Raw genomic sequence first — 56029 nt, 5'->3', positions numbered from 1 at the left:
GTCGTGGCCGATGAGGGTGACCCCGGCGTCGGTCAGGACCTTGCGCAATGCGCCGGTGCCGTCGGGGTGGGTGTCGCTGTCGGTCACCTCGACCGCGAGGGTCGCGGTGGTCTGCGTGAAGTCGCTGGTGGAACTGGAGCGCAGGAGCGTGCCGCCGTCGATGACGACGACGTGGTCGCAGGTGCGTTCCAGCTCGCCCAGGAGGTGCGAGGTCACCAGAACGGAGATGCCGAAGTCGGTGTGGATCCGGCGGATGAGGCCGAGCATCTCGTCACGGCCGACCGGGTCCAGGCCGTTGGTCGGCTCGTCCAGGAGGACCAGCCGGGGGTCGTGGACGAGGGCCTGGGCCAGCTTCACCCGCTGCTTCATACCGGTCGAGTAGCCGCCGATGGGGCGGTAGCGCTCCTCGTAGAGGCCGACGTGTCGCAGGGTGTCGGCCGTGCGTTCGCGGGCCGCCGTCGGCGGCAGCCCCGACATGCGGGCCATGTGCACGACGAACTCGGTCGCCGAGACGTCGGGCGGCAGGCAGTCGTGCTCGGGCATGTACCCCACCCGTTCCCGGATGGCGGCGCCGCTGGTCGCGACGTCGAGCCCGAGTACTGCGGCCCGGCCTTCGGTGGCGGGGGAAAGACCCAGCAGGATCTTGATCAGTGTGGACTTGCCGGCTCCGTTGGAACCTACCAGACCGGTCACACCCGGTCCGATGTCCAACGTGAGCCGGTCAAGCGCGGTCACCCGGGGGAACCGCATACTCAGGGCTTCGGTAGCGATAACGGCTGTCACGGAAACGACGTTAGTGGTGCGGGCCACAGGGGTCGTCAGCCCTGATGGCTGGATCCGCGTAAGACTCCAGGCGTACGCGCCCGTAGGGGACCCCGCGAAGGACAAGGTCCCGAACTCCGGGACGGGCGGCGCGACCGGGGTCACCGGGGAGGGCCTCGGTCCCGGTCTCCGCGGGCGGGGGCGGAGTTTTCCACAGGCGGGCACCCCTGCTTGTCCACAGGACGTGCGGCCCCCTTGACGCAGCCGCTGGACATTGTCACATTCATCAGTGTCACGTTACGGACACGTACCGCACACGGCAGGGAACGGACGGTGGCATGACCGGCATGGCCTCGGCAGTGCAGCACGAAATCGCCCCGGAGCTGCGGGGGTTCAGAGAAGTCCAGCGTCTGGCCTATGCCTGCGCGGAGGCGGTCGCCGGTCAGCTGCGGTCGGGGGTGACCGAGCGCGAGGCGGCCCGGATGCAGCGCGAGTGGCTGCGCGAGCGCGGCGTGCGCGACTGGTTCCACCTCCCGTTCGCCTGGTTCGGGGACCGCACGGCGTTCGCCGGGTTCAAGGTGCCACTGCAGTTCTTCCCGACCGACCGGAGGCTGGAGCCGGGGATGCCGTTCATCCTCGACCTGGCCCCGGTGCACAAGGGCTTCACCGCCGATGTCGGGTATTCGGGGTGCCTGGGCCTCAATCCGCTGCACGACAAACTGCTGGGCGACCTGGAGGCCCACCGCGAGCTGATCCTGCGGGAGGTCCGCGAGCGCCGTTCCCTGCGCGAGATATACGAGCACGTCGAACGCCTCATGACCGCGCAGGGCTACGCGAACAGGCACCGGGTCTACCCCTTCGGCGTGATCGCCCACAAGATCGACCGCGTCGCCGAACGCCGTTGGTCGCCGCAGGTCTTCGGCTTCGGTACCCAGGCCCTCAGAGGGCTGGTGAGTGACGCCCTGCGCGGTCACCGGGACGGCTGGTCGCCGCTGTGGAGCCCCTACCGCTTCTCCGACCACCCGCCGCGGCCGGGCCTGTGGGCGGTCGAACCCCACCTCGGATTCCGGGGTACGGGCGCGAAGTTCGAGGAGATCCTGGTCGTCACCGACTCCGAGGACCCCGAGCAGAGCGCTTTCTGGCTGGACGACGATCTGCCGCACGTGCGGCGCTGGGCCGAGGAGAAGGTGGCGGCGTGAATCTGTCCCAGGCGCGTGAGCGACGCGTGACCACGGGAGGCGTCGAGCTGTGCGTCGCCGAGCTGGGCGACGCGGGCCGGCCGACCGTGGTGCTGGTCCACGGCTATCCGGACACCAAGGAGGTCTGGTCGGACGTCGCCGTCCGGCTGGCCCAGCACTGGCACGTGGTGTTGTACGACGTACGGGGGCACGGCAGGTCGACCGCCCCGAGACCCCTGCGCGGCGGCTTCACCCTGGAGAAGCTGACCGACGACTTCCTTGCCGTGATCGACACGGTCAGTCCGGACCGGCCGGTGCACGTGGTCGGTCACGACTGGGGGTCCGTCCAGGCCTGGGAGTTCGTCACGGTCGGCAGGACCGAGGGCAGGATCGCCTCCTTCACCTCGATGTCCGGCCCGTCCCTGGACCACTTCGGGCACTGGATCAAGCACCGGATGACCCGCCCCACCCCGCGCCGGGTCGGCCAACTGCTCGGTCAAGGGGCCAAGTCCTGGTACGTGTACATGCTCCATACGCCGGTCCTGCCGGAGCTCGCCTGGCGCGGCCCGCTCGGGAAGCGGTGGCCCCGGATCCTGGAGCGGATGGAGAAGGTGCCCGCGGGCGACTACCCCACCGCCTCCCTGCCGGACGACGCGGCGCGCGGCGCCTGGCTCTACCGTGACAACGTCCGCGCCCGGCTGGGCAGGCCCCGCGCGGACGCCTATGCCCACGCACCCGTCCAGCTGATCACGCCGACCGGGGACTCCTTCCTCTCCGAGCGGCTCTACGACGGGCTGGAGGACTGGGTCCCCACGCTGGTGCGCCGCACGCTTCCGGCCAAGCACTGGGTGCCCCGCACCCGGCCGGACCAGCTGGCCTCCTGGGTCGACGAGTTCGTCTCCGCGAACGAGTCCGCAGGACGGGAGGGCGCGCCCGTCCGGCAGGCGACCGCGCAGGACCCCTACGCGCAGCGGTTCGGCGGTCAGCTGGTCCTGGTGACGGGCGCGGCCTCCGGGATCGGTCGGGCCACGGCGTTCGCGTTCGCCGAGGCGGGCGCCCGGGTCGTGGCCGTGGACCGGGACGCGGAGGGGGCCGCCCGGACCGCGGAGATGGCGCGACTGATCGGGGCGCCCGCGGCCTGGGGTGAGGCGGTCGACGTCAGCGACGAGTCCGCGATGGAGAAGCTCGCCGCCCGGGTCGCCGACGAGTACGGCATCGTCGACGTCCTGGTCAACAACGCCGGGATCGGGCTGTCCGGTTCCTTCCTGGAGACCACGAGCGAGGAGTGGAAGAAGGTCCTCGACGTCAATCTCTGGGGGGTCATCCACGGCTGTCGGATCTTCGGCCGCCAGATGGCGGACCGGGGCCAGGGCGGCCACATCGTCAACACGGCTTCGGCGGCTGCCTTCCAGCCCTCCCGGGCGCTGCCCGCGTACAGCACGTCGAAGGCTGCCGTGCTGATGCTCAGCGAATGTCTACGGGCCGAGCTGGCGGAGAAGTCGATCGGGGTGAGCGCGATATGCCCCGGCATCGTCAACACCAACATCACCGCCACGACGCGTTTCGCGGGGGCCGACGCGGCGGCGGAGGAGCGGCTTCAGAAGCGGACGAGCCGTCTCTACGGATGGCGCAACTACCCGCCGGAGAAGGTCGCCGACGCGATCCTGCGGGCGGTCGTACGCAACCAGGCGGTGGTGCCGGTGACCCCGGAGGCACGCGGTGCGCGGCTGCTGTCCCGGCTGAGCCCCGGGGCCCTGCGCTCCGTCGCCCGGCTGAAGCCTCCGCTGTGACCGGGGCCGAGGCTCAGGCAGCCGAGTACCGGATCGAGGACCTGGCCCACGCCAGCGGGGCCACGGTGCGCACGATCCGCGCCTATCAGGACCGGGGGCTGCTCCCGACGCCCGAGCGACGCGGCCGGGCCAACGTGTACCGGGAGACCCACCTGGCCCGGCTGCGGCAGATCGCGGACCTGCTCGACCGGGGTTACACCCTGGCCAGTATCAAGGAGTTGCTGGAGGCGTGGGACGCGGGACGGGGGCTCGGCGGGGTGCTCGGGCTGGTCGCCGAGGTGCACGGCCCGTGGACGGACGAGGAGGCCGACCGGATCAGCCGCCGGGAGCTGGACGCGAGGTTCGGCGGTCGGCAGGACGAGATGGCCATCGCCGAGGCGGTGGAGCTCGGCGTGCTGGAGCGAGTGCCCGGCAGGGACGACGAATTCCTCGTACCCAGTCCGCAAGAGCTCGCGGTGGCGGTCGAGTTGTACGGGGCCGGAGTGCCGCTGCCCGCGATCTCGGGTCATCTACGGGAACTTCGCGGCCAGGTGGAGCACATAGCCTCCCGTTTCCTGGAGTTCACCACCGAGCACGTCTTCGCGCGCTATCTGGGCCACCGCCCGCCCACCGACTCCGACGCGGCCGAGGCAGCCTCGCTGGTACGCCGGCTGCGTCCGCTCGCCCAGCAGACGGTCGACGCGGAACTGGCGCGTGCCATGAGGACGTTCGCCACCCGTCATCTGCATCACCACCTCGGCGCGCAGGAAACGACGATCGCCCAGGACGCGACCCGTCCCGTACTCCTTCCCACTCGGACAACACAGGCCGTGCAGGAACTGGTTGGTGCGGAGCGAGTGGCGGACTTCGTGACAGCGGCCACGGAACGGGAGCTCCAGGCACGCACCTTGGATGACCTCACAGCAACTCACGCCAAAGAGGGCAAAACTAATGAAATCCCCTATAGCCCCCAAGAGTTGTCCACAGAATCGCCAAATAAACTGTGGATAACCTGAGTTGGCTGTGGATCAAACCTGCGGGAGGAGAAATTCCGAAGAACCGCGGAGAAATGACGAGCCGAAGAAATGACGGACCGCAGCGGTGACGAGCCGAAACGCGGATGCGCGGACAAGCCCGCCACAGGCACTCTGACGCCATGGACGAACGTCGCACCGTCAAGGTGTCCAAGTACCTCTCGAAGCATCTGCGGCATCAGCCGGAACGCATCGGCCTCACCCTCGACGAGAACGGCTGGGTGGCGGTCGAGGAGCTGCTGCACGCCGCGGCCCGGCACGGATTCGCCTTCTCCCGCGCCGAGCTCGATCACGTCGTCGCCGCCAACGACAAGCGGCGCTTCACCGTCGAGAGCGGTGTCGAGAGCGACCGCATCCGCGCCGCTCAGGGCCACACCGTCGCCGTCGACCTGGACCTGCCGCCGGCCGAACCGCCCGCCTACCTCTACCACGGCACGGTCGCCCGGGTGATGGACGCGATCCGGACCGAGGGCCTGCGCCCCATGGCCCGCCACCACGTCCACCTGTCCACCGACCGGGAGACGGCCACCCGGGTCGGCGCCCGTCGGGGCCGCCCCCTGGTCCTCACCGTGGACGCGGGCGCGATGCACCGCGCCGGCCATGTCTTCCGGGTAAGCGCCAATGGGGTCTGGCTCGCCGACGCCGTACCTCCGCGATTCCTGCGCGGCTGAGAGAGGCAGCCCCCACGCCGCCGCTACGCCAGCTGCGCGGGCGCCTCTGTCGCGATGCGCTCGAAGACCTCCGCGTCGACGTCGAAGACCGAGTCAGGGATCGGGGCGTGGATGACGATCTCGGTGAAGCCCAGCTCCACGTGGCGCCCCGCGAAGTCGACGAACGCGTCCACGGACGTCAGCGGGTCGTTGCGGTCCGGCGTGAAGGCGGTGAGCAGGATCCGGTCCAGCTCGGAGGCGTCCCGGCCGATCTCCGCGCAGGCCGCCGAGAGCCTCTCGTTCTGCTCCCGCAGCGCGGCCCGGGACTCCTCCGGGGTGCCGTTCTCGTACAGCTTGGGGTCGCCGGTGGTGACCCAGGCCTGCCCATGCCGGGCGGCGAGCTTCAGCCCCCGCGGCCCGGTCGCGGCGACGGCGAAGGGCAGCCGGGGGCGCTGGACACAGCCGGGGATGTTGCGGGCCTCCTCCGCGGCGTAGTGCTTCCCGCGCTCGGTCACCGCGTCCTCGGTGAGCAGCCGGTCCAGGAGCGGGACGAACTCGGCGAAGCGGTCGGCGCGTTCGCGCGGGGTCCAGGCATCCTGGCCCAGGGCGGTCGCGTCGAAGCCACTGCCGCCGGCGCCGATACCGAGAGTGACCCGCCCGCCCGAGATGTCGTCCAGGGAGATCAGCTCCTTGGCCAGCGTGACCGGGTGGCGGAAGTTCGGCGAGGTCACGAGGGTGCCCAGCCGTATCCGCTCGGTCGCCCCGGCCGCCGCGGTGAGGGTGGGGACCGCGCCGTACCAGGGGCCGTCGCGGAAAGTGCGCCACGACAGATGGTCATAGGTGTAGGCGGTGTGGAAGCCGAGCCGCTCGGCGCGCAGCCACTGGTCACGACCGCCGTCGAGCCAGCGGCGGATGGGAAGTATCACGGTGCTCAGACGCATGCGTTCGAGCGTACGGGCTTCTCACTGCCGCGCAGGCGTCGGTGGGGAAGACGAAGCCATGACAGCATCGCGAGGAAACCACTACCGTGCGCCCATGGGCACTCTGAGTAGGGTCGAACTCGATGCCATGATCGAAGAGGCGACTGTCGACGCCTACGGCGAGCATGAGCAGCGGACCGGTCTGTTCACCATGCTTGAGGAGCATCTGGAACTGCCCTTCGTCACCACGATTCTTGGTGTCGAGGTGACGGTGCGTGGCGTAGACCTCACGTCTGACGGGAGGATCGTCGCCCTGTGCTCTCGTGGCCGCGTCCGGCAGTCGATCGGCATCCTGGACCTGCCGTTGCCCAACCCGGCACCCGAGGGGGCGGAGTGGATCGAGGCGCACCGCCACTGGGCCGGTTGAGACCAGACACCTCTCACTTCACGCGGAACTGGCTCGCACGAAAGGGCTGAACGTGGCTGAGGCCGTACAGGGCGCGCGTCAGGATGCCGCTGAGCCATCACTGACCGACCTCATCGAACGCAGTGCCGAGTTGAAAGGAGAACTGGTCGCCTTCGCCCGGAGTGCTCGCTTCGACCGGTGGCTGACGCCCCTCCTGCTGAAGGCCGCAGGTCCCGCACGGCAGCTGGACGAGGGCCGGGCGATCCGGATCACCGACCACTTCATCCTGAGTTACCGACTCCCGGACGGTTCGACCGTGGTGGACCGGTTCGTCGCCGGACGGAAGAGCCTGACCGCGGCCGACCGGGAGTTGCTGCTCGGCTGGCGTGACCCGGTCGAGGGCATCTTCGAGATCCAGCGCAAGGACGGGGATGCCGTCGTCCTGCTGAACCTCGTCGACGACCTGGAGTACCGCACGTACTCGAATGCCGGGCGGACGGCGTTCCGCGGAGTGTCCAAGGGAGGATTCCTCCACACCTGCCTGGTGCCCGTCCACTCGGCCGACGGGGCGTGGCTGGTGTCCGGGGCCATGTCGTACTACCCCAGGTCCAGTGCCACCGACATCGCACAGGCGGCGCTCGAAATGGCCACCGGCCAACCCGAGCTGGTCTTCCGCAACCCCCAGAAAATCAGGCAGGGTTGGCAGCGGATGCGGGAGGACCGGGCCGCGTTCTTCGAGTTCTGCGGCGGCGACGAGTTGGTCCTTCCGCCTGTCGAAGCCCAGGATCTCCTCAACGCCTACTACCGCCACCGCCAGGAGGCGGCCGTCGCCGCCGCGCAACCCGGCCGGTCCCGACGCAAGCGGCTCTCCGGCCCGGACCTGCCGCTCTTCGAGCTGCCACGGGACCTGGCGGACGCGGACACCATCGGCCTCATCTATGACGAGGTCGACGGGCTGAACTTCTACGCGGACTACGGGATGCTCCGAGAACTCTTCGCCAACCCTATTCTCCCGGGTCGCAGGCAGCATCAGGACCTGCTGCGCACCTACCTCCGCGAAGAGTCGATCACACCACTGCCAATCCGCCGTCTGGCCACCGCTCACCCGGAGACAGCCGATGCGGTGTTCCGGAAGCTGCTGCGGCAGCCCGGCTTCACCTGGGGCGAGCACGGTGAAGCACTGCTGCGCCGACGCAAGCCCTGGTACTACGAGAAAGAGCCCCGTCCGGGCGTCTCCGTCATCGGCGACCGCCTCAGCAGGCTCGCCGCCGGCCTCTGGTAGGCACCGCGGAGCGGCAAGCTTAATAGGTCATGTACTACACTTCCTTTATGGATACGCCCCGCCCCGGCAAGACCCGAGTCACCAGCGTCTCCCTGCGCGCCGAGACCTTGGAGGCGATCCGCGCACGCGCCGGCAGGCAAGGCGTCTCCTCCTATATCGAGGAAGCCGTGCAGCGACAGCTCCAGCGCGAGGCCATTGACGAGTACATCGCCATGGCTGAAGCGGAGCACGGTCCCGTCGACCCTGCGGAGGTGTCGGACAAGGCCGAACGGATCCTCGCCCACCACGCAGCCCACCGTAGTGAGTCCGCTTCAGCGGACGCCGCATGAGCGGGACCCTCGTTCTCGACAGCGAGGCCCTCTCCAAGCTCTCCCGTAGACACCGCGACATGACGGTATGGCTGGACGTCGCCCGCAGACTGGACCTGCTCGTCGTGACGAGCGCCGCCACGCTGGTGGAGGCACGCGAACCGAAGGTGCCTCAGGCGGCGTTCGACCATGCCGTTTCCCTGGCCAAGGTGCGCCCCGTCACGGAGGAGATCGCACGTGCGGCAAGCAGACTGCTCTCCGCGGAAGGCCTGCATGGTCACAAGTACGCCATCGATGCGATGCTCGCGGCCACGGCGCACGCGGAGCACGGCGACGTCACCGTCATCACGAGCGACGCGGAGGACCTCCGCGTGCTGTGCCTCCCTCGCATCGCAGTCGAGTCGATCTGAGCACCCACGGCGGTCCTTCCTGAGCCCTTGCCATGTTTCCGCAGGTCAGCCCGCGATAGGCGAAATAGGCTTGCCTGAGGTCACGAGGGTGCCCAGCCGCAGGCGTTCGGTGGCCGACGCCGCGGCGGTGAGCGTGGGCAGCGCCCCGAACCACGGGCCGTCCCGGAAGGTCCGCCAGGACAGGTGGTCGTAGGTGTAGGCCGTGTGGAAGCCCAGCTCCTCCGCGCGCTGCCAGCGGTCACGACCGCCCTCGTGCCAGCGGTAGACGGGAAGGACCACGGTGCTCAGGCGGGGACTCATGCCCCTGAGCCTACGACTGTGCGCGGGTCCGGTGACCACGCGATGGCACTGGCATATGCCATAGGAACTTTCCGCTGTTCAACGCGCCATTCACTCACATGTGCGCCCCTCCGCACGCACGTGCACCTCTGTGGGCGAGAATGGCCGGGTGACCTCAGTGACCGATACGCCTCTTCCCGCCGTGACCCGGCTGATCGCCACCGACCTCGACGGCACCTTGCTCCGCGACGACAAGACGCTGTCCGCGCGCACGGTCGCGGCCCTGGCGGCAGCCGAGGAGGCCGGGATCGAGGTCCTCTTCGTCACCGGCAGGCCGGCTCGCTGGATGGACGTCGTGCGGGACCACGTCCAGAGCCACGGTACGGCGATCTGCGCCAACGGCGCCGTGGTCACCGACCTGCGGACGGACGGCGAGCTGCTCTCCGTACGGCCGCTGGAGCGCGCGGCCGCCCTGCAGGTCGTACACGCCCTGCGCGAGGCCGCACCCGGCACCTCCTTCGCCGTCGAGATGACCACCGGCATCAACTACGAACCGGCCTACCCGCCCTTCCATCTGGACCCGGGCGCCACGGTGGCGGTCGCCGAGAAGCTGCTGCACGAGGACGCCCCGGGCACCGGCGCGCCGGTGCTCAAGCTGCTGGCCCACCACACCGAGCTGGCGCCCGACGCCTTTCTCGCGCTGGCCCGTGCGGCGGCCGGCGACCGGGCCGCCTTCACCCGCTCCAGCCCCTCCGCGCTCCTGGAGGTCAGCGGACTCGGCGTTTCCAAGGCCACGACGCTCGCCGCCTGTTGTGCCGAGCGCGGCATCTCGCCCGCCGAGGTGGTCGCCTTCGGCGACATGCCCAACGACATCGAGATGCTCAGCTGGGCCGGCGCCTCCTTCGCGATGGGCAACGCCCACCCGGACGCGCTGGCCGCCGCCTCGGGCCGGACCGCGACCAACGAGGAGGACGGGGTGGCGGTCGTCATCGAGCGGATCCTCACCGCCCGCGCAGAGACCCGCTGAAACCTTTCGGCACACCAGAACGCCGCCCGCCGCCCGCCGCGGTCGGCGGGGCTCGTTCCGCCCGTCCGGCAGGGTCGCCTTACGCACCGCCCTCACAGCGGCGCCTCCCACACCACCGTCGTACCGCCGCCGTCCTCCCCGATCCCCGGTTCGATCCGGCTCGATCCGCCCAGGGACTCGGCCCGGCGGGCCAGGTTGCGCAGTCCGCTGCGGCGGCCGCCCTCCGGGATGCCCACCCCGTCATCGGCGACCGAGAGACGCACCGCTCCGCGCCCGTCCGGCAGGGTCACCGTCGCGTCGACGACCACATCGATCAGCGACGCCCGCGCGTGCCGGAACGCGTTGGAGAGGGCCTCGCGCAGGGCGGCGACCAGGTTCTTGCCGGTCAACTCGCCGACGAGCGAGTCCACCGGGCCCAGGAAGCGGTGCGAGGGCTTGAAGCCGAGCGGGACGGCCGCCATGTTGATCTCCCGCAGCACGCGGGTACGCAGCCCCGAGGGGGCTTCGGCAGGTTCCTGCTGGAGCGCGAAGATGGCCGTGCGGATCTCCTGGATCGTCACGTCCAGCTCGTCGACGGCCCGGCCGACACCGGTCCGCACCTCGGGCACCACCGACCTCCGCTGAGCGCTCTCCAGCATCATCCCGGTGGCGAACAGCCGCTGGATGACCAGGTCGTGGAGGTCGCGGGCGATCCGGTCGCGGTCCTCGTACACCGCGAGGCGCTCCCGGTCCCGCTGCGCCTCGGCCATCATCAGCGCGAGCGCCGCCTGGGAGGCGAACTGGGTGGCGAGCGTCCGCTCGGTCTCGGTGAACGGGCGCGCGCCCCGCGACCGGGGGGTGGCCAGCGCACCGAGCACCCGTCCGCCGCTGTGGAGCGGCAGCATCATGCTGGGGCCGAACCGGTCGGCCAGTCTGGTGACCATCCGGCTGTCGGTGGCCGAGTCGTCGATGAACACCGCCTCGCCCGCCAGGAGTTTCACCACCAGCGCGCTCCGGGGCGGGATGATCACACCGAGCGAGGACGCGGGGTCGTCGGACGATACAGCGACGATCTCCAGGCCCCCCTCCTCGGCGGGCAGCAGCACGATCCCGGCGGCGGAGTCGGCGAGCCGTCGGGCCTGTTCGGCGACCACGGACAGCGCCTCGTCGGCGTCCCCGCCCGACAGGAGCGCCGTGGTGACCGCGACGGAACCGTCGATCCAGTGCTCCCTCTGCCGCGCCGCCTCGTACAGTCGTGCGTTGCCGATGGCGATCCCGGCCTCCGTGGCGAGCACCCGGACCATGTGGAGGTCGTAGTCGCTGAATTCGGCGCCGTCCTGCTTCTCGGCCAGGTAGAGATTGCCGAAGACCTCCCCCTGGACCCGGATGGGCACCCCCAGGAAGGTCCGCATCCGGGGGTGCCCCGGCGGGAAGCCGGCCGCCCGCGGATCGGTGGACAGGTCGGCCAGGCGGACCGGGGCGGGGTCGTGGATCAGCGCGCCGAGCAGACCGCGGTGGCCGTCGGGGCGCCGCCCGATCGCCTCGGCCACCTCCTGCGCAACGCCGTACGTGACGAAGTCCGACAAGCCCTCCCCCAACTCGTCGACGACGCCGATGGCGGCGTACCGGGCGTGGGCGAGCTCGGCCGCCGTCTCGCAGATCCGGTCCAGGGTCGAGTGCAGTTCCAGCCCCGCGCCGACGGAACGCATCGCCTCCAGGAGCTGCGGCACCCGCGCGGTCAGTTCGGTGGACAGACCCTGGAGGCTGCGGGTGGCACGGGTGGCGGCGTCGAGGGAGTCCTTCGGGTCGGGCTCTGCCATGGCCCGAGCCTAGTTAGTACCGATAGGGGGCGAAAGTCGAGAATGCGCTCGACGGACGAAAGGGCCCCGGCCGGCCGGGGCCCGGTCCGTGCCGTCGCCGCTCTCAGACTCCGGCCCCGACCGCCCCGGCCTTCTCCCGTTCGCGCTCCAGCATGCGGCTCAGCGGCCCTTCCTCGGCGGCGAGTTCGACGTACGGTCCGCGCTGCACGACCCGGCCCGCGTCCAGCACCAGCACCTCGTCAACCGTGTCGAGGCCGGTCAGCCGGTGGGTGATCAGTACCGTCGCACAGCCCCGGGTCGCGTCCAGCAGGTCGGCGGTGAGGGCGTCGGCGGTCGGCAGGTCGAGGTGTTCGGCCGGCTCGTCCAGGACGAGCACGGGGAAGCCCGCGAGCAGCGCGCGGGCCAGCGCGAGGCGCTGGCGCTGGCCGCCGGAGAGCCGCGCTCCGTGCTCGCCCACCGGGGTGTCGAGCTTCTCCGGCAGGGCCAGTGCCCAGTCCAGGAGCCGGGCCCGGGAGAGCGCGTCGCGCAGTTCACCGTCGGTCGCCCCGGGCCGGGCCAGGCGCAGGTTCTCGCGGATCGTGCTGTCGAAGACGTGCGCGTCCTGGGCGCACAGCCCGACCGAGCGCCGGACCGCATCCGATTCCAGCGCGGACGCCTCGACGCCGCCCAGCCGGTACGTCCCCGACGAGGCGTCCAGGAAGCGCAGCAGTACCTGGGCGAGCGTCGTCTTGCCCGAGCCGGAGGGGCCCACGACCGCGATGCGCCGTCCGGGCGTCAGCGTCAGGTCGAGCGAGGCCAGCGCATCGTCCCGGGCCCCCGGATAGCGGGCGCTCAGCCCCCGCACCTCCAGCGGGAACAGCGACGCGGGCTCCTCGGCGGGCACCTCGGGCTCCTTTACGGGCACGGGGGCGTCCAGCACCTCGAACACCCGCTGCGCGCTCCGGGCGACGCGCTGCCGGTACTGCACGGCGAGCGGCAGCCCGGTGACGGCCTCGAAGGCGGCGAGCGGGGTCAGGACCACCACGGCGAGCGCGACGCCGGACAGCCTGCCGTCCTGCACGGCGGGGACGGCGACAGCAGCGGCGGCCACCACGGTGAGCCCGCAGACCAGGGCGGACAGTCCACCGCCCAGTGCCGTCGCGGCGGCGGCGCGCGAGGCGATCCGGGTCAGCAGCGTGTCGGCCGCGCGCAGCCGCGTCTGCCGGGCGGGCAGCGCGCCCGCGACGGTCAGTTCGGCCGTGCCGCCGAGCAGATCGGCGACCCGGGTGGCCAGGGCGGCGCGGGCGGGTGCGAGCTGACGCTCCGTACGGCGGGCGCAGGCGCCGCTGACCAGCGGGACGCCGACCCCGGCGACCAGCAGTCCGACAGCCAGGATCACGCCGGCCTCCGGGAGCAGCCAGCCGGTGAACCCGGCGGCCGCGGCCCCCACGACGACGGCGGTTCCGGCGGGCAGCAGCCAGCGCAGCCAGTAGTCCTGGAGCGCGTCCACATCGGCGACGAGCCGGGACAGCAGATCGCCGCGGCGCGTGGTGCGCAGGCCCCCGGGGGCGATGCGCTCAAGGCCCCGGTAGACGGCGACGCGCAGTCCGGCGAGGAGCTTCAGGACGGCGTCGTGCGAGACGAGCCGCTCGGCGTAACGGAAGACCGCCCGGCCGATACCGAAGGCGCGGGTCGCGGTGACCGCCATCATCAAGTACATGACCGGCGGCTCCTCGGAGGCGCGGGAGATCAGCCAGCCGGAGACCGCCATGAGCCCCACGGCCGACCCGACCGCCAGGCTGCCGAGCAGCAGGGCCAGGGCCAGCCGTCCCCGCTGCGCCCCGGCCGACTCACGGACCCGGGCGAGCACCCGTCCGGAGCGGGCACCGGTCTTCCCCGGCCCGCCGTCGGCCGCGCTCAGCTCCTCCGCCCGGCGGGCGTCCAGGAGTTCGCCCCCGGCGAGCGGCTGCGGAACGGCCGGCCCGGGGGAGCGGCCCGCCGACCCGGTCCGGGGGACGGAGCCGGTGCCCGCCTCCAGCGTGACCACACGGTCGGCGACCGCCAGCAGGGCCGGACGGTGGACGACCAGCAGCACGGTCCGTCCGGCGGCCAGCCTGCGTACGGCGTCGACGATGCCCGCCTCGCTCTCGCCGTCCAGGCTCGCGGTCGGCTCGTCCAGCAGCAGGAGCGGCCGGTCGGCCAGGAACGCCCGGGCGAGGGCGAGGCGCTGGCGCTGGCCCGCGGAGAGTCCGGCGCCGTCCTCGCCCAGTGCCGTCCGCGTCCCGTCGGGCAGCGCCGCGACGAAGTCGTACGCGCCCGCGTCCCGCAGCGCCGCGAGGACCGCCTCGTCGTCGGCGTCGGGCCGGGCCAGGCGCACGTTCTCGGCGATCGTGCCCGCGAAGAGGTGGGGGCGCTGGGGGACCCAGGCGATACGGCTGCGCCAGCGTTCGAGGTCCAGGTCCATAAGGTCCCGGCCCCCGACCCGGACGTGCCCCTCGTCGGGTGCGACGAAGCCGAGAAGCACGTTCAGCAGGGTGGACTTGCCGACTCCGCTCGGTCCGATCAGGGCGACGGTCTCCCCCGGCTCCACGGTGAGCGACGCGGCGTCCAACGAGGGCTCGGTGCGGCCCTCGTGGCGTACGGTCACGTCCGCCAGTTCCAGGCGCAGCGCCTCGGGGACGTCCTCGGCGCCCGGGGCCCGGGGTTCGGTCTCCAGGACCGTGAAGATCTCCTCGGCGGCCGACAGGCCCTCGGCCGCCGCGTGGTACTGCGCTCCGACCTGGCGGATCGGCAGATAGGCCTCCGGGGCCAGGATCAGAACCACCAGGCCGGTGTAGAGGTCGAGTTCGCCGTGGACGAGCCGCATGCCGATCGTGACGGCGACGAGGGCCACCGACAGGGTCGCCAGCAGCTCCAGGGCGAACGAGGACAGAAAGGCGATCCGCAGGGTGCGCAGGGTGGCCCGGCGGTAGTCGGAGGTGATCGTGCGGATCGATTCGGCCTGGGCCTTGGCCCGCCCGAAGACCTTCAGGGTCGGCAGCCCGGCGACGACGTCCAGGAAGTGTCCGGAGAGCCGGGACAGCAGCTGCCACTGGCGGTCCATCTGCGACTGGGTGGCCCAGCCGATCAGGATCATGAAGAGCGGGATGAGCGGCAGCGTGACGACGATGATCGCCGCCGACACCCAGTCCTCGGTGACGATCCGGGCCAGCACCGCCACGGGCACCACGACCGCGAGTCCGAGCTGGGGAAGATAGCGGGCGAAGTAGTCGTCGAGGGCGTCGATGCCCCGGGTCGCCAGAGCGACGAGCGAACCGGTGCGCTGTCCGCTCAGCCAGTCGGGGCCCAGCCGCGCGGCCCGCTCCAGGAGCCGGCCGCGCAGTTCGGACTTGACGGCCGCGCTGGCACGGTGGGCCGCCAGCTCGGTGAGCCAGGCGACGAGGGCCCGCCCGAGGGCGACCGCGGCCAGCAGAAGAAGAGGGGTGCGCAGCGCGGTGACCGTGAGTCCGCCCTCGAAACCGCCCACCACGATCTCGGCGATGAGCATCGCCTGGGCGATCACCAGCAGGGCACCGACCAGGCCGAGAGCCACCACGGCCGCCAGGAAGAGGCGAGTGGCCCGTGCGTAGTGGAGCAGACGCGGATCGATCGGTTTCACGTGAAACATCCCCCCGGCGGGGTCGGTGAACTCTGCGGGATCGGCGGCCGCTCCGGCCCCGCGGGAAACGCGGGGCGGAGCGGTCCACCGGACTCAGTGCGCGTCGGCGATGTGCTGGGTACCGATGCGCTTACGGAAGACCCAGTAGGTCCAGCTCTGATAGAGCAGCACGACGGGCGTGGCGATGCCCGCGCACCAGGTCATGATCTTGAGCGTGTACGGGCTGGACGAGGCGTTGGTGACCGTGAGGTTCCAGGCGTCGTTCAGCGAGGACGGCATGACGTTCGGGAAGAGCGTCAGGAAGAGCATCGCGACCGCCGCCGCGATCGTCACACCCGAGAACGCGAACGACCAGCCCTCACGGCCCCTGGCGATGGCACCGATCGCGGCCAGGAGCGCCACCACCGCCACGATCATGGCCCCCAGGCTCCAGCCGTCCCCGTGGTCCGCCTGGGTCCAGACCAGGAAGCCCAGTGCGAGCACCGCGGCGACCGGCCCCAGCTTCAGCGCCAGGGCGCGGGCACGGAACCGGATGTCTCCCGCGGTCTTGAGGCCGGCGAACACCGCCCCGTGAAAGGTGAAGAGGGTGAGCGTGACGAGGCCGCCGAGAATCGCGTACGGGTTGAGGAGATCGAGGAAGTTGCCGACGTACTCCATGTCCGCGTCGATCTTCACGCCCCGCACGATGTTCCCGAACGCCACGCCCCACAGCACCGCGGGGATCAGCGAGGTCCAGAAGATCGCGGTCTCCCAGTTCGTCTGCCACCGCTCCTCCGGCCGCTTGGCGCGGTACTCGAAGGCGACGCCGCGGACGATCAGGCAGAACAGGATGATCAGCAGCGGCAGGTAGAAGCCGGAGAAGAGGGTGGCGTACCACTCGGGGAAGGCGGCGAAGGTCGCACCGCCCGCGCTGAGCAGCCAGACCTCGTTGCCGTCCCAGACGGGCCCGATCGTGTTGATCAGGACCCGGCGCTCCTTGCGGTTGCGGGCCAGCAGTTTGGTGAGGACCCCGATGCCGAAGTCGAATCCCTCCAGGAAGAAGTAGCCGGTCCAGAGGACGGCGATGAGCACGAACCAGACGTCGTGGAGTTCCATCTCTCAGCTCCTGTGCTCAGTACGAGAAGGCCATCGGCCGGTCGGCGTCTTCTTCGTCGTGCCCGCCGATCTTTGTGGGCGGGTTGAGGTCGTCCTCGGTGAGTTCCGGCGGCCCGGCCTTGATGTACTTCACGAGCAGCTTCACCTCGATCACGGCGAGCACCGCGTACAGCAGGGTGAAGACGATCATCGAGGTGAGGACCTCGCCCTGCGAGACACCGGGGGAGACCCCGGCACGTGTCTGGAGCACCCCGTAGACGACCCACGGCTGGCGGCCCATCTCGGTGAAGATCCAGCCCCAGGAGTTGGCGATCAGAGGGAAGAGCAGCGTCCAGAGCGCAACGACCCAGTAGAGCTTGGTGAGCCTCGGACTCAGCGCCTTGTTCTTGAAGAGGACCAGATGCGGCACTTCGTCCTCACCGGTCCGCAGCGCCGGTGGCAGCAGGAACTTCCTCCGGGTCAGCCAGAGCCCCAGCAGGCCGAGGCCGAAGGAGGCCATACCGAAGCCGATCATCCACCGGAAGCTCCAGAACGCGACCGGGATGTTGGGACGGTAGTCGCCGGGCCCGTACTTCTCCTGCGACTCCTTGTTGATGTCGTTGATGCCGGGGACATACGAGTTCAGGTCGTTGTTGGCGAGGAAGGACAGTATCCCGGGGAGCGAGATCTCCACGGAGTTGTGACCCTTGCTGACGTCCCCGTACGCGAAGATCGAGAACGGCGCCCGCTCCTGGCCGTCCCACAGGGCCTCGGCGGCGGCCATCTTCATCGGCTGCTGCCGGAACATGACCTTGGCGAGGCTGTCGCCGCTGACGGCGGTGAGCAGTCCGGCGGCCACGACGGTGACCAGCCCCACCCGCAGCGAGGTCCGCATCACCGGGATGTGCTTCTTGCGCGCCAGGTGGAACGCGGCGATGCCGACCATGAAGGCCCCGCCGACCAGGAACGCCGCCGTGATGGTGTGGAAGAACTGGGTGACGGCGGTGTCCTGGGTGAGCACCCGCCAGAAGTCGGTGAGCTCGGCGCGGCCGCGCTCCTCGTTGATCCGGTAGCCGACCGGGTGCTGCATCCAGGAGTTGGCCGCCAGGATGAAGTAGGCGGAGAGCACCGTGCCGATCGAGACCATCCAGATGCAGGCGAGGTGGATCTTCTTCGGCAGCTTGTCCCAGCCGAAGATCCACAGACCGATGAAGGTGGACTCGAAGAAGAAGGCGATCAGCGCCTCGAAGGCGAGGGGAGCGCCGAAGATGTCGCCGACGAAGCGCGAGTAGTCGGACCAGTTCATGCCGAACTGGAACTCCTGGACGATGCCCGTGACGACGCCCATGGCGATGTTGATCAGGAACAGCTTGCCCCAGAACTTGGTCGCCCTGAGGTACTTCTCGTTCTCCGTCCGCACCCAGGCGGTCTGCAGGCCGGCGGTGAGCGCGGCGAGCGAGATCGTCAGAGGGACGAAGAGGAAGTGGTAGACGGTGGTGATGCCGAACTGCCATCGCGCCAGGGTCTCCGGCGCCAGAGCGAGGTCCACGTCGTCAGTCTCCTTACATCGCCGTGGTCATACCGGCACTATGCCTCTTTCGCCCCACTGATTACGGGAGGAAGCAGGGCACGCTTGTGAACGCGTTCACATTCACAAGCAATTATGGCGCACACACTTTCGGGCCCTTCGCCGGGGGTACCCCCTTTTCGGCCCCCACCCCACGCAAAGGGCCCCGGACCTCACGATCGAGGTCCGGGGCCACCCGGCCGTACAGGTGCGTGCGGGTTCTACAGCTCTGCGCGGAACGCCTCCGCCGCCTTCAGGAAGAGGTCGTTGCCCTCGCTCTCGCCGATCGACACCCGGACGCCCTCGCCCTTGAAGGGCCGCACGACCACTCCGGCCCGCTCGCAGGCCCCGGCGAAGTCGAGGGTCCGCTCGCCGAGCCGCAGCCAGACGAAGTTCGCGTGCGACTCCGGCACCGTCCAGCCCTGGCGCACCAGCTCCGCGCTCACCCGGGCGCGCTCGGCGACCAGCGAGCCCACCCGGCCCAGCAGCTCGTCCTCCGCACGGAGCGAGGCCACCGCCGCGTCCTGGGCGAGCTGGCTCACCCCGAAGGGGACGGCGGTCTTGCGCAGCGCCGCGGCCACCGGCTCGTGGGCCACCGCGAAGCCGACCCGCAGCCCGGCCAGACCGTACGCCTTGGAGAAGGTCCGCAGCACTGCCACGTTGGGCCGGTCCCGGTAGAACTCGATGCCGTCCGGCACATCGGCGTCGCGGATGAACTCCTTGTACGCCTCATCGAGCACCACCAGCACATCGCTCGGCACCCGGTCGAGGAATCGTTCCAGCTCGGCCCGGCGCACCACCGTGCCGGTGGGGTTGTTGGGATTGCAGACGAAGATCAGCCGGGTCCGGTCGGTGATCGCCTCCGCCATCGCGTCGAGGTCGTGCACCTCGCCGTCGGTCAGCGGGACCCTCACCGAGGTAGCGCCGCTGACCTGCGTGATGATCGGGTACGCCTCGAAGGACCGCCACGCGTAGATGACCTCGTCGCCGGGCCCGGAGGTGGCCTGGAGCAGCTGCTGGGCCACCCCCACGGACCCGGTGCCCGTGGCGAGATGCGTAAGAGGCACACCGAAACGGTCGGCCAGCTCGTTCATCAGGCCGGTGCACGCCATGTCCGGGTAGCGGTTGAAGTTGCCCGCGGCGGCGAGCGCCGACTCCAGTACGCCCGGCAGCGGCGGATAGGGATTCTCGTTGGAGGACAGCTTGTACGCGACCGGTCCACCGGCCGCCGCCGGCTTCCCCGGCACATAGGCGGGAACGCCGTCCAGCTCGGCGCGCAATTTGGGGCTCGTCTCGCTCACCGCAGGTCCTCCTCGACCGTCCGTTCACAGCAATACTGCACACCTTATGAGGATGGGGCCCCGCCGCGAATGGCCCGAGCGGGAAATCGACCACAGTGCCCGGAATGGGGCCTCGCACGGGCTCGATCCGAGGCCTCTCCCAGGGGGGAGCGTTTTCTTCTGTGGCGCGCGCCGGTGGCTCGCGCCGTGGCGCGCGTCCCCCGAAGTGGTGAGTTGAGACCTCTTCGAGACATCGCATATTCAGCAGGCTACCGCCCTCCAACACCTGAAACACATATACAATAGTGGCCAACTACCTTGCATTATAAGGATTCTGATGGGTAGTAACCTTGCAGAAACGTGCCTGTCAACGTGCGCATATGCGACCGGACCGACCACCCCTCGGAGCCCTACTATCGGCTCGCCATGACAGCAGCAGGGAAGCACCAGGTGAGCCGGACGGAGACCCCCCGGCGCAGCGGCCGGCCAGGACGGGCGGGGATCCGTGATGTGGCCGCCGCGGCCGGAGTCTCGATCACGACCGTCTCCGACGCGCTCAACGGCAAGGGCAGGCTCCCGGACGCCACCCGCAGCCATGTCCGCGAGGTCGCCGAGCGCCTGGGCTACCGCCCGTCCGCCGCGGCCCGAACCCTCCGTACGGGCAAGTCGGGGCTGATCGGCCTGACCGTGACCACGTACGGGAATGAACCTTTCACCTTCACCGAATTCGCGTACTTCGCGGAGATGGCGAGAGCCGCGACCTCCGCGGCGCTCGCCCGCGGCTACGCCCTCGTCATCCTCCCCGCCACCTCCCGGCACGACGTCTGGTCGAACGTCGCACTCGACGGGACCGTCGTCATCGACCCCTCCGACCAGGACCCGGTCGTCACCGAACTCGTCCGCCAGGGACTGCCCGTCGTCTCGGACGGCCGCCCGGCCGGCACGCTCCCCGTCACCGCCTGGGTCGACAACGACCACCGCGCCGCCGTGCTCGACCTCCTCGACCATCTCGCCGCCGCCGGAGCCCGCCGTATCGGCCTACTGACCGGCAACACCACCGACACGTACACCCGACTGTCCACCACCGCCTACCTCAACTGGTGCGAGCGGGTCGGTCAGGATCCCGTCTACGAGTCCTACCCGGCCCACGACCCCTGCGCGGGGGCGGTCGCCGCCGACCGGCTGCTCGCCCGCCCGGACCGCCCCGACGCGGTCTACGGGCTCTTCGACCCCAATGGGACCGACCTCCTCGCGGCAGCGCGCCGCTACGGGCTGCGGGTCCCCGAGGACCTGCTGCTGGTCTGCTGCAGCGAGTCCACCGTGTACGCGGCCACCGAACCGCCCATCACGACGCTCTCGCTGAAGCCCCGCCGCATCGGCACGGCCGTCGTCCAGCTCCTCATCGACGCTATCGAAGGGGTCGGACACGACGGACCGGTGGAGCAGGTCATACCGACGGAGCTCATCGTCCGGACCTCCTCGCAACGACGCCCACCGCGCACAACGGTCAGCCCGCCGCGCTCCCCCAGCGGGGACTGATCGGCTCTTTTCGGACCAATCGGCCGGTGAACCGTGCGTGCGCCCGGATTCACCACCCCTGGTGCGTCACACAGATCGATCCGCATTCCTATGATGGGCGCACGACACCGCGGACCACCTCTACCAGGCAGGGCCCGTCAGGTGTACGGCGGCGCGACGGTGGTGGAGGGGTCGATGACTCAGGGGGCCGGTCAGGAACCCGTGGTGCGGACGGCGACGTTGCGTGACTTCCGGGTTCCGCCGTATGCGCAGACACCCGTGCCACCACCAGCACAGGCGGCACCTCCTTCCCCGGTGCCGCCGCGGGCGCCGGAACCGAACCCTCCGGTGCCGGGCGCCTCCGTGGCCCCGGCACCCGGTGCTTCCGTGCCCCCGCGCGCTCCCGCACCGCCCCGTCCACCGCATCCCGGCAACGCCGTCGTGGGCGACGGGCAACCGGAGGGCTACACACCGACCGAACGGGACCTCCCGGTCATCCGTCGCGGCGACACGGTCCAGGTGCGGACCGTTCCCGAGCCGGGGCCCGTGGCCGAGGACAGCCGCGGACCGCTCTTCGTCGTCGGCGACGTCCACGGCTATCTGGACGAGCTGCTCGCCGCACTCGGCGCACAGGGCCTCATCGACGCCGACGGGAACTGGGCTGCGGGCAACGCCCGTCTGTGGTTCCTCGGCGACTTCACCGACCGCGGGCCGGACGGCATCGGGGTCATCGACCTCGTCATGCGGCTCTCCGCCGAGGCGGCGGCGGCCGGCGGCTACTGCAAGGCCCTGATGGGCAACCACGAGCTGCTGCTGATCGGCGCCAAGCGGTTCGCCGACACGCCCGTCAACTCCGGGGCGGGCACCGCCACCTTCCAGGCCGCCTGGCTGCTCAACGGCGGTCAGAAGACCGACATGGACCGCCTCCAGGACGTCCACCTCCAGTGGATGTCCCGGCTCGACGCGGTCGTCGAGGAGGACGGGCATCTGCTGATGCACTCCGACACGACGGCCTACCTCGACTACGGCTCCACGATCGAGGACGTCAATGACACGATCACGGCCATTCTCACGCGCAATGACGCCGACGAGTGCTGGGACCTCTTCCGTAAGCTCACCAAGCGATTCGCCTTCCGGGACGAGGGTGGCGCCCAGGCGGTGCGCGAGCTGCTGACGACGTACGGCGGGCAGCGCGTCGTCCATGGTCACAGCCCCATTCCGTACCTCCTGGGCGAGGTCGGCACAGAGGAGGGCGAGGACAGCACGGGCCCCGTGATCAACGGCCCGCACGTGTACGCGGACAACCTCGCCATCGCCATGGACGGCGGAGTGACCATGGCCGGAAAGCTGCTGGTGGTCCAACTCCCGCTGCATGACTGACCGTCGGCGGGGAAGGCGCTTCAGGTTCCACCTGCGCCGACCTCGCCGATCACCGGGCCCGTCACCGGGCCCAATTCTGGAAACACCCTGTCACCCCGTGCCGTGAGCGCTCTACCATCGGCGTATCAGTGGCAGGCTCTCCTCCGTTTCCGCCCGATCGCCCGGTCCACGCGGGCAGCCGGGCACCGACGGAGCATCGGGGGATGCAGATGACAAGCGCTCCGCACCTGCTGGCCGAGGACGGACCCGAGTACGAGCGGATCCTGGGCGACGCACTGCGCCACGCCCATGAACGCCCGGACCTGGACGGCGTCGGGGACCGGCTCAACACCGAACAGCTGCGCACCATGGCGCTCAGCGCCACCGCGCTGATCGCCGCGGCCGCGGCCACCGAGTACGAGCACTACGTAAGGGCCCGCAGCGAACTGCGCCGCGCGGCGACCGCGGAAGGACCGCAGAGCACGGCGGCCGGATCGGGCGCCGGCATAGGGGCGGTCATCACGGTCCTGACCCCGCTGCTGGCCGGCTCCGCGGCCGTCATCTTCCTGCTCGTCGGCTATCTGCTGAAGGCCGTCAGCCCGTCGGTCACCTTCGGCCGTCCGATGGTCACGGCCGGGTGGTTCTTCGCCGCGGTCGCCGCCGCGGCGATCCTGGTCGCGGCCGTCGGGCTGCTCGTCACCGCGCTCCGCAACGGCGCGACGTCGCTGGCCGCCGAGAACGAGGAGCAGGACCTCCCGGAAGACGTCGCGCGGGCCAGGGAGGCGTGGCGCCACGCCCTGCTGGAGCGCGGCATCCTCCCGTTCCTCCGGGACGCCCTGGCCGACCCCACTGCGGGGCCCGCCGCACGGCCCCCGCACCGTTCGCCCCACCGCATTCCCAAGGTCGGGTACAGCAGGCCGGACTTCTCCGGCCCGGACGACGGTCCGGCGGCCGGTCCTCGACCGACCTTCACCAGTCCCGATTTCACGAGCCCGGACTTCGGCGGCCCGGAGCACCAGCCGGACTGAGACCGAAACGCCCCACCGTCCCGGCTCCCGGTATCCGTACACCGCGCCTGTCACGGCTGTCGGCATCCGGGCCCGGGCTCCTCCGCATCCGGCTCCCGGACACACCGCGGGCCGGGGCGGCAAGTGCCGCGCCCGGCCCGGGGAACGCTCCGGACGGACCGGAGCGGTGGATCAGATGCCCTGCGGAGCCAGCTTCGGGTTGACGCCGTGCTGGTTCGTCTCCGGCTTGCCCTCGGAGGCGAGGAAGACGATCAGGATGATGAAGCCGACCAGGGGGATGAGCCCGATCAGCAGCCACCAGCCCGAGCGGCCGGTGTCGTGCAGGCGGCGCACACCGACCGCGAGCGTCGGGACGAGAATCGCGACGGCGTAGATGTAGGACAGGAAGTCCGCGCCGATCAGGCCACCGATGATCGAAAGCACCAGGCTGATGACGAAGCTGATGAGCGTGAACATCCAGTACTCCTTGCGGCGCGCTCGTCCGCTGAAGCCTGCGTAGTTCTTGAGTACGGCCAGGTACCAGTCCATGGTGATTCCCCTCCCCGGGCCCTGTTCCAGGGCCGCCAACTTTCAGCCAAGCAAGCCGGAAAGTAAGCCACGGATAAGGATCAGGTCAAGCCCCTTTGGCGCAACGGGGAAACGTACATCCAGCTGCCACACGACTGTGTCCATACTGTCGCTTAACAAGATGATGAACTACACCAAAGCGCAACAAAAAACATCAAGTTACCTATAAGGCATGGAACGCCCACGCTCGTTCAGAGGATGCCGGCCCTGCGCGCGGCGGTCGTCCAGCTCGGGAACTCGACCAGGAGCCGGTCGTACAGCTCCTGGTCGGGGATCGTGCTGATGTCGTCGACGGCGAAGAACCCGGCGTTGTCGACGCGGCGTCCGGGCAGAGTGTCGAACCGTTCCAGCACTCCGTAGTCGGACCGGCCCAGGCCGACGAACTGCCAGAAGATCGGCTTCTCCGCCGCCGCGCGCAGCTCCTGCTCGATCTCGGCGTTGCGGTGGACACCACCGTCGGAGAAGAACAGCACCAGGGTGGCGGACACAGGGTGCTGCGCGACGGAGGAGCGCACCTCCGCGACGACCCGCTGTTCCTTGTTCTGGATGACCACCGTCCGCATGTCGATCTGCTCGGCCTCCAGCCCCTTCGGCCTCTTGTCGCGCCGGAAGAGGCCAATCTGTCCGACCCGGTCCCTCCGCGCCGCGCTTGCGCAGGCTGACCGCGACCTGTTTCTTGCGCAGCGACAGGCGCTCGCGCATGTCCGGCGGGAGCCGGTCCTCGCCCTTGCCGAGTCACGGCCCCCCGGGCGACGCGTCGACGTCGGCCACGCCCGGCCCGGGGTACCGGACGAGCTCGACGCGCAGCGCCTCGGCGTCACGGGTACGTTGGCGCCCTTGCGGAGGGATCTCGATGCCATGACGCCGGCCTGCCGTCGGCCGGCGCCCCGTGGACTCCGGCCGACCGCATCCGCCGGTGGTCAGTCGGCGATGGGCAGGTAGACCCGGTTGCCGGCGGCCGCGAACTCCTTCGACTTCTCGGCCATGCCCTCCTCGATCTCCTCCTGCGAACCACCGTGCTGACGCCGGATGTCCTGGGAGATCTTCATCGAGCAGAACTTCGGCCCGCACATCGAGCAGAAGTGCGCCGTCTTCGCCGGCTCGGCGGGCAGCGTCTCGTCATGGAACTCCCTCGCCGTGTCCGGGTCGAGGGCCAGGTTGAACTGGTCCTCCCAGCGGAACTCGAACCGCGCGTCGGACAGGGCGTCGTCCCACTCCTGCGCACCCGGGTGGCCCTTGGCCAGATCGGCCGCGTGGGCGGCGATCTTGTAGGTGATGACGCCCGTCTTCACGTCGTCCCGGTTCGGCAGCCCCAGGTGCTCCTTGGGCGTGACGTAGCAGAGCATCGCCGTGCCCCACCAGGCGATCATCGCTGCGCCGATGCCCGAGGTGATGTGGTCGTAGGCGGGCGCGACGTCCGTGGTCAGCGGGCCGAGCGTGTAGAACGGCGCCTCCTCGCAGATCTCCTGCTGGAGGTCGATGTTCTCCTTGATCTTGTGCATCGGGACGTGCCCGGGGCCCTCGATCATGGTCTGGACGCCGAACCGCTTCGCGATCGTGTTCAACTCGCCCAGCGTACGCAGCTCGGCGAACTGCGCCTCGTCGTTGGCGTCCGCGATCGAACCGGGGCGCAGTCCGTCGCCCAGGGAGTAGGTGACGTCGTACGTCGCGAGGATCTCGCAGAGCTCCTCGAAGTGCTCGTAGAGAAACGACTCCTTGTGGTGGGCGAGACACCAGGCCGCCATGATCGAGCCACCACGCGAGACGATGCCGGTCTTGCGTCGGGCCGTCAACGGGACGTACGGCAGGCGCACACCAGCGTGCACCGTCATGTAGTCCACGCCTTGCTCGGCCTGTTCGATGACCGTGTCCTTGTAGATCTCCCAGTTCAGCTCCTCGGCCCGGCCGTCGACCTTCTCCAGGGCCTGGTAGAGCGGAACGGTGCCGATCGGCACGGGAGAGTTGCGCAGCACCCATTCACGGGTGGTGTGGATGTTGCGGCCGGTGGACAGGTCCATGACCGTGTCGGCGCCCCACTTCGTCGCCCAGGTCATCTTGTCCACCTCCTCCTCGATGGAGGAGGTGACGGCCGAGTTGCCGATGTTGGCGTTGACCTTCACCAGGAACCGCTTGCCGATGATCATCGGCTCGATCTCGGGGTGGTTGACGTTGGCGGGCAGCACCGCCCGGCCCCGCGCGATCTCCTCGCGGACGACCTCGGCCTCCACGTTCTCCCTGATCGCCACGTACTCCATCTCCGGGGTGATCTCCCCCCGTCGGGCGTACGCGAGTTGCGTGACGGGACGTCCGTCGCGGCTGCGGCGCGGCCGGCGCGGGCGGCCGGGAAAGACGGCGTCGAGGTTGCGCAGTCCGCCGCGCGGCGAGGTGTGCTTGAGCCCGTCGTCCTCGGGGCGGGCCGGCCGGCCCGTGTACTCGTCGGTGTCGCCGCGGGCGATGATCCAGTTCTCCCGCAGGGGCGCGAGGCCGCGGCGGACATCGGTGTCGATGGAGGGATCGGTGTACGGCCCCGAGGTGTCGTACAGCGTCACGTCCTTGCCGTTGGTGAGGTGCACCTGTCGGACCGGCACCCGGAGGTCCGGGCGCGAGCCCTGGACGTACCCCTTGTGCCAGCCGATGGACTTCCCGCCCCCGTCGTTCCGCGTCCCGTCGCCCGGCGTCGTACCGTCCGGCGCCGTACCGTCCGGCGTTCCGTCGTTCTGTTTCGAGGCAGGCGTGCGTGCGTCCGCTGTGGTCATGAGACCTACTCCCTACGCCGGCATTACCCGGTAACAGGTTCGGCGGTCGGCGCAGCGTGTCCCGTACGGATGTACGGCGATCAGCGCCCTCTCAGCCCGGTGCTCCGAGCTCCCGCGTGTGCAAAGGTGCCTCCACGCTAGCGTCCTTTGCGGCGAGCTGACCAGAGGGCCCTTCTGTTCTTGCGATGATCGCCCCGTGACCTCCCCCCAAAGCGACCCCGCACCCCAGCCGCCCCAGGGCCACACCCACAGCCACGGGCCGGCCGCCCCGGTCTCCCGGCACCTGCGCAAGGTCATCGCCGCCGTACTGATCCCGTTCGCGACGGCGGTCGTCGTCGGCCTGATCGCGTTCTGGCCCGGCGGCGCGCCCGACCACGAGCGCACCGGCGTCGGATTCGACCGGCAGACCCAGGACGGCAAGGTCGTCCAGGTCGTGAAAGTCGACTGCGCGGACGTCAACGCCGCGCAGGTGCCCCCGACCGGAGACACCTCCACGCCCTCGGGCCGGGAGGCCGTCAACGAGCAGAAGGGGGAGTGCGCGAAGGCCACCATCGAGGTGACCAGCGGCGACGACAAGGGCCGGAAGTTCGTCGAGGTGGTCCAGCCGGACGCGCCCCGACAGCTGAAGAAAGGGCAGGGCGTGGTCGTGGCCTACGCCCCCGACGCGCCGCGCGACCTCCAGTACTCCGTGACCGACGTGAACCGGAAGATCCCGATGGCGGTGCTGGCCGGGATCTTCGCGTTGGCGGTGATCCTGGTGGGCAGGATGCGCGGGGTGATGGCACTGGTGGCGCTGGTCGTGTCGTTCGCCGTGCTGACCTTGTTCATCCTTCCGGCGATCCTGCAGGGGTCGAACCCCTTGGTCGTGGCGGTGATCGGGGCCAGCGCGATCATGCTGACGGCTCTGTATCTGTGCCACGGGGTGACGGCCCGTACGTCTGTCGCGGTCGTCGGCACGCTGATCTCGCTGCTGCTGATCGGGCTGCTGGGCTCCCTGTTCATCGGCTGGGCGAGCCTGAGCGGCAACACCGACGACAACACCGGCCTCATCCACGGCCTCTACCCGGACATCGATATGAGCGGACTACTGCTGGCCGGCGTCATCATCGGTTCGCTCGGGGTGCTCGACGATGTGACGGTCACCCAGACCTCCGCCGTCTGGGAACTGCACCAGGCGGACCCGCAGATGGGTTGGAAGGGTCTGTACCGGGCAGGTATCCGGATCGGAAGGGACCACATCGCCTCGGTGGTCAACACGTTGGTGCTGGCGTACGCGGGCGCGGCGTTGCCGCTGCTGCTGCTCTTCTCCATCGCCCAGAGCAGTGTGGGGACGGTGGCCAACAGCGAGCTGATCGCCGAGGAGATCGTCCGCACGCTGGTCGGGTCGATCGGCCTGGTCGCCTCGGTGCCGGTGACCACGGTGCTCGCCGCGCTGGTCGTCTCCGCGGACCGTCCGGGGTCCGGCGGCGCACAGGCGGCTTCGGCCGCACCCGCGCGGACGGGCCGGGGCCGTCGCCGTAAGACGGGGTGACGCGGCATCGCGGCGGGATGACGGGGCATCGGGTGCGTGCCCGGTCAGCCCGCGTTCTGCTCCTCGGCGAGGATGCGGCCGAGCGCATCCTCCAGGTTGCCGTCGAAGTCACCCAGCGTGTGTTCCTGGCCGAGCGGCACGAGCTTGTCCGTCCGGTCGAGAAACGCCACCAGCGGCGCCGTCCCCGCCCTGAACAGCGCACGGTCCGCGCCGACCTGGAGCCGGATGTGCACATCGCCGAGGCCCTCGGGCTCGGTCGGGCCGATGTGCACATCTCCGTCGCCGCTCGGGCTGTTGAGCCCGTCCAGCAGCAGTTCGCGGCCGAACGCCCAGGTCACAGGGGCATCGCCGGGCAGGTGGAACGTCATCCGGATGGCGTACGGATCGCCGACCTCGTACCGGAGCTCCACCGGAATACGGAACGAGAGTTCCTCGGAGACGAGGAAGCTCATCATGACCTCTGCTTGAACCGACTCGCGCATCGTTCAACCCCGCAGTAGATGAAACTGGCCAGGAATGATCCCCCATGGCCCTATTGACGCCATCGTGGTGCACGCGATAGCAGATCACAAGGAGTGATTTTTCAGATACTGATAGAGAACACGAGCGAACGCAAGAGGCTGGCGACTTCGCCACGTAGCTGTTCGACTGCGGGCAGCAACCGATCTTCCCGGTCCAGGGGCACGGAAATGGCCATCGCCGCAATGGTGGCACCGGCCGTGACGGGAATCGCGGCGCACACGGTCCCCAGTGCGTACTCCTGGCGTTCGATGACCGGTTCACCTCGTCGGAGGGTGCGCAGCCGTTCCAGAAGTGTGGCGCGATCTCGCACTGAGTAACGGGTGAGGGGGCGTACGGGGTGCCGGTCGAGGTGGTCCTCGCGGGCCCTCTCGTCGAGCTGGGCGAGCAGACACTGGCCGATGGCGTGCGCGTGGGCGGTTTCCCGGAACGAGGCCCACTCCTCCACCGCCGGGGTGTCGGGGGCGTCCGCGACCGCGATGAGATCGATCTCGCCGTCGCAGTAGACGGCGCAGTACACCGGCGCTCCGATGACGTCCCGCCAGTGGCCGAGGGAGTCGGCGACGGAGGCGGGGCGCGGGCGGCTCCTGACCCCGGGGGCGACGGTCAGGTTCTCGGCTGCCGCGCCGAAGAGGAAGACTCCGTTCTCGCGGCGGAGATAGCCCTCATGGGTGAGGGTGCGCAGCAAGTGGTACGCGGTCGGGAGCGGAAGCCCCGCCTCACGTGCCAGTTGCTTGGCGGGCGCCCCGTCCCGATGGGTGCCCACAGCCTCCAGCAGCCTCAACGCCCGCTGAACCGAACCGATCAACGTCGGGACAGCGGTGCTAGATGCCGTGGTCAAGGGCCACCCCCAGGCATGGTGACGGGCCGTCGGCCCTCCCGTGGAGGCCGCCCCCACGGGCCTGCCGCGATCCCGAGGACCGGAGGGGGCCGGAGATCCGGCCCGTGACCGGCGAGGACCGGTCCGGGCGCCGACGATCGAAGGCCAACGACCGGACTGTCGTACCCAGGACCGATCAGGCGATCGATATGGTGACGGAAGGTCACATTCCGGATGGCGGCAGTGGTATGCCACTGTATCGGCCGCCTGCGGCAGACGGGTGGTTTCGTCCGGGACTTAGCTCTGCTGGGCTAATCCTCCCGCCCCGTAGCTGACCGCGCGTCGTCCTGCCGGACGGGCCGGACGGAACAGGCCGGCCCCCGCGCCGGCCCGCGTTCCGTGTACTACCAGTCACCGCGCGAGGACGACGACGACATGAACTTGCGGACGACGAAGACCAGCCCGCCGACCACGACGACGAAGACCAGCGCCTTGAAGAGCAGGCTGATCACGAAGCCGACGACGCTGGCGATCAGCCCGCCGAACACGAAGATCGCAATGACGGGCACCGCGATCCACTTCACCCACCAGGGCATTCCCGCGAATATCTCCCGCACGGCCATCGCCTCTACCTCGTCTCTCTGGGTCCTTGCCTCGATGCTAAAGGCGCGAAGGCACCCCGCGGGGGGCGGGCAGCCCTTGAAGACCCCTGATCGAGCCCCTAGGGATCCCCGGGGCGGCCCGCACCGGAATCCCCGGGACAGCCGCACCGGATCCCCCGGGACGGGGGCTCAGCTCTCGGGCGGCGAGAAGACGACCATCACTCTCAGGTCCTCGGTGATGTGGTGAAACTTGTGGGCCACGCCCGCGGGTACGTAGACGACGCTTCCTCTGCCGACCTGCGTCGTCTCCGTCCCCACCGTGATCGACGCCCGCCCGCTGACGACGAAGTAGACCTCGTCCTGCTGGTGCGGCTGCTGCGGATCGAGTTCTCCCGCGTCCAGGGCGTACAGGCCGACCGACATGTTGCGTTCCCGCACGAACTGCAGGTAGGCGCCGTCGTTGGCGGCCCGCTCCGCCTCCAGCTCGTCCAGTCTGAATGCCTTCATGGCCCGTCCCGCCCCTTGTACCCACGCTGTCGGCTGTGCCTGCGCTGCCGGTGTCCACCACCGATCCTGTCTGCCACGATCAGACACATGAAGAATTTCGTAGTCAAGACGATCGCCAACGCGGGTGCGCTGGCCGTTGCCATCTGGCTGATCGGCAACATCACGCTGGAAGGCGGCAGCACGGGTCGCAAGGCCCTCACCCTGATTCTGGTCGCGCTGATCTTCGGCCTGGTGAACTTCCTGGTGAAGCCGGTGGTCCAGCTGCTGACGTTCCCCTTGTTCATCCTGACGCTGGGTTTGATCACCCTGGTGGTCAACGCCCTGATGCTGCTGCTGACGTCCTGGCTGGCCGACGTGTTCGATCTCAGCTTCCACGTCGAGGGGTTCTGGACGGCGGTGCTCGGCGGACTGATCATCTCGGTCGTGTCCTGGGCGCTCAATGTCGTCCTGCCCGACGAGAACTGATTCCGGTATTCGGGATTCCGGACCTCCGGGGAAGGCTGTTCCAGAGGCCTCTGGAAGAGTGCGGGACACCGGTCCACCACCGGGAGAGCAGCGAAGGAGCAGGCATGAACGCCATGGGCGACGGAACGCGCGCGGTACGCGCCGGGCTTCCCGAACCGGAGCAGTTCGGACCCACCCTGCCCGGCCCGGTCTTCGCCGCGCACTTCCACCTCTCCGGCGAACCGGTGGGTCCCTACACCTACGGTCGGGAGACCAACCCGACCTGGACCCACCTGGAGCGGGCCATCGGCGAGCTGGAGGCTCCCGGTGAGGAGGTGGGCACAACCGTGTTCGCCTCGGGCATGGCGGCGATCACCGCGGTGCTGCTCTCCCAGGTCCGCTCGGGCGACGCCGTGGTCCTGCCCGACGACGGCTACCAGGCGCTGCCGCTCGTACGGGAGCAACTGGAGGCGTACGGGGTCGAGGTCCGGACCGCGCCGACCGGCGGCGATGCCCAGCTGGCCCTGCTGACCGGGGCGAAGCTGCTCTGGATCGAGAGCCCGTCCAACCCGGGCCTGGACGTCTGCGACATCCGGCGGCTGGTCGAGGCCGCGCACGCGGCGGGCGCACTGGTCGCCGTCGACAACACCCTGGCCACCCCGATCGGCCAGCGCCCGCTGGAGCTGGGCGCCGATTTCTCGGTCGCCAGCGACACCAAGGGCATGACCGGGCACGGCGACATCCTGCTCGGCCATGTGACCTGCCGCGATCCCCGGCTGACGGCGGATGTACGGCGCTGGCGCAAGGTCGTCGGGGCGATTCCGGGGCCGATGGAGGCCTGGCTCGCGCACCGCTCGCTGGCCACCCTCCAGCTGCGCGTCGACCGACAGTGCACCACCGCCCTCGCCCTCGCCGAGGCACTGGCGAGGCGTGCGGAGGTCACCGGGCTGCGGTATCCGGGACTGCCCACCGACCCGTCACACCCCGTCGCGGGGCGCCAGATGCGGCGCTTCGGATCCGTGGTGTCCTTCGAGCTGGCCGGCCGGGAGACCGCGGAGCGCTTCCTGTCCGCGCTGCGCCTGGTCGACGACGCGACGAGCTTCGGCGGCGTCCGGTCCACCGCGGAGCGTCGGGGCCGCTGGGGCGGCGACGCTGTGGCGGAGGGCTTCATCCGCTTCTCGGTCGGCGCGGAGGACCCCGAGGATTTGCTCGCCGACGTCGAACAGGCGCTGAACACGGCGGTCCGGTAGGCCGGGGGAGTTTCAGACGGTCCTCCACGGGCCACTCTCTTGCCATGACCGAACGTCCTGTGGTCAAGCGCACCGCACGCGCCGTCCTGCTCGACGGCGACGATCTCATCCTGATCAAGCGCACGAAGCCGGGAGTCGATCCGTACTGGCTCACGCCCGGCGGCGGGGTCGAGCCGGAGGACGCCACCGTCGTCGAAGCGCTGCACCGCGAGGTCGACGAGGAGCTGGGCGCCAAGATCGTCGACGTGGTGCCGTGCTTCGTCGACACCGTGGAGCACATCGCGGACGGCGGCGTGACGGGAGTGAAGGTCCAGCACTTCTTCGTCTGCCGACTGGTGTCGATGGACCTCTCCCTGCGACACGGCCCGGAGATCGACGAGCCTTCCGGGGAGTACGAGATCGTCCGGGTGCCGTTCAGCCGGGTCGGCATCGCGGCCGTGCACCTCGTTCCGCTGTCCCTGCGGCACTACCTCGACGGCAACATCGAAGGCGTACGGGCGATGCACGCCCCCGACCTGGGCTGACGCCCTGCGGCGGACCCGCGCCCCGGTCCTTCCGAGGCGCGTACTCCCTAGCGGGTACCCGTGGATACTCCCGCTGCCGGACGCCCCGGGAAGTCCCGCTCGGCATCGTGTTTCACGTGAAACCACTCAAGCGCCCCGTACGTCGAGGAGTCCTCGTCGGCCAGGTCGCCATCTCCGTCAGCCGGCTCGGCCTGACCATCGGCCTGCTGACGCTCGGCATCACCGTGTTCGCCACCGGAGACCCAGCCACCGCGAACGCCACCCGGTCCATGAAGATCTACGGGGACTGGCTGGTGACCCTGGTGGCTCTGCTCTCCCTGGGGGCTCACCCGGCGCGGCAGGCGGTTGCGGATCTAGGCCAGTTCCGCGAAATCGGTGGACGCGCGATCACCCCGTCAGACAGCCTGACCCCATGCGCAGCCCCTCACCACTCTCCCTTGTCGAACTGCCGATCCGACGCCTGAACCGGGGAGACCTGGTCCCCTGCTCCGATCTCTGCGAGGACCGCGGCTGGCCGCGCGACGAACACCGGTGGGGGCTGTTCCTCTCGGCCGGCACCGGATACGGGATCGACGCTCCGGACGGCAAGGGCCTGGCCGCGACCTGTCTGACCATGCCGTACGGATCCGACCTCACCGCGGTCGGCATGCTGCTCGTCGCCGAACGCTACGCACGTCGGGGGCTCGCCCACCGGCTCATGCGGCACGTGATGGAAACAGAGGGGGACACCCCGCTCGCCCTGTACGCAACCGAACAGGGACAGCCGCTCTACGAGAAGCTCGGCTTCTCCCCCGTGGGCCGGGCCGAACGCGTCAGCGGCCGTTTCGGAGCGGGCGGCCCCGACGGCTCCCCCTCGGCCTCTCCCTCCCCCTCGGCCTCTCGCTCGTCCGTGACCACACGCCCGGCCGCGGCGGACGACCTGCAGGCGCTGGTCCGGCTCGACCTCCCCGTGTTCGGCGTCGACCGGACGCATCTTCTCGCCCGGCTGCCCGCCTTCTCCGACCGGCTCCAGGTCGCCGAGGAGCACGGCGAGCTGGTCGGCTACGGGGCGCTCTGGCCGAGCGGGCAGGCCGAGGTGGTCGGGCCGCTGATCGCCCGGGACACGGCCACCGCGCAGGCTCTGGTCACGGCCCTGGCCGCCACTACGGACCGGCCGCTGCGAGCCGATGTCCACGCCCGGCACAAGGAATTGCTCGGCTGGCTGGTGGAGCGCGGGCTGGAGCCCCTTACCCGGACCACCGTGATGACGTACAACATCACGGACCTGCCCGGTGACGCCGCCCGCAGGTTCGCCCCGCTCACCCTCGCGACGGGCTGACGCGGAGCAGGCCGCACCGCCACGAGGGCGGTACGGCGGCTCCACGATGCGGGCCCACTGGGAGCGGCTGCTCAGCGCCGGGCCGCCGCCACGACGGCCGGCTCGGGGCTGCTCCCTGCGACGATCCAGCCCTTGCCGGTCTCCCGGCGCTCCAGCAGGCTGGAGAACACCGCCAGGACCAGGGCCGACGCGGCGAGCGCGGCGCCGACCCAGTTGGGGGCGGTGTAGCCGAGGCCGGCCGCGATCACGAGACCGCCGAGCCAGGCGGAGAGGGCGTTGCCGAGGTTGAAGGCCCCGATGTTGACCGCGGAGGCCAGCGTCGGCGCACCCGCCGCCTGGTCGAGGACCCGCTTCTGCAGCGGGGGCACGGTCGCGAAGCCCAGGGCTCCGATCAGGACGATGGTGACGGCCGCGGCGATCTTGTTGTGGGCGGTCACGGTGAACAGGCCGAGGACCACGGCGAGCGAGCCGAGTGAGACGTACAGCATGGGCATCAGGTGGCGGTCGGCGAATTTCCCGCCGATCAGGTTGCCCCCCACCATGCCGAGGCCGAAGAGGACGAGCAGCCAGGTGACGGACGAGGTCGAGTAGCCGGCGATCTCGGTCATCATCGGGGTGATGTAGGTGATCGCGGCGAAGACTCCGCCGAAGCCCAGGACGGTCATGGCCATCGCCAGCAGGACCTGGACGTTACGGAACGCGGCCAGCTCGTGGCGGATGCGTACGCCTTCCGGCCTCGTCTGGTCCGGTACGAGCTTCGCGACGCCGAACAGTCCCACGACGCCCAGAACGGCGACGAGGAGGAACGTGGTCCGCCAGCCCGCGGTCTGTCCGATGAACGTGCCGAGCGGAACGCCGACGACGTTGGCGACGGTGAGCCCGGTGAACATCATGGCGATGGCCCCGGCCTTCTTCCGCGGGGCGACCAGATCGGCCGCGACCACCGAGCCGATACCGAAGAAGGCGCCGTGCGCGAGGGAGGCGATCACCCGTCCGGCGAGCATGACGCCGAAGACCGGCGCGAGCGCGGACACCACGTTGCCCACGATGAACAGCCCCATGAGGATCATCAGCATGCGCTTGCGGGTGACACGAGTGCCGAGCAGCGTCATCAGCGGGGCGCCGAGGACCACACCGAGCGCGTAGCCGGTCACCAGGAAGCCCGCGGTCGGGATCGAGACCTGGAAGTCACCGGCGACCTCGGGGAGCAACCCCATGATCACGAACTCGGTCGTTCCGATCCCGAATGCCCCGATGGCAAGGGCCAGGAGCGCGAGCGGCATGGGTTTCACCCTCCCTGAAGATTGCGTCTGCGCCTTACGAGCGTCCACAATAATTGCAGACGCCGTTTAATTGCAAGCGCGGGCTATTGCAGACGTCCCCTATTCTGGAGTCACGCAGCTCCCGCACGGAGGAGAGAGACATGACGGCGACCGACCCCGCCCTGACCACCGTCGCCCAGAGCTGGTGCGCGCTCTCCCTGCTTCACGGGAAGATCGAGGCCCGGATCGAACGGGCCCTCCAGGCCGGCCACGGGCTCAGCGCACGCGAGTACTCCCTGCTCAACGTGTTGAGCCGACAGCACAACGGCACCGGCGGACATCTCCAGATGAAGCAGGTCGCCGACGCCGTCGTCCTCAGCCAGAGCGCCACCACCCGGCTCGTCACCCGACTCGAGGACCGTGGGCTACTGATCCGCTACCTGTGCGACACCGACCGTCGCGGCATCTACACCGACGTCACCGAGGCCGGGCTCACACTGCTGGAGGCCGCCCGGCCGACGAACGACATCGCGCTACGGGCGGCGTTGGACGAGGCTGCGGAGAACCCGGAACTCACCCTTCTGGTCAGGGCCGTCGAAGAGCTCAAGGTCCCGGCCTGGCCGAGCCCGATCGGCACGACATCCCTGGAGCCGTCCTAGGATGCCGATCATGAGTGATCTCACCATACGACCCGCCGTCCCGGACGACCTGCCCGCCGTGGTCGCGATGCTCGCGGACGACCCTCTGGGTGCACAGCGCGAGTCACCGGACGACCTCGCCCCCTACCGAGAGGCGTTCCAGCGGCTGGCCGACGATCCGAACCAGCACGTGGTCGTCGCCGTACGCGAGGACCGAGTCGTCGGCACACTGCAGCTGACCATCGTCCCGGGGCTGTCCCGCCGCGGCGCGACCCGCTCGATCATCGAGGGCGTCCGCATCCATGGCGACGAGCGTGGCAGCGGCCTCGGCACGCAACTCATCCAGTGGGCGGTGGACGAATCCCGTCGCCAGGACTGCCATCTGGTGCAGCTGACCTCGGATGTCACCCGCGAGGACGCGCACCGCTTCTACGAGCGGCTCGGCTTCACAGCCAGCCATGTGGGCTTCAAGCTGGCGCTCTGACGAACGTGGACAGGTGGGTGTTTCACGTGAAACACCCACCCACGACCAGGCCGGAAGCTCAGCCGCCGAGCCCGCGCCAGCCCTCCGCGTCCACGCCGCCGGGCACAGCCGCGCCCGCCTCGTACGGCTCCCGGGTGAAGACGAACGAGCCGAGGTCGAGGTGGTCCACCGAGCCGTCGCCCTTGCGTACGACGCGCAGGGTCTCCCCCGCGTAGTAGTTGTTCTGGCCCGTCCAGGTGCCGTCCGGACGGTACGTGAAGACCGCACCGCGGCCCTTGCCTCCCAGCGGCGTGAGCTGGAGGCCCCGGTCCCCCGTGAGCCTCAGCGTGACCGGGTGGGTGCCCCAGTGCCAGATCCCGGTCAGCGCGAGCAGTTCGTCGTCCACCTCGGGCAGCGGACGCCAGGGCTCCGGGATCCGCGGCTCGGCCTCGGCCACGATCCCCAGGAGTTCGGCGGCGACCATCGCGGCGGGCAGCCCCGAGGTGACGTTGGCGAGAACGACCGCGGCCACGTCGTCCTCCTCGCTCACCCAGAGGCCGGCGACGAAGCCGGGAAGCGATCCCGAATGCCCGAAGAGCACGCGCTCTTCGCCCCCGACGATCTGGAGTCCGAGACCGTAACCGCTGCCGCCCGTCTCGGCCGGTGCGGCGGGCGTCCGCATCTCCTGTACGGAGGAGGCCGACAGGACCCGGTTGTCGCCCTTGGTCAGGAAGGCGGCGAACCGCAGCAGGTCCGCCGCGGTGGACCAGAGCTGACCGGCGGGCGCCATGATTCCGAGGTCCTCGGCGGGTTCACTCAGCATGACGTCGGCCCAGGGGTGGACGGCCCAGCCGCTCGCGTGCGGTGCCACGGGCCCGCTCGTCGTGCGGTGCATGCCCAGCGGCTCCAGGATCTCGCGACGCAGCGCCTCCCCCCAGGAGACGCCACGCACCGCCTCCACCAGCGAACCGAGCAGGGTGTAACCGGGGTTGGAGTAGTGATGGCGATGACCGGCCGGATGCCGCTGCGGCCGGTCGCCCAGCACGTCGGCGAGCTCGGGCCGCAGGCCACCGGGCGTCCGCTCCCACCAAGGGGCGGGTGCTTCGGCGCCCAGCCCCGCGCTGTGGCCCAGCAGCTGAAAGACGGTCGCCCCGCCCGCCCCCGTGCCGGGGAGGTGCTTCTCCAGGGGATCATCAAGGTCGATCAACCCCTCGTCCCGCAGCCGCAGAACCAGAACGGCCGTGAACGTCTTGGTGATCGAACCGATCCGATACTGCGTATCGGCGTCAGGAGCTTGCCCCACGACGCACGATCGCGCCCCGCTCCAGGCCGTACGCCCCTGTCGCCTCACCGCGGCCACCAGGGACGGCGCGCGGCCCTCCCGCTGGGCGACGGCGATGCGGTGCGACAGTGCGCGTCGGGTACTGGGAAGCAGGTCTTCGTCAATAGAAATCATGGTCCAACCCCTACCCGAAGGGCCGCCGCATGACGAACCCATTTTCTCGTGACCCGGGCCCGCAGAGTCGATACCCCGCAGAGCAGGGACACGTGGATCGCTCAGCGCTTGCGGCGGTACGTCCGGACCAGTGCGCCGTTCTCGAAGGTCCGCACTCCCTCAAGGGTGAACCCGGTGGTCCCGGAACCGGCCCCGAACATCGGCATGCCGACCCCGTACACCACCGGGTAGGTCTTGATCACGAGCTCGTCGATCTCGTCGAGCAGTTCACCCGCCGGCTGAGATCCGCCGCAGAGCCGGATGTCCAGCTCGCTGTCCTCTGCCTTGAGCTTCCTGATCCGGGCAACCGGATCCTCCGCGATCAGCTCGACATTCGAGTGCGGGGACTCCGTGAGCGCCCGGGAGCGACGATCTCCCGAAGGTGGCCGTACGGGCTGGCGATGTCCACGTCCAACGCCAGCTGATAACTCCGCCGCCCCTGGACCACGGTGTCGAAGTGCTGGTTCTCCGCGCCGTGGAACCCAAGCATGTCGCGACCCTCGACCGAGACGGCCTCCGGATACTCCGACTTCAGGAAACCGAGGATCTCCTCGCTGACGAAAGCCATCATCGCCGAGCCGTCGCCGCTATCGCCTGGTGGAGGCCGTCGCCACCCGGATCATCCCCGGCGCGGCCTGTCGGGTGTCCTGGGAGCGCCCTGTCAGAAGTGCTCACGGTTTCGGATCCGCCCATGCCGCCCGCTTTCCTCTCGCGTTGGTCCTACCAACGATGTACGTTCGCTCGCGCGAGACCGTTGGCGCCACGAACGTCAGCCGGGCGAACTCCCAGGAAAGAAGATCCCACCATTCCCACCACTGACACCAAAACCGTGCAGATCCCCACGGCGGACGGCCTGGCCGACGCCTTCGCCGCCTTCCCCGAACAGGGCGAGCGGCACCCCGGGGTGCTGATGTACGCGGACGCCTTCGGCATCCGGCCCGTACTGCGGGCGATGGCCCGCGAACTGGCCGGGCACGGGTACTACGTGCTCGTCCCCAACTTCCTCTACAGGAACGGGCCGACACCGCTCATCGACCTTCCCGAGCACATCGGAGAAGAGGACCGGGCCGCACTCGTCGGGCGGCTGATGCCCCTGATCAAGGAGCACACCGCCGAACGCACCCTGAGCGACGCCGACTCCTACCTCAGGTTCCTCACCGCCCAGTCCGAGGTGAGCACCGGACCGGTCGCCGTGACCGGCTACTGCATCGGCGGCCTCCTGGCGACACGCACCGCCGCGGCCCACCCCGGGCAGGTGGCCGCACTCGCCGCGTTCCACGCCCCCGTCGCCGCTGACGGGCCCGACAGCCTGCGGCGTCTCACCGCCGGGATCCACTTCGGCCACGCGGCGACGGACATCGCGCCCGAGGCGCTCGGCGAACTCAACCGGTCCCTGGACGCCGCGGGGGTCGGCTACACCTCCGAGATCTACCCCGGCACGGTCCACGGCTTCACCATGTCCGACACAGACGCCTTCGACCCGGCCGCGCTGCGGCGGCACTGGGACCGCCTGCTCCCCCTCCTCGCCCGCACCCTGGCGAACGGCTGAGGGTGCGGAACACGTCCGGCGGATGCCCCGCGACCGGGCTCCATCAAGTCTGGGCCATGTCCACGAAGCGGGAGTAGTGGCCCTGGAACGCCACGGTGATGGTGGCCGTCGGGCCGTTACGGTGCTTGCCGACGATGATGTCGGCCTCGCCCGCGCGCGGTGACTCCTTCTCGTACGCGTCCTCACGGTGGAGCAGGATGACCATGTCGGCATCCTGCTCGATGGAGCCGGACTCACGCAGGTCGGACACCATCGGCTTCTTGTCCGTGCGCTGCTCGGGACCACGGTTCAGCTGCGAGAGCGCGATCACCGGGACTTCCAGCTCCTTGGCCAGCAGCTTCAGGTTTCGTGACATGTCCGAAACCTCCTGCTGACGGCTCTCGGACCGCTTCGACCCACCGGCCTGCATCAGCTGCAGATAGTCGATGATCACGAGCTTGATGTCGTTGCGCTGCTTGAGCCGACGGCACTTCGCGCGGATCTCCATCATCGACAGGTTGGGGGAGTCGTCGATGTACAGCGGAGCGGCCGAGACCTCCGGCATCCGACGTGCGAGCCGCGTCCAGTCCTCGTCCGTCATCGTGCCGGACCGCATGTGGTGCAGGGCCACCCGCGCCTCGGCCGACAGCAGACGCATCGCGATCTCGTTGCGCCCCATTTCGAGGGAGAAGATGACGCTGGGCAAGTTGTTCTTGATCGACGCGGCGCGAGCGAAGTCCAGCGCCAGCGTGGACTTGCCCATGGCGGGGCGGGCCGCGATGACGATCATCTGGCCGGGGTGCATGCCGTTCGTCAGGGCGTCGAGGTCCGTGAAGCCCGTCGGCACACCGGTCATCTCGCCGCTGCGCGACCCGATGGCCTCGATCTCGTCGAGCGCGCCTTCCATGATGTCGCCGAGTGGGAGGTAGTCCTCACTGGTGCGCTGCTCGGTGACCGCGTAGATCTCGGCCTGCGCGGAGTTGACGATCTCGTCGACGTCCCCGTCGGCCGCGTATCCCATCTGCGTGATCTTCGTGCCCGCCTCGACCAGCCGCCGGAGCACCGCCCGCTCGTGGACGATCTCCGCGTAGTACGAGGCGTTGGCCGCGGTGGGCACGGACTGCACCAGGGTGTGCAGATACGGCGCTCCGCCGACCTTGGTGATCTCTCCGCGTTTGACCAGCTCGGCGGCGACCGTGATCGGGTCGGCCGGTTCGCCCTTGGCGTAGAGGTCGAGGATCGCCGTGTAGACGGTCTCGTGGGCGGGGCGGTAGAAGTCGTGCCCCTTGATGATCTCCACGACGTCCGCGATGGCGTCCTTGGACAGCAGCATGCCGCCGAGGACCGACTGTTCGGCGTCGAGGTCCTGCGGCGGCACCCGCTCGAACCCGGGGGAGCTGCCTTCCCAGGCCTCGTCCGAGCCTCGGTCATGGCGGTCCTCACGCCCCTTGCGGTCCCCGCGCCGCTGCCGGGAGACGGGCAGACGGTCCCCGGGACCGGTCTCGGTCCAGGGGTCGTCCAAAGGCTCGGGAATGCTCACCGGGCCGCCTCCTCCCGTCCGCATCGCGGACCTAGCCGTGCCACTCTTTCTTACGGCACGGCGCCGACAAACAGGTCGCCCGACTCCACTTCCGGCGCATCTGGTTCGGTGGATTCCGGTGCCGGAACAGGGTGCGGGCGCCGCACCACGGTAGGCCCCTCCGCACCGTCAGCCAATCTGGTTATCCACAGGGCATGTGGACGACGGACCAGATGCTGTGGAGAACCCTGCCGAACCTGTGCACGGACCGGGGGACAGCACTGTGGACAAACTCATAGCGACAGCGCCATGACCATCCTGACCTGCATATTCTCCATCCACCGACTGTGGGGGAGAAAAACTTTCGCCCTCATTTCAAGATCACCGCAAACGGCTCGGGAAGGAAGACTCCACAGGGGCACAAGTAAGGACCGTAGATCGATTGCATCTATTACCTGTGGAAGATTAGATTGACCCCCATGACCAAGGCCCCCGCGACCCCGAAGAACGGCCGCCGACGGCACGACCGCGAGATCATCGCCCTTGCCGTCCCGGCATTCGGCGCACTCGTCGCCGAGCCCCTGTTCGTGATGGTCGACAGCGCCGTCGTCGGCCACCTCGGCACCCCGCAACTGGCCGGCCTCGGCATCGCCGCTGCCCTCCTGATGACGGCCGTGAGTATCTTCGTCTTCCTCGCCTACGCGACCACGGCGGCCGTCGCCCGCCGCGTGGGGGCAGGCGATCTCCCGGCCGCCATCCGCCAGGGCATGGACGGCATCTGGCTCGCCCTTCTGCTCGGAGCAGCCGTCGTCGCGCTCGCGATCCCGACAGCCCCCTGGCTGGTCGACCTCTTCGGCGCGTCCGACACCGCGGCTCCGTACGCCATCACGTACCTGAGGATCTCCATCCTCGGCATCCCGGCCATGCTCGTGGTGCTCGCCGCCACCGGTGTACTGCGCGGCCTCCAGGACACCCGTACCCCGCTGTACGTCGCCATCGGCGGTTTCACGGCGAACGCAGCCCTCAACGTGGTCCTTGTCTACGGTGCCGGGCTCGGCATCGCCGGATCCGCGTGGGGAACAGTGATCGCCCAGGTCGGTATGGCCGCCGCCTATCTCGTCGTGGTGGTCCGCGGAGCCCGAAAGCACAGCGCCTCCCTACGCCCCGACGCGGCCGGCATAAGGGCCAGCGCACGGGCCGGCGTACCCCTGCTGATCCGGACCCTGTCCCTGCGTGCCGTCCTGATGATCGCCACCGCCGTCGCCGCCCGGCTCGGGGACGTCGACATCGCCGCGCACCAGATCATCCTCTCCCTCTGGAGTCTGACAGCCTTCGCGCTCGACGCCATCGCCATCGCCGGGCAGGCGATCATCGGGCGCTATCTGGGAGCGAACGACGAGAAGGGCGCGCGCGAGGCCTGCCGCCGCATGGTCGAGTGGGGTATTGGTTGCGGCATCGTGCTCGGCGTCCTGATCGTGCTCGCCCGGCCTCTGCTCATTCCCCTCTTCACCAGCGACCCCTCGGTGAAGGACACCCTGCTCCCCGCGCTCCTGGTCGTGGCGGTCTCCCAGCCGATCGCCGGCGTGGTCTTCGTCCTGGACGGCGTCCTGATGGGAGCCGGTGACGGACGCTATCTCGCCTGGGCGATGCTGGTGACGCTCGCCGTCTTCGCACCCGTCGCACTCCTGGTGCCCTCCTTCGGCGGCGGGCTCACCGCGCTCTGGTGGGCGATGACGTTGATGATGGCCGTCCGCCTCGTCACACTCTGGCTGCGTACCCGGTCGGGCCGGTGGATCGTCACCGGAGCCACGCGCTGATCCGTACGCCGCACGACTTGTTTCACGTGAAACAAGCTGCCCGTCTCACGTGAAACAGTCCGCCCGTTTCACGTGAAACACCGCGCATCCCGAGAGACAGGGTCCCAACAAACAGGAAGGGCCGCACCCAACGGGTGCGGCCCTTCACTGACTCAGCTGAGCTCTGCCCTTAGGCAGCAACGACCTCGACGCCGAGCTTCGCTGCGACCTCGGGGTGCAGACGGACGGACACCTGGTGCCCGCCGAGCGTCTTGATCGGCGAGCCGAGCTCGACGCGACGCTTGTCGACGTCGGGACCACCGGCAGCCTTGATCGCCGAGGCGATGTCGGCCGGGGTCACGGAGCCGAAGAGACGGCCGGCGTCGCCGGAGCGAACAGCCAGACGGACCTTCACGCCCTCGAGCTTGGCCTTGATCTCGTTGGCCTGCTCGATCGTCGAGATCTCGTGGATCTTGCGGGCGCGGCGGATCTGCGCCACGTCCTTCTCGCCGCCCTTGGTCCAGCGAATGGCGAGGCCACGCGGAACCAGGTAGTTGCGGGCGTACCCGTCCTTGACGTCGACGACGTCGCCGGCGGCACCGAGGCCAGAGACCTCGTGGGTGAGGATGATCTTCATGCTCTTGTCACCCTTCCCTTATCGCGCGGTGGACGTGTAGGGCAGCAGCGCCATCTCACGGCTGTTCTTGACTGCCGTGGCGACGTCACGCTGGTGCTGCGTGCAGTTGCCGGTGACGCGGCGGGCACGGATCTTGCCGCGGTCGGAAATGAACTTCCGCAGCATGTTCGTGTCCTTGTAGTCCACGTACTGGGTCTTGTCCTTGCAGAACGCGCAGACCTTCTTCTTAGGCTTGCGCACAGGCGGCTTCGCCATGGTGTTTCTCCTGTGTGATCAAGAAGTGGGGGTACGAGCAGCCCTAGAAGGGAGGCTCGTCCGAGTAGCCGCCGCCAGAGGCACCGCCGGAGCCACCGGAACCGCCGGAGCTTCCGCCCCAGCCGCCTCCGCCGCCCTGCTGTCCCCCGCCGCCCTGGCCGCTTGCCGGCGCGCCGGTCGCCCACGGGTCGTCGGCGGGTGCACCGCCGCCGCCCTGCTGGCCGCCGCCACCGGGACCGCCGCCCCAGTTGCCGCCGGCCTGCTGGCCGCCGCCGTATCCACCCTGGCCGCCCTGGCCACCGCGACCGGTGGTCTTGGTGACCTTGGCCGTGGCGTTCTTGAGGCTGGGGCCGACTTCCTCGACGTCCAACTCGTAGACCGTGCGCTTGACGCCCTCACGGTCCTCGTAGGACCGCTGCTTCAGGCGGCCCTGCACGACGACGCGCATGCCTCGCTGAAGCGACTCCGCGACGTTCTCCGCCGCCTGACGCCAGACCGAGCAGGTGAGGAACAGGCCTTCGCCGTCCTTCCACTCATTGGTCTGCCGGTCGAAGATGCGGGGAGTGGACGCGACACGGAACTTCGCGACCGCCGCACCGGACGGGGTGAAGCGCAGCTCGGGGTCGTCGACGAGATTGCCGACGACCGTGATGACGGTCTCGCCTGCCATGGGTGAACCTCTCGGCGGGGATTGCTTCTGGCTGCTTGCTGCTACTCGGACCCGAAAACCGCTGAGCTAGATGCTCAGTGGATCTCGGGACGGAGGACCTTGGTCCGGAGGACCGACTCGTTCAGGTTCATCTGGCGGTCGAGCTCCTTGACGACCGCAGGCTCGGCCTGCAGGTCGATGACCGAGTAGATGCCCTCGGGCTTCTTCTTGATCTCGTAGGCGAGCCGACGACGGCCCCAGGTGTCGACCTTCTCCACCTTTCCGTCGCCCTCACGGACGACGGAGAGGAAGTTCTCGATCAGCGGGGAGACTGCTCGCTCCTCGAGATCGGGGTCGAGGATGACCATCACCTCGTAGTGACGCATGTGGAACCCACCTCCTTTGGACTCAGCGGCCACGGTCGTTCCGTGGCAGGAGGGTCGTGATGCGTATTGCAACGGTGTTCCCGAGGAGAACACTCAGCACTGACAATCCGCTCCCGAACGATCCCGGAGACGGGGTTCGGGGGGAGGTTCGCCGTGCCGGCCTGGGCAGACACCGGTGCAGACCGTACAGACTACCCGTAGACCGGCTTCCGGTTGAAATCAGGAGCTCAGAGGGCACAATCGATACAGATGCGGTGTGAGAGGCGCTACACCCGCCGCGGTGCGAATGGCGCTGGATCCACCCGCCCATCCGTCCGGCCAGGAGGTACTCCATGGCACAGACCATCCGACCCGCCACCGGCTCGCTCCTCGCGTCGGACGGCAGGCCGCACCCGCTCCAGGACACCCTGCTCGCTGTCACCCTCGTGCTGGGCGCTCTCGCCTTCGTGACGGCGATGTTCCACCACCTGCACCTGATCAGCTCGTGGGCCGGGCTCGTCGGCATCCTGACCGGTGGGTACGGGATGTACGTCTCCAGGACCACCGGCGAACGGTTCGGCCTGATCATCGGACTAGGCGCGTCCGCGGTGGGTTTCTTCCTCGGAATGGCCCACGGCGGTCTCTTCGGCGGCGTGATCACCTGACCGGAGCACCGGCCGGCGCGGGCACCCGGGTGCCCGCGCCGGTCCGCCGGGCGCTCCTGGCCCCCGGGACCAGGCCGGGCGCCCCTCGGTCACAGTAGGCTTCGGCGCGAGAGCCGGAGCCCCTGACCGATGGGGACACACCTGCCGAGGAGCGCCCCGCATGAGCCTGACCCTGAGGACCATCAGCCGAGAGCAGCATCTGGCGTACATCCAGAGCCTGCCCTCGGCCAGTCACTGCCAGGTCCCGGCGTGGGCTGACGTGAAGACCGAATGGCGCTCGGAGAACCTGGGCTGGTTCGACAAGAACGGCGAGATCGTCGGCGCCGGCCTCGTCCTGTACCGCCAGCTGCCCAAGATCAAGCGCTACCTGGCGTACCTCCCCGAGGGCCCGGTCATCAACTGGTACGCGCCGAACCTGGACGACTGGCTCCGGCCGATGCTCGCGCACCTCAAGCAGCAGGGCGCCTTCTCCGTGAAGATGGGCCCGCCGGTGGTCATCCGCCGCTGGGACTCGGCGGCCATCAAGTCCGGCATCCAGGACCCGGACGTGAAGCGCCTGCGCGACGTCGAGGCCACGCACATCGAACCGCGCGCCTTCGAGGTCTCGGACCGGCTGCGGAAGATGGGCTGGCAGCAGGGCGAGGACGGCGGCGCCGGGTTCGGTGACGTACAGCCCCGCTACGTCTTCCAGGTGCCGCTGGCCAACCGCTCGCTCGAGGACGTCCTCAAGGGCTTCAACCAACTGTGGCGCCGCAACATCAAGAAGGCCGACAAGGCCGGCGTCGAGGTCGTCCAGGCCGGCTACGAGGACCTGGCCGAGTGGCAACGGCTCTACGAGATCACCGCCGTGCGCGACCACTTCCGGCCGCGCCCCCTCTCGTACTTCCAGCGCATGTGGACCGTCCTCAACTCCGAGGACCCCAACCGGATGCGCCTCTACTTCGCCCGGCACAACGGCGTGAACCTCTCCGCGGCCACGATGCTCGTCGTCGGCGGACACGTCTGGTACTCCTACGGCGCCTCCGACAACATCGGGCGCGAGGTCCGGCCGTCGAACGCGATGCAGTGGCGCATGCTGCGCGACAGTTACGCGATGGGCGCGACCGTCTACGACCTCCGCGGGATCAGCGACTCGCTGGACGAGACCGACCATCTCTTCGGCCTGATCCAGTTCAAGGTCGGCACCGGCGGCGAGGCCGTCGAGTACGTCGGCGAGTGGGACTTCCCGCTCAACAAGCTGCTCCACAAGGCGCTCGACATCTACATGTCGCGCCGCTGATCCGCTTCACCGCAGATCTGGGCCGCACACATCTCGGCACACACCGTTCGTTCCTGATTCACCGCAGCCACCAGAAAGGTCCCGGGCCGGCCATGGCGCTCTCCCTCTACGTCGACACCGTGCGCTGGCGGGCGCACCAGAAGTCCGTGATCGACCAGTTCCCCGGTCTCGTACCCGTCTGCAAGGGCAACGGCTACGGCTTCGGCCACGAGCGTCTCGCCGACGAGACGATCCGCTTCGGATCCGACACCCTCGCCGTCGGGACGACCTACGAGGCAGCCCGGATCAAGGACTGGTTCAGCGGCGACCTGCTCGTCCTCACCCCGTTCCGGCGCGGTGAGGAACCCGTACCCCTTCCGGACCGAGTCATCCGGTCCGTCTCCTCCGTCGACGGGGTGCACGCCCTGGTGGGCGCCCGGGTCGTCATCGAGTGCATGAGCTCGATGAAGCGCCACGGCGTCAAGGCAGAGGAGCTCGGGCAGCTGCACGCGGCGATCGAGGACGTACGGCTCGAAGGCTTCGCCCTGCACCTGCCGCTGGACCGCACCGACGGCTCCGACGCCGTCGAGGAGGTCATCGGCTGGATGGACCGGCTGCGCGCGGCCCGGCTGCCGCTGCACACCATGTTCGTCAGCCATCTGCGCGCCGAGGAGCTGGCCCGGCTCCAGCAGCAGTTCCCGCAGACCCGCTTCCGCGCCCGTATCGGGACCAGGCTCTGGCTCGGCGACCATGAGGCCACCGAGTACCGGGGGGCCGTCCTGGACGTCACCCCCGTCGTCAAGGGTGACCGGTTCGGCTACCGCCAGCAGAAGGCCGCGTCCGACGGCTGGCTGGTCGTCGTGGCCGGCGGTACGTCCCACGGGGTCGGCCTGGAGGCGCCCAAGGCGCTGCACGGCGTGATGCCGCGGGCCAAGGGCGTCGCCCGCGCCGGCCTGGCCACGGTCAACCGCAACCTGTCGCCGTTCGTCTGGGCGGGCAAGCAGCGGTGGTTCGCCGAGCCGCCGCACATGCAGGTATCGATCCTGTTCGTGCCCTCGGACGCCCAGGAGCCGCGGGTCGGTGACGAGCTGGTCGCCCACCTGCGCCACACCACCACGCAGTACGACCGGCTCGTCGACCGCTGAACCGTCCGGGCGCGGCCCTGAGCGGCCGTGCGGGCCCCGGGTCAGCCGTCCCGGGTGGGCGCCGCGCCCCACTCCACCTGAGGTCCCGTGACCGTCGAGGTCCTGTGCCCGGACGAACGGGCCTCGGGTGCCAGCGCGAACGTGTCCGGAGCCCCGTCGAGGACACCGCCCGACGGGTCGTCCGACCCGTCGCAGCGCACCGGATCCTTCTCCGGTCGCAGGATGTCCCGGACGACCAGCGCGCACAGGTACAGCGTGCCCAGCAGGTGCAGGGCGATCGCGACCTGGTAGCCCTCCTGCGGCAGCCCCTGGTGCTTGTCCCCGTCGCTGGTGTAGGCGAGGTAGAACCAGATCCCGAGGAAGTACATGACCTCGCAGGCCTGCCAGATGAGGAAGTCGCGCCAGCGGGGGCGGGCCAGGACGGCCAGCGGGATCAGCCAGAGCACGTACTGCGGTGAGTAGACCTTGTTCGTCAGGATGAACGCGGCTACCACCAGGAACGCCAGCTGGGCGAAGCGCGGCCTGCGTGCGGCGGAGAGCGCCAGGCCCGCGATGCCCGCGCAGAACACGGCCATCAGGACGACCGACGCGGTGTTGACCGTCTCCACATCGATGGGCTTGCCGGTGCGCTGCGTGATGATCAGCCAGAACGAGCCGAAGTCGATGGGCCGCTCCTGACTGAAGGTGTAGAACTTCCGCCATCCCTCGGGGGCGAAGACCATCACCGGCAGATTCACCACCAGCCAGGCCGCCCCCGCGCCCAGCAGAGCCGTCCCGAACTCGCGCCACCTGCCCGCCCGCCAGCAGAGCACCAGGAGCGGGCCGAGCAGCAGAACGGGATAGAGCTTGGCGGCCGTAGCAAGGCCGATGAGGATACCGAACGCGAGCACCCGGCCCCGGGACCACATGAGCATCGCCGCGGCCGTCAGGGCGACGGCCAGCAGGTCCCAGTTGATGGTCGCGGTGAGGACGAACGCGGGGGCCAGCGCGACCAGGAGGCCGTCCCAGGGGCGGCGGCGGTGCGTGCGGACGGTGCACACGGCGATAACCACCGCGCAGATCATCAGCATGCCCGCGTTGACCATCCAGTACATCTGCTCGCGCTGCTGGATGGGGTCGCTGTCGGGCGTCAGTGTCAGCCAGGCCGCCACCTGCATGAACACCCCGGTCAGCACGGGGTACTCCAGGTACTGCATATCGCCGCTCAACCGGTCGAAGTACGGCACGAGACCGTCGGCGAAGCCGCGCCCCATGAAGAGGTGCGGAATGTCGGAGTAACAGGCGTGGGTGTACTGCGAGGTGGCTCCGCGGAACCAGGCCCATTCGTAGCAGGGGATCTTCTGCACCATGCCGAGGGCAAACATTCCGATCATGACCAGCGCGACGACGCGCACGGGTGTGAGCGGACCGTCGCCGAGCCGCGCCCAGCGTCCCACCCGGCCACCGAACAGCTCGCTGCCGGCCGCCGCGACCTCATCCTGATCGGTGGGCCGCACGACGGGCCGTTCCTGCTGCACGCTCGTGTCTTCTGCGCTGGGGCTTGGCATGCCGCACATCCTGCCGTACGGGGCTGTGCCCGGGGCAAGGACCGCCCGGGGGACACGGGCACGGATCCGGGCTACCGCATGCCGCCGCCGGGAACGCGGCGAGGGCCGCCGCACCCGGGTGGGTACGGCGGCCCTCGCCGCGTTGCCTGGCAGGCCCGTGGAGATCAGGACCGGCAGTCCGGCTATCCGCTGTTGCCCCAGATGGAGCCGGTTCCGCCCGGTTCGCCGTTCGCTCCCTGGGCGCCGCCGTTGTCACCGCCGTCGGTCGCTCCGGTGTTGTCGCCCCCGCCGTCGGCTCCGGTGTTGTCGCCGCCACCGTCCGCCCCGGCGTTCTGGCCTCCGCCGTCCGCTCCCGCGTTCGCCCCGCCGTTGGCCTCCTGGCAGTTCGGGTCGAAGATGCCGCAGGTCTTGCTCGGCGTCGGCGTCGGACTCGGAGTGGTCTTGGTGGGCGTCGGGGTCGGGGACGGCTTCTCCTCGGAGGGCGTCGGCGAAGGCGTGGGACTGGGCGTCGGGCTCGGGCTGACCGCGCCACCGCCCCACACGACATCACCCATGTCCTTCGGCTCCGGGAAGGAGATGGCCTTCTTGCCCTTCATCGCCCCGGTCATGTAGTCGTGCCAGATGGAGGCCGGGAACGAGTTTCCGTGGATCTTCTCCTCGCCACCGGTGCCGAACATCTTCTCGAACTCGCGCTCTTCGTTCGTCTCGTCGTCGTCGAGCCGGAACATGCTGATGGCCGTCGAGACCTGCGGCGTGTACCCGACGAACCAGGCGGACCGGTTGCCGTCCGTCGTACCGGTCTTGCCCGCGGCCTCACGGCCCTCCAGCCGGGCGGGCTCGCCGGTTCCGTTCTCCACGACGTTCTTCAGCACGTCGGTCACGTTGTCGGCGATCACCGGGCTGAGGGCGCGCTTGGGCTTCTTCTTGTGCTGGAAGACGGTCACGCCCCCTTCCTTCACCTCGGTCACCGAGTACGTGTCGTTCTGCTGACCGCTCGTGGCGAAGGTGGCGTAGGAGCCCGCCATGCGGATGGTGCTGGGCGACGAGGTGCCGATGGAGAACGAGGGGACCGTCGCGTTCGCCATGAAATCGTCGTCCTTCAGGCCGGAGGCGACGGCGACGTCCTTGACCTTGTCCGTCCCGACGTCCATGCCGAGCTGCACGAACGGGGAGTTGGCGGACTTCTCCATGGCCGTCCGCAGGTCGATCTCACCGTAGTTCTCGTCGCCGTCGTTGGTCTGGCGCCATTCCTCGTCGTTCTCGTTCAGCCAGATCTTGCCCGTGTAGTCCTTGATCCGCAGCTTGTTGTCGCCGTTGTAGATGCTCTCCGGCGAGACCTGCGTGCGCTGGGATTCGCTCTGCTCCTTCCCGCCGGACGGATCGCGCACGCCGTACTGCATGGCCGCTGCCAGCACGAACGGCTTCCACGTGGAACCGACCTGGGCGCCCGTGGCATCCGCGTTGTTCGTGAAGTGCGTCGTGGCGTCCTGACCGCCGTACGTGGCGATGATGGCGCCGGTCTTCGCGTCCACGGAGGCTCCGCCGAACTCGACGTGCGTGTCCGTCTCGGGACGCTCCTTGGGACGGATCTTGGCCTTGTAGACCTTGTTCACCGCTGCTTCGAGCTCCCGCACCCGCTTCTTCTGGAAGGTGGTGTGGATCTCGAAGCCGCCCAGTTCGAGCTTCTTGGCGTCGATGTCGCGGTCGTTGTTGGCGAGGAAGTACTTCTTGGCGAGGTCCACCAGGTAGCCGGTCTGGCCACCCAGCTTGGCGTCCTTCTTGCGCTCGAGGGGCATGGGGAACTTCTTGAACTTGGCGCGCTCCTCCGCCGTCATCCGCCCGTCCTTGACCTGTTCGTCAAGGATCCACTCCCAACGCTCCTTGGCCCGCTCGGTGTTCTTCTGCGGGGTCGCGTTGTTCTTGTCGATGTCGATCGCGCCGGCGGGGTCGTAGTAGCTCGCGCCCTTGAGCAGGGTGGCCAGGAAGGCGCACTCGCTCGCGTTCAGATCGCCCGCGTCCTTGTTGTAGTACGTGCGCGCCGCTGCCTGCAGCCCCGAGGCCCCACGTCCGTAGTAGGAGACGTTGAGGTAGCCCGCCATCACGTCTTCCTTGTCGTCCTCACCGGCGACCTTGAGCGTGATGAAGAGCTCCTGGAACTTCCGCTTGAGCGTCTGGTCCTGGGTGAGCATGGAGTTCTTCACGTACTGCTGGGTGATGGTCGAGCCGCCCTGGGTCTCACCACCCGTGGCCATGTTGAGCACGGCACGGCCGATGCCCTTCGGGTCGATGCCGTTGTCCGACTCGAAGCTCTTGTTCTCCGCCGAGATCACGGCGTTGCGCATCTCTACCGGGATCTGCTCGTACTTGAGGATCTGCCGGTTGACCGCGCCACCGGTCGCCACCATCTGCGTGCCGTCGGCCCAGTAGTAGACGTTGTTCTGCGCCTCGGCCGCTTCGTTGATGTTCGGCTTGGTCACCAAGGCGTAAGAGATACCCCCGACGCCCATCAGCACGCCGAGGAACCCCAGAGAGAGCCCCGACACCAGCTTCCACGAGGGCACCCAGCGGCGGAACCCGTACTTGCCGTGGCGCGGGTAGTCGATGACGCGCTTCTTGCCGGGGTCACCGTGGTCATACCCCCGGCCCCCCGGGCCGTCGGAACCCCCACCCCCGCGGCGCCGGCCACCGCCTCCCGCGCCGTGGCCCCCGGCATCGGCGCCCCGGCGCCGGCCGCCCTTCTGGGCCGCACGGCGCGCCTCGGCGCGGCTACCGTACTGAGGCTGCTCGCCGTGCGACTCGGACGGCGATTCGGAAGGTGATGACGGCGTGGCTCTGCGTGACGGGACTGCTCGGCGTCCGGTCGGCTGCTGGGCGGCTCGTCTGGCCGCGGCACGCCCGCCGCCTTGTGGCTGAGGCGTTTTGCGACGGTGCTCGCTCATGGAACGACTACTCCTCGGGCAGGCGAGAGCGCCTGGAAGCGGCAGTTGAGATCCGGTCCCCCCGAATTACGGACAAGCCACTGCGGAAGGCTCACCCGCAGTACATCCGGCAGTCCGCGATGACTGACGCGCGAAAGCGCCTCGCGGTTCCCGGTGGTCTGCATCCCGCACAGACTACGCACGGTCAAAACCCACCTAGGGCCGAACTTCACCCCAAACAACGCAAGTCGAACCCTGGGAATTGTCGATGTGACGCCGTTCACGAAGACCACCCTTGTCGAATAGGTCGGAGCGATCTATCGTGCTGATGTATCGAGTCGATACATCAGCACGGCATAAGTGCACCGATGATTCCGGTGGACTGTGCCGACGGAAGCAGCGGGAGAGGGAGGCGGCACCGTGAGCAGACGCTCCGGCATCCTCGAGTTCGCCGTTCTCGGCCTGCTCCGCGAATCGCCGATGCACGGCTATGAGCTGCGCAAACGCCTCAACACCTCGCTGGGGATCTTCCGTGCGTTCAGCTACGGAACGCTCTATCCCTGCCTCAAGACGCTGGTTGCCAACGGCTGGTTGATCGAGGAGCCCGCCGGTGACCCCGTGGACGCCGCGCCGGTCACCGGGCGCCCGACCGCTGCGTCCTCCTCGCTGACGGGACGCCGGGCGAAGATCGTCTACCGGCTGACGGCAGAAGGTAAGGAGCACTTCGAGGAACTGCTGTCGCACACCGGTCCGGACGCCTGGGAGGACGAGCACTTCGCAGCGCGCTTCGCCTTCTTCGGCCAGACCGAGCGCGAAGTGCGGATGCGGGTGCTCGAAGGCCGGCGCAGTCGGCTGGAGGAGCGCCTGGAGAAGATGCGCGCTTCCCTCGCCCGCACCCGTGAACGACTCGACGACTACACACTTGAGCTGCAGCGACACGGCATGGAGTCCGTGGAGCGCGAAGTGCGCTGGCTGAACGAGCTCATCGAGAGCGAGCGGTCGGGACGGGATCAGCGACGATCCTCGCCCGAGGGCTCTGCTCAGCAGAACACACCTGGAGAGACGGGCGGCCTGCCCCGGCTTCGGGACAACACCCGGCCGGATCCGTCCGACGACACCGCCAAGTGAAGTCATCGCACTCCGCGGCGACTTCATCGGAAACACCGATTACACAGGGAGCAACCGGAATGGGTTCGGTTCGCGTAGCCATCGTAGGCGTGGGCAACTGCGCCGCCTCGCTGGTGCAGGGCGTCGAGTACTACAAGGACGCCGATCCGGCCGGCAAGGTGCCCGGTCTGATGCACGTCCAGTTCGGCGATTACCACGTCAGTGACGTCGAGTTCGTCGCCGCCTTCGACGTCGACGCGAAGAAGGTCGGCCTCGACCTCGCGGACGCCATCGGCGCCAGCGAGAACAACACCATCAAGATCGCGGACGTGCCGAACACGGGCGTGACCGTCCAGCGCGGACACACCCACGACGGTCTCGGCAAGTACTACCGCGAGACGATCGAGGAGTCCGCGGACGCCCCGGTCGACGTCGTCCAGGTCCTCAAGGACAGGCAGGTCGACGTTCTCGTCTGCTACCTGCCCGTCGGTTCCGAGGTCGCTGCGAAGTTCTACGCGCAGTGCGCCATCGACGCCAAGGTCGCGTTCGTCAACGCTCTCCCGGTCTTCATCGCCGGCACCAAGGAGTGGGCGGACAAGTTCACCGAGGCCGGTGTCCCGATCGTCGGCGACGACATCAAGTCCCAGGTGGGCGCCACCATCACGCACCGCGTGATGGCGAAGCTCTTCGAGGACCGGGGTGTCATCCTGGACCGCACGATGCAGCTGAACGTCGGCGGCAACATGGACTTCAAGAACATGCTCGAGCGTGAGCGCCTGGAGTCCAAGAAGATCTCCAAGACGCAGGCCGTCACCTCGCAGATCCGTGACCGTGAGCTCGGCGCGGACAACGTCCACATCGGCCCCTCGGACTACGTGGCCTGGCTGGACGACCGCAAGTGGGCGTACGTGCGCCTCGAGGGCCGCGCGTTCGGCGACGTTCCGCTGAACCTGGAGTACAAGCTCGAGGTGTGGGACTCCCCGAACTCGGCCGGTGTCATCATCGACGCCGTCCGTGCGGCGAAGATCGCCAAGGACCGCGGCATCGGCGGCCCGATCCTGTCGGCTTCGAGCTATTTCATGAAGAGCCCGCCGGTGCAGTACTTCGACGACGAGGCCCGCGTGAACGTCGAGAGGTTCATCAACGGCGACACCGAGAGCTGAACCGGCCTTCTCGGCTGACAGCCTCACCGGAGCGCTGAGCGGACGCTCACCTCTTCCTGCCGCACATCGGGGGTTCCCGGGCAATCCACCCGCGGACCCCCGCCGTGTGTGACGCTTGCTTCCATGTCTGTCGCGCGTGATCTGCGCACCCTGCTGCGCCTGCGGAACTTCCGCCGCCTGCTCACCGTGCGGCTGCTGTCCCAGTCCGCCGACGGCGTCTACCAGGTCGCCCTCGCCGCGTACGTCGTCTTCTCCCCCGAGAAACAGACGTCGGCCGCCGCCATCGCTTCGGCGATGGCGGTGCTCCTCCTGCCGTACTCCCTGATCGGGCCCTTCGCGGGGGTGCTGCTGGACCGCTGGCCCCGACGCCAGGTCTTCCTCTACGGGAACCTCCTGCGGGCCGCTCTGGCCTGCTCCACGGCCTTGCTGATCCTCGCCTCGGTGCCCGACTGGCTCTTCTACGCCTCGGCCCTCTGCGTCACCGCCGTCAACCGTTTCGTGCTGGCCGGCCTCTCCGCCGCCCTGCCCCGGGTGGTCGACACCGATCGCCTCGTCGTCGCCAACTCCCTGTCCCCCACCGCCGGCACCCTGGCGGCCACCGCGGGAGGCGGCCTCGCGTTCGCCGTACGACTGGTGGCCGACGAGTCCGACGCGGCGGTCGTCCTGCTGGGGTCGATGCTCTATCTGCTCTCCGCGCTGGCCTCCCTGAGTCTGCCCCGCACCCTGCTGGGTCCGGACACCGATGGGAGCCCTCTACGACTGCGGACCACTCTGGCCGTCACCGCGCGCGGACTCGTCGCCGGGCTGCACCATCTGGCACAGCGGAGACAAGCGGCCGGGGCCTTGGCCGCGATGACCGTGATCCGCTTCTGTTACGGCGCACTCACCGTGATGGTGCTCATGCTGTGCCGCTACGCCTGGTCGGACACCGAGTCCGCCGGGCTGGCCCTGCTCGGCCTGGCAGTCGGGGTGTCCGGTGCGGGATTCTTCGTCGCCGCCGTTCTCACCCCATGGGCGGTGGGTCGGCTCGGCCGGTACGGCTGGATCGTGGGCTGCGCCGGCGCGGCAGCGGTCCTGGTACCCGCCCTGGGCCTCTCCTTCGCCCCCCTCCCGATGCTGATCGCCGCGTTCGTCCTCGGCGTCGTGACCCAGGGGTCGAAGATCGCGACCGACACCGTGGTGCAGACCTCGGTCGACGACTCCTTCCGCGGTCGGGTCTTCTCGCTCTACGACGTGCTCTTCAACGTCGCATTCGTGAGCGCCGCGGGGGTGGCGGCTCTCATGCTCCCGCCGGACGGCAGATCGGTCGCCGTCGTGGCCGTCGTGTCGGTGCTGTACGCGGTGGTCGCGGTGACGATGTTCCGCCGACGACGCGTCGACGCCCACCAGTAGTCGGCCGCCGGATGCGGCGAGGGGCGTTGTTTCACGTGAAACAACGCCCCTCGCCCCCACCCGGCGGCCGAATTTGCCCGGGAAAAACGGCCCCCCGCCGCC

The 56029-nt window shown here is 69.4% G+C and carries 50 protein-coding genes and 3 pseudogenes (1 of these 53 only partly in view); 28 read left to right on the top strand and 25 right to left on the bottom strand.

Annotated elements, in window-relative coordinates:
- Nucleotides 1-750: the 5' portion of an ABC transporter ATP-binding protein gene (locus ACZ60Q_RS08170; RefSeq protein ID WP_469631246.1), read on the bottom strand. 285 nt of this gene lie to the left of the window's left edge; the window shows 750 of its 1035 coding nt (coding positions 1-750); it begins with the start codon at nucleotides 748-750; the stop codon falls past the left edge of the window.
- Between the two features lie 350 nt (nucleotides 751-1100).
- Between ACZ60Q_RS08170 and ACZ60Q_RS08165 the strand changes: the two genes are divergently transcribed.
- The 4 genes from ACZ60Q_RS08165 to ACZ60Q_RS08150 all read left to right on the top strand — a co-directional run bounded on the left by ACZ60Q_RS08165 (nucleotide 1101) and on the right by ACZ60Q_RS08150 (nucleotide 5414).
- Nucleotides 1101-1961, top strand: coding sequence for a M24 family metallopeptidase (locus ACZ60Q_RS08165; RefSeq protein ID WP_469630095.1), 861 nt, complete (start codon nucleotides 1101-1103; stop codon nucleotides 1959-1961).
- The gene (locus ACZ60Q_RS08160) at nucleotides 1958-3730 is read left to right on the top strand and encodes an SDR family oxidoreductase (protein WP_469630093.1); all 1773 of its coding nucleotides are present in this window, start codon (nucleotides 1958-1960) and stop codon (nucleotides 3728-3730) included. The genes ACZ60Q_RS08165 and ACZ60Q_RS08160 overlap by 4 nt, the downstream gene beginning before the upstream one ends.
- Nucleotides 3727-4725 carry a MerR family transcriptional regulator gene (locus ACZ60Q_RS08155; protein ID WP_469630091.1) on the top strand — a complete coding sequence of 333 codons (999 nt, stop codon included), beginning with the start codon at nucleotides 3727-3729 and terminating at the stop codon, nucleotides 4723-4725. Before ACZ60Q_RS08160 ends, ACZ60Q_RS08155 begins: the two co-directional genes overlap by 4 nt.
- A gap of 140 nt (nucleotides 4726-4865) precedes the next feature.
- The gene (locus ACZ60Q_RS08150) at nucleotides 4866-5414 is read left to right on the top strand and encodes an RNA 2'-phosphotransferase (protein ID WP_469630088.1); all 549 of its coding nucleotides are present in this window, start codon (nucleotides 4866-4868) and stop codon (nucleotides 5412-5414) included.
- Between the two features lie 23 nt (nucleotides 5415-5437).
- On the opposite strand, the gene ACZ60Q_RS08145 is transcribed toward ACZ60Q_RS08150, so the two are convergent.
- Entirely contained in the window at nucleotides 5438-6334 is an 897-nt protein-coding gene (locus ACZ60Q_RS08145) for an LLM class flavin-dependent oxidoreductase (protein ID WP_469630085.1), read from the bottom strand.
- 94 nt (nucleotides 6335-6428) lie between these two features.
- Between ACZ60Q_RS08145 and ACZ60Q_RS08140 the strand changes: the two genes are divergently transcribed.
- Genes ACZ60Q_RS08140 through ACZ60Q_RS08125 form a run of 4 tightly spaced genes read left to right on the top strand, consistent with a single transcriptional unit; the run spans nucleotide 6429 to nucleotide 8719 of the window.
- Complete coding sequence (locus tag ACZ60Q_RS08140; protein ID WP_469630082.1) at nucleotides 6429-6740, top strand: calcium-binding protein; 312 nt, start codon at nucleotides 6429-6431, stop codon at nucleotides 6738-6740.
- Nucleotides 6741-6792: 52 nt separating this feature from the next.
- On the top strand, nucleotides 6793-8001 hold the full coding sequence (locus ACZ60Q_RS08135; RefSeq protein ID WP_469630079.1) for a hypothetical protein: 1209 nt from the start codon (nucleotides 6793-6795) through the stop codon (nucleotides 7999-8001).
- A 47-nt stretch (nucleotides 8002-8048) separates the two neighbouring features.
- On the top strand, nucleotides 8049-8330 hold the full coding sequence (locus ACZ60Q_RS08130) for a hypothetical protein (protein ID WP_469630076.1): 282 nt from the start codon (nucleotides 8049-8051) through the stop codon (nucleotides 8328-8330).
- Nucleotides 8327-8719 (top strand): type II toxin-antitoxin system VapC family toxin, encoded by a 393-nt coding sequence (locus ACZ60Q_RS08125; protein WP_469630074.1) that lies wholly within the window; start codon nucleotides 8327-8329, stop codon nucleotides 8717-8719. Before ACZ60Q_RS08130 ends, ACZ60Q_RS08125 begins: the two co-directional genes overlap by 4 nt.
- A 75-nt stretch (nucleotides 8720-8794) precedes the next feature.
- On the opposite strand, the pseudogene ACZ60Q_RS08120 reads toward ACZ60Q_RS08125, so the two are convergent.
- Nucleotides 8795-9019, bottom strand: a pseudogene (locus ACZ60Q_RS08120) (LLM class flavin-dependent oxidoreductase); the annotation flags it as partial.
- 148 nt (nucleotides 9020-9167) lie between these two features.
- Here ACZ60Q_RS08120 and ACZ60Q_RS08115 point away from each other — a divergent pair.
- Nucleotides 9168-10025, top strand: a complete 858-nt coding sequence (locus ACZ60Q_RS08115; protein WP_469630072.1) for an HAD family hydrolase — start codon at nucleotides 9168-9170, stop codon at nucleotides 10023-10025.
- Nucleotides 10026-10117: 92 nt separating this feature from the next.
- On the opposite strand, the gene ACZ60Q_RS08110 is transcribed toward ACZ60Q_RS08115, so the two are convergent.
- The 5 genes from ACZ60Q_RS08110 to hisC all read right to left on the bottom strand — a co-directional run bounded on the left by ACZ60Q_RS08110 (nucleotide 10118) and on the right by hisC (nucleotide 19403).
- Nucleotides 10118-11824: a sensor histidine kinase gene (locus ACZ60Q_RS08110; protein ID WP_469630069.1), complete on the bottom strand. Its 1707-nt coding sequence runs from the start codon at nucleotides 11822-11824 to the stop codon at nucleotides 10118-10120.
- Between the two features lie 103 nt (nucleotides 11825-11927).
- Nucleotides 11928-15461 (bottom strand): thiol reductant ABC exporter subunit CydD, encoded by a 3534-nt coding sequence (gene cydD / locus ACZ60Q_RS08105; protein ID WP_469630066.1) that lies wholly within the window; start codon nucleotides 15459-15461, stop codon nucleotides 11928-11930.
- A 93-nt stretch (nucleotides 15462-15554) separates the two neighbouring features.
- Nucleotides 15555-16556: a cytochrome d ubiquinol oxidase subunit II gene (gene cydB, locus ACZ60Q_RS08100; RefSeq protein ID WP_469630063.1), complete on the bottom strand. Its 1002-nt coding sequence runs from the start codon at nucleotides 16554-16556 to the stop codon at nucleotides 15555-15557.
- Nucleotides 16557-16572: 16 nt separating this feature from the next.
- Nucleotides 16573-18084 carry a cytochrome ubiquinol oxidase subunit I gene (locus tag ACZ60Q_RS08095; RefSeq protein WP_469630060.1) on the bottom strand — a complete coding sequence of 504 codons (1512 nt, stop codon included), beginning with the start codon at nucleotides 18082-18084 and terminating at the stop codon, nucleotides 16573-16575.
- A gap of 239 nt (nucleotides 18085-18323) precedes the next feature.
- Entirely contained in the window at nucleotides 18324-19403 is a 1080-nt protein-coding gene (gene hisC, locus ACZ60Q_RS08090; protein ID WP_469630057.1) for a histidinol-phosphate transaminase, read from the bottom strand.
- A gap of 405 nt (nucleotides 19404-19808) precedes the next feature.
- On the opposite strand from hisC, the gene ACZ60Q_RS08085 reads away from it, so the two are divergent.
- The 3 genes from ACZ60Q_RS08085 (at nucleotide 19809) to ACZ60Q_RS08075 (ending at nucleotide 23287) form a co-directional block, all read left to right on the top strand.
- The gene (locus ACZ60Q_RS08085; RefSeq protein ID WP_469630055.1) at nucleotides 19809-20921 is read left to right on the top strand and encodes a LacI family DNA-binding transcriptional regulator; all 1113 of its coding nucleotides are present in this window, start codon (nucleotides 19809-19811) and stop codon (nucleotides 20919-20921) included.
- Nucleotides 20922-21080: 159 nt separating this feature from the next.
- Nucleotides 21081-22280, top strand: a complete 1200-nt coding sequence (locus tag ACZ60Q_RS08080; protein WP_469631243.1) for a metallophosphoesterase — start codon at nucleotides 21081-21083, stop codon at nucleotides 22278-22280.
- Between the two features lie 203 nt (nucleotides 22281-22483).
- Nucleotides 22484-23287, top strand: a complete 804-nt coding sequence (locus ACZ60Q_RS08075) for a hypothetical protein (RefSeq protein WP_469630052.1) — start codon at nucleotides 22484-22486, stop codon at nucleotides 23285-23287.
- A 171-nt stretch (nucleotides 23288-23458) separates the two neighbouring features.
- Here ACZ60Q_RS08075 and ACZ60Q_RS08070 read toward each other — a convergent pair whose 3' ends face one another.
- From ACZ60Q_RS08070 to thiC, 3 genes and pseudogenes are all read right to left on the bottom strand, one after another.
- A complete protein-coding gene (locus ACZ60Q_RS08070; protein WP_469630050.1) occupies nucleotides 23459-23815 on the bottom strand; it encodes a DUF805 domain-containing protein in 357 nt (118 codons plus the stop codon).
- A gap of 230 nt (nucleotides 23816-24045) precedes the next feature.
- A pseudogene (locus ACZ60Q_RS08065) lies at nucleotides 24046-24589 on the bottom strand (VWA domain-containing protein); the annotation flags it as partial.
- A gap of 185 nt (nucleotides 24590-24774) precedes the next feature.
- Nucleotides 24775-26610: a phosphomethylpyrimidine synthase ThiC gene (gene thiC, locus ACZ60Q_RS08060; RefSeq protein WP_469630047.1), complete on the bottom strand. Its 1836-nt coding sequence runs from the start codon at nucleotides 26608-26610 to the stop codon at nucleotides 24775-24777.
- Nucleotides 26611-26806: 196 nt separating this feature from the next.
- Between thiC and ACZ60Q_RS08055 the strand changes: the two genes are divergently transcribed.
- Nucleotides 26807-28141 (top strand): YibE/F family protein, encoded by a 1335-nt coding sequence (locus tag ACZ60Q_RS08055; RefSeq protein WP_469630044.1) that lies wholly within the window; start codon nucleotides 26807-26809, stop codon nucleotides 28139-28141.
- Nucleotides 28142-28185: 44 nt separating this feature from the next.
- Here the strand turns inward: ACZ60Q_RS08055 and ACZ60Q_RS08050 are convergent, their stop codons facing one another.
- From ACZ60Q_RS08050 to ACZ60Q_RS08035, 4 genes are all read right to left on the bottom strand, one after another.
- On the bottom strand, nucleotides 28186-28623 hold the full coding sequence (locus tag ACZ60Q_RS08050; protein WP_024263706.1) for an SsgA family sporulation/cell division regulator: 438 nt from the start codon (nucleotides 28621-28623) through the stop codon (nucleotides 28186-28188).
- 101 nt (nucleotides 28624-28724) lie between these two features.
- The gene (locus ACZ60Q_RS08045) at nucleotides 28725-29501 is read right to left on the bottom strand and encodes an IclR family transcriptional regulator (protein ID WP_469630041.1); all 777 of its coding nucleotides are present in this window, start codon (nucleotides 29499-29501) and stop codon (nucleotides 28725-28727) included.
- 383 nt (nucleotides 29502-29884) lie between these two features.
- Nucleotides 29885-30097, bottom strand: a complete 213-nt coding sequence (locus ACZ60Q_RS08040) for a DUF5326 family protein (protein WP_403909870.1) — start codon at nucleotides 30095-30097, stop codon at nucleotides 29885-29887.
- Between the two features lie 174 nt (nucleotides 30098-30271).
- Nucleotides 30272-30589 (bottom strand): cupin domain-containing protein, encoded by a 318-nt coding sequence (locus tag ACZ60Q_RS08035; protein WP_097865568.1) that lies wholly within the window; start codon nucleotides 30587-30589, stop codon nucleotides 30272-30274.
- Nucleotides 30590-30676: 87 nt separating this feature from the next.
- Here ACZ60Q_RS08035 and ACZ60Q_RS08030 point away from each other — a divergent pair, with 87 nt between their 5' ends.
- The 5 genes from ACZ60Q_RS08030 to ACZ60Q_RS08010 all read left to right on the top strand — a co-directional run bounded on the left by ACZ60Q_RS08030 (nucleotide 30677) and on the right by ACZ60Q_RS08010 (nucleotide 34125).
- Nucleotides 30677-31054 carry a phage holin family protein gene (locus ACZ60Q_RS08030; RefSeq protein WP_469630037.1) on the top strand — a complete coding sequence of 126 codons (378 nt, stop codon included), beginning with the start codon at nucleotides 30677-30679 and terminating at the stop codon, nucleotides 31052-31054.
- 104 nt (nucleotides 31055-31158) lie between these two features.
- Entirely contained in the window at nucleotides 31159-32283 is a 1125-nt protein-coding gene (locus ACZ60Q_RS08025) for a cystathionine gamma-lyase (RefSeq protein WP_469630034.1), read from the top strand.
- A 44-nt stretch (nucleotides 32284-32327) separates the two neighbouring features.
- On the top strand, nucleotides 32328-32807 hold the full coding sequence (locus ACZ60Q_RS08020; protein ID WP_469630032.1) for an NUDIX domain-containing protein: 480 nt from the start codon (nucleotides 32328-32330) through the stop codon (nucleotides 32805-32807).
- 116 nt (nucleotides 32808-32923) lie between these two features.
- The gene (locus ACZ60Q_RS08015; protein ID WP_469630029.1) at nucleotides 32924-33271 is read left to right on the top strand and encodes a hypothetical protein; all 348 of its coding nucleotides are present in this window, start codon (nucleotides 32924-32926) and stop codon (nucleotides 33269-33271) included.
- The gene (locus ACZ60Q_RS08010) at nucleotides 33220-34125 is read left to right on the top strand and encodes a GNAT family N-acetyltransferase (RefSeq protein ID WP_469630026.1); all 906 of its coding nucleotides are present in this window, start codon (nucleotides 33220-33222) and stop codon (nucleotides 34123-34125) included. The genes ACZ60Q_RS08015 and ACZ60Q_RS08010 overlap by 52 nt, the downstream gene beginning before the upstream one ends.
- A gap of 71 nt (nucleotides 34126-34196) precedes the next feature.
- Here the strand turns inward: ACZ60Q_RS08010 and ACZ60Q_RS08005 are convergent, their stop codons facing one another.
- Nucleotides 34197-35408, bottom strand: coding sequence for an MFS transporter (locus ACZ60Q_RS08005; protein WP_469630024.1), 1212 nt, complete (start codon nucleotides 35406-35408; stop codon nucleotides 34197-34199).
- A gap of 140 nt (nucleotides 35409-35548) precedes the next feature.
- Here ACZ60Q_RS08005 and ACZ60Q_RS08000 point away from each other — a divergent pair, with 140 nt between their 5' ends.
- Both ACZ60Q_RS08000 and ACZ60Q_RS07995 read left to right on the top strand, forming a co-directional pair.
- Complete coding sequence (locus ACZ60Q_RS08000) at nucleotides 35549-36046, top strand: MarR family winged helix-turn-helix transcriptional regulator (protein WP_469630021.1); 498 nt, start codon at nucleotides 35549-35551, stop codon at nucleotides 36044-36046.
- Nucleotides 36047-36056: 10 nt separating this feature from the next.
- Nucleotides 36057-36509, top strand: coding sequence for a GNAT family N-acetyltransferase (locus tag ACZ60Q_RS07995; RefSeq protein ID WP_469630018.1), 453 nt, complete (start codon nucleotides 36057-36059; stop codon nucleotides 36507-36509).
- A gap of 58 nt (nucleotides 36510-36567) precedes the next feature.
- On the opposite strand, the gene ACZ60Q_RS07990 is transcribed toward ACZ60Q_RS07995, so the two are convergent.
- Nucleotides 36568-37944 (bottom strand): serine hydrolase domain-containing protein, encoded by a 1377-nt coding sequence (locus ACZ60Q_RS07990; RefSeq protein WP_469630015.1) that lies wholly within the window; start codon nucleotides 37942-37944, stop codon nucleotides 36568-36570.
- Nucleotides 37945-38045: 101 nt separating this feature from the next.
- Nucleotides 38046-38569 (bottom strand): annotated as a pseudogene (locus tag ACZ60Q_RS07985) (dihydrofolate reductase family protein); the annotation flags it as partial.
- Between the two features lie 243 nt (nucleotides 38570-38812).
- On the opposite strand from ACZ60Q_RS07985, the gene ACZ60Q_RS07980 reads away from it, so the two are divergent.
- Complete coding sequence (locus tag ACZ60Q_RS07980; RefSeq protein WP_469630013.1) at nucleotides 38813-39532, top strand: dienelactone hydrolase family protein; 720 nt, start codon at nucleotides 38813-38815, stop codon at nucleotides 39530-39532.
- A gap of 43 nt (nucleotides 39533-39575) precedes the next feature.
- Here ACZ60Q_RS07980 and dnaB read toward each other — a convergent pair whose 3' ends face one another.
- Nucleotides 39576-41051: a replicative DNA helicase gene (gene dnaB / locus ACZ60Q_RS07975; protein ID WP_469630011.1), complete on the bottom strand. Its 1476-nt coding sequence runs from the start codon at nucleotides 41049-41051 to the stop codon at nucleotides 39576-39578.
- 458 nt (nucleotides 41052-41509) lie between these two features.
- Between dnaB and ACZ60Q_RS07970 the strand changes: the two genes are divergently transcribed.
- Entirely contained in the window at nucleotides 41510-42847 is a 1338-nt protein-coding gene (locus tag ACZ60Q_RS07970) for an MATE family efflux transporter (RefSeq protein ID WP_469630009.1), read from the top strand.
- Between the two features lie 169 nt (nucleotides 42848-43016).
- Here ACZ60Q_RS07970 and rplI read toward each other — a convergent pair whose 3' ends face one another.
- The 4 genes from rplI to rpsF all read right to left on the bottom strand — a co-directional run bounded on the left by rplI (nucleotide 43017) and on the right by rpsF (nucleotide 44753).
- Complete coding sequence (gene rplI, locus ACZ60Q_RS07965) at nucleotides 43017-43463, bottom strand: 50S ribosomal protein L9 (RefSeq protein WP_469630006.1); 447 nt, start codon at nucleotides 43461-43463, stop codon at nucleotides 43017-43019.
- Nucleotides 43464-43481: 18 nt separating this feature from the next.
- Nucleotides 43482-43718, bottom strand: coding sequence for a 30S ribosomal protein S18 (gene rpsR / locus ACZ60Q_RS07960; RefSeq protein WP_003967857.1), 237 nt, complete (start codon nucleotides 43716-43718; stop codon nucleotides 43482-43484).
- 43 nt (nucleotides 43719-43761) lie between these two features.
- Nucleotides 43762-44388 (bottom strand): single-stranded DNA-binding protein, encoded by a 627-nt coding sequence (locus ACZ60Q_RS07955; protein WP_469630004.1) that lies wholly within the window; start codon nucleotides 44386-44388, stop codon nucleotides 43762-43764.
- Between the two features lie 74 nt (nucleotides 44389-44462).
- Entirely contained in the window at nucleotides 44463-44753 is a 291-nt protein-coding gene (gene rpsF / locus ACZ60Q_RS07950; protein WP_018957345.1) for a 30S ribosomal protein S6, read from the bottom strand.
- A gap of 332 nt (nucleotides 44754-45085) precedes the next feature.
- On the opposite strand from rpsF, the gene ACZ60Q_RS07945 reads away from it, so the two are divergent.
- From ACZ60Q_RS07945 to ACZ60Q_RS07935, 3 genes are all read left to right on the top strand, one after another.
- Nucleotides 45086-45397 carry a hypothetical protein gene (locus ACZ60Q_RS07945; protein WP_469630001.1) on the top strand — a complete coding sequence of 104 codons (312 nt, stop codon included), beginning with the start codon at nucleotides 45086-45088 and terminating at the stop codon, nucleotides 45395-45397.
- Nucleotides 45398-45557: 160 nt separating this feature from the next.
- Entirely contained in the window at nucleotides 45558-46676 is a 1119-nt protein-coding gene (locus ACZ60Q_RS07940) for a lipid II:glycine glycyltransferase FemX (protein ID WP_469629998.1), read from the top strand.
- 92 nt (nucleotides 46677-46768) lie between these two features.
- Nucleotides 46769-47800 (top strand): alanine racemase, encoded by a 1032-nt coding sequence (locus ACZ60Q_RS07935; protein ID WP_469629995.1) that lies wholly within the window; start codon nucleotides 46769-46771, stop codon nucleotides 47798-47800.
- 41 nt (nucleotides 47801-47841) lie between these two features.
- Here the strand turns inward: ACZ60Q_RS07935 and ACZ60Q_RS07930 are convergent, their stop codons facing one another.
- Together ACZ60Q_RS07930 and ACZ60Q_RS07925 are read right to left on the bottom strand one after the other, a co-directional pair.
- Nucleotides 47842-49356 (bottom strand): glycosyltransferase family 87 protein, encoded by a 1515-nt coding sequence (locus ACZ60Q_RS07930; protein ID WP_469629993.1) that lies wholly within the window; start codon nucleotides 49354-49356, stop codon nucleotides 47842-47844.
- A gap of 173 nt (nucleotides 49357-49529) precedes the next feature.
- A complete protein-coding gene (locus ACZ60Q_RS07925) occupies nucleotides 49530-52286 on the bottom strand; it encodes a transglycosylase domain-containing protein (protein ID WP_469629990.1) in 2757 nt (918 codons plus the stop codon).
- A gap of 399 nt (nucleotides 52287-52685) precedes the next feature.
- Between ACZ60Q_RS07925 and ACZ60Q_RS07920 the strand changes: the two genes are divergently transcribed.
- From ACZ60Q_RS07920 to ACZ60Q_RS07910, 3 genes are all read left to right on the top strand, one after another.
- Nucleotides 52686-53393 (top strand): PadR family transcriptional regulator, encoded by a 708-nt coding sequence (locus ACZ60Q_RS07920; RefSeq protein WP_469629988.1) that lies wholly within the window; start codon nucleotides 52686-52688, stop codon nucleotides 53391-53393.
- A 59-nt stretch (nucleotides 53394-53452) separates the two neighbouring features.
- Nucleotides 53453-54535, top strand: a complete 1083-nt coding sequence (locus ACZ60Q_RS07915; RefSeq protein WP_469629985.1) for an inositol-3-phosphate synthase — start codon at nucleotides 53453-53455, stop codon at nucleotides 54533-54535.
- A 123-nt stretch (nucleotides 54536-54658) separates the two neighbouring features.
- Nucleotides 54659-55927: an MFS transporter gene (locus tag ACZ60Q_RS07910; RefSeq protein WP_469629982.1), complete on the top strand. Its 1269-nt coding sequence runs from the start codon at nucleotides 54659-54661 to the stop codon at nucleotides 55925-55927.
- The last annotated feature ends 102 nt before the right edge of the window (nucleotides 55928-56029 follow it).

The organism is Streptomyces sp. NPDC104313 (genome assembly GCF_055583985.1).
Note: the sequence above shows the minus strand (reverse complement) of the source record. Positions and strands in the feature narration are given on the sequence as shown.

Excerpts from the sequence above, each read along its gene's own strand:
- ACZ60Q_RS08165 (WP_469630095.1), top strand. The coding sequence starts at position 1,101 with ATGACCGGCATGGCCTCGGCAGTGCAGCACGAAATCGCCCCGGAGCTG.
- ACZ60Q_RS08150 (WP_469630088.1), top strand. The coding sequence starts at position 4,866 with ATGGACGAACGTCGCACCGTCAAGGTGTCCAAGTACCTCTCGAAGCAT.
- ACZ60Q_RS08145 (WP_469630085.1), bottom strand. The coding sequence starts at position 6,334 with ATGCGTCTGAGCACCGTGATACTTCCCATCCGCCGCTGGCTCGACGGC.
- ACZ60Q_RS08140 (WP_469630082.1), top strand. The coding sequence starts at position 6,429 with ATGGGCACTCTGAGTAGGGTCGAACTCGATGCCATGATCGAAGAGGCG.
- ACZ60Q_RS08130 (WP_469630076.1), top strand. The coding sequence starts at position 8,049 with ATGGATACGCCCCGCCCCGGCAAGACCCGAGTCACCAGCGTCTCCCTG.
- ACZ60Q_RS08125 (WP_469630074.1), top strand. The coding sequence starts at position 8,327 with ATGAGCGGGACCCTCGTTCTCGACAGCGAGGCCCTCTCCAAGCTCTCC.
- ACZ60Q_RS08110 (WP_469630069.1), bottom strand. The coding sequence starts at position 11,824 with ATGGCAGAGCCCGACCCGAAGGACTCCCTCGACGCCGCCACCCGTGCC.
- cydB (WP_469630063.1), bottom strand. The coding sequence starts at position 16,556 with ATGGAACTCCACGACGTCTGGTTCGTGCTCATCGCCGTCCTCTGGACC.
- ACZ60Q_RS08085 (WP_469630055.1), top strand. The coding sequence starts at position 19,809 with ATGACAGCAGCAGGGAAGCACCAGGTGAGCCGGACGGAGACCCCCCGG.
- ACZ60Q_RS08075 (WP_469630052.1), top strand. The coding sequence starts at position 22,484 with ATGCAGATGACAAGCGCTCCGCACCTGCTGGCCGAGGACGGACCCGAG.
- ACZ60Q_RS08070 (WP_469630050.1), bottom strand. The coding sequence starts at position 23,815 with ATGGACTGGTACCTGGCCGTACTCAAGAACTACGCAGGCTTCAGCGGA.
- thiC (WP_469630047.1), bottom strand. The coding sequence starts at position 26,610 with ATGACCACAGCGGACGCACGCACGCCTGCCTCGAAACAGAACGACGGA.
- ACZ60Q_RS08050 (WP_024263706.1), bottom strand. The coding sequence starts at position 28,623 with ATGCGCGAGTCGGTTCAAGCAGAGGTCATGATGAGCTTCCTCGTCTCC.
- ACZ60Q_RS08035 (WP_097865568.1), bottom strand. The coding sequence starts at position 30,589 with ATGAAGGCATTCAGACTGGACGAGCTGGAGGCGGAGCGGGCCGCCAAC.
- ACZ60Q_RS08030 (WP_469630037.1), top strand. The coding sequence starts at position 30,677 with ATGAAGAATTTCGTAGTCAAGACGATCGCCAACGCGGGTGCGCTGGCC.
- ACZ60Q_RS08025 (WP_469630034.1), top strand. The coding sequence starts at position 31,159 with ATGAACGCCATGGGCGACGGAACGCGCGCGGTACGCGCCGGGCTTCCC.
- ACZ60Q_RS08020 (WP_469630032.1), top strand. The coding sequence starts at position 32,328 with ATGACCGAACGTCCTGTGGTCAAGCGCACCGCACGCGCCGTCCTGCTC.
- ACZ60Q_RS08010 (WP_469630026.1), top strand. The coding sequence starts at position 33,220 with ATGCGCAGCCCCTCACCACTCTCCCTTGTCGAACTGCCGATCCGACGC.
- ACZ60Q_RS08005 (WP_469630024.1), bottom strand. The coding sequence starts at position 35,408 with ATGCCGCTCGCGCTCCTGGCCCTTGCCATCGGGGCATTCGGGATCGGA.
- ACZ60Q_RS08000 (WP_469630021.1), top strand. The coding sequence starts at position 35,549 with ATGACGGCGACCGACCCCGCCCTGACCACCGTCGCCCAGAGCTGGTGC.
- ACZ60Q_RS07995 (WP_469630018.1), top strand. The coding sequence starts at position 36,057 with ATGAGTGATCTCACCATACGACCCGCCGTCCCGGACGACCTGCCCGCC.
- ACZ60Q_RS07990 (WP_469630015.1), bottom strand. The coding sequence starts at position 37,944 with ATGATTTCTATTGACGAAGACCTGCTTCCCAGTACCCGACGCGCACTG.
- ACZ60Q_RS07970 (WP_469630009.1), top strand. The coding sequence starts at position 41,510 with ATGACCAAGGCCCCCGCGACCCCGAAGAACGGCCGCCGACGGCACGAC.
- rplI (WP_469630006.1), bottom strand. The coding sequence starts at position 43,463 with ATGAAGATCATCCTCACCCACGAGGTCTCTGGCCTCGGTGCCGCCGGC.
- rpsR (WP_003967857.1), bottom strand. The coding sequence starts at position 43,718 with ATGGCGAAGCCGCCTGTGCGCAAGCCTAAGAAGAAGGTCTGCGCGTTC.
- ACZ60Q_RS07955 (WP_469630004.1), bottom strand. The coding sequence starts at position 44,388 with ATGGCAGGCGAGACCGTCATCACGGTCGTCGGCAATCTCGTCGACGAC.
- rpsF (WP_018957345.1), bottom strand. The coding sequence starts at position 44,753 with ATGCGTCACTACGAGGTGATGGTCATCCTCGACCCCGATCTCGAGGAG.
- ACZ60Q_RS07945 (WP_469630001.1), top strand. The coding sequence starts at position 45,086 with ATGGCACAGACCATCCGACCCGCCACCGGCTCGCTCCTCGCGTCGGAC.
- ACZ60Q_RS07940 (WP_469629998.1), top strand. The coding sequence starts at position 45,558 with ATGAGCCTGACCCTGAGGACCATCAGCCGAGAGCAGCATCTGGCGTAC.
- ACZ60Q_RS07935 (WP_469629995.1), top strand. The coding sequence starts at position 46,769 with ATGGCGCTCTCCCTCTACGTCGACACCGTGCGCTGGCGGGCGCACCAG.
- ACZ60Q_RS07930 (WP_469629993.1), bottom strand. The coding sequence starts at position 49,356 with ATGTGCGGCATGCCAAGCCCCAGCGCAGAAGACACGAGCGTGCAGCAG.
- ACZ60Q_RS07925 (WP_469629990.1), bottom strand. The coding sequence starts at position 52,286 with ATGAGCGAGCACCGTCGCAAAACGCCTCAGCCACAAGGCGGCGGGCGT.
- ACZ60Q_RS07915 (WP_469629985.1), top strand. The coding sequence starts at position 53,453 with ATGGGTTCGGTTCGCGTAGCCATCGTAGGCGTGGGCAACTGCGCCGCC.
- ACZ60Q_RS07910 (WP_469629982.1), top strand. The coding sequence starts at position 54,659 with ATGTCTGTCGCGCGTGATCTGCGCACCCTGCTGCGCCTGCGGAACTTC.